54 protein-coding genes and 3 pseudogenes (2 of these 57 cut by a window edge) are annotated in these 56777 nt (G+C 65.9%); 27 read left to right on the forward strand and 30 right to left on the reverse strand.

Annotated elements, in window-relative coordinates:
- From DIE08_RS10470 to DIE08_RS10485, 3 genes are all read right to left on the reverse strand, one after another.
- Positions 1-633, reverse strand: partial view of an amino acid ABC transporter substrate-binding protein gene (locus tag DIE08_RS10470; RefSeq protein ID WP_124901845.1) — the 5' portion only. It extends 309 nt beyond the left edge of the window; the window shows 633 of its 942 coding nt (coding positions 1-633); its start codon is at positions 631-633; its stop codon lies beyond the left edge, outside the window.
- A gap of 13 nt (positions 634-646) precedes the next feature.
- A complete protein-coding gene (locus DIE08_RS10475) occupies positions 647-1954 on the reverse strand; it encodes a dicarboxylate/amino acid:cation symporter (protein WP_059605468.1) in 1308 nt (435 codons plus the stop codon).
- A 592-nt stretch (positions 1955-2546) separates the two neighbouring features.
- The gene (locus DIE08_RS10485) at positions 2547-3464 is read right to left on the reverse strand and encodes a LysR family transcriptional regulator (protein WP_124627357.1); all 918 of its coding nucleotides are present in this window, start codon (positions 3462-3464) and stop codon (positions 2547-2549) included.
- Positions 3465-3593: 129 nt separating this feature from the next.
- Here DIE08_RS10485 and DIE08_RS10490 point away from each other — a divergent pair, with 129 nt between their 5' ends.
- Positions 3594-3992 carry a RidA family protein gene (locus tag DIE08_RS10490; protein WP_059605516.1) on the forward strand — a complete coding sequence of 133 codons (399 nt, stop codon included), beginning with the start codon at positions 3594-3596 and terminating at the stop codon, positions 3990-3992.
- 169 nt (positions 3993-4161) lie between these two features.
- Here DIE08_RS10490 and DIE08_RS10495 read toward each other — a convergent pair whose 3' ends face one another.
- The 3 genes from DIE08_RS10495 to DIE08_RS10505 all read right to left on the reverse strand — a co-directional run bounded on the left by DIE08_RS10495 (position 4162) and on the right by DIE08_RS10505 (position 6328).
- Positions 4162-4605, reverse strand: coding sequence for a hypothetical protein (locus DIE08_RS10495; protein WP_124901846.1), 444 nt, complete (start codon positions 4603-4605; stop codon positions 4162-4164).
- A 30-nt stretch (positions 4606-4635) separates the two neighbouring features.
- Entirely contained in the window at positions 4636-5088 is a 453-nt protein-coding gene (locus tag DIE08_RS10500; protein WP_124627363.1) for a pyridoxamine 5'-phosphate oxidase family protein, read from the reverse strand.
- A 334-nt stretch (positions 5089-5422) separates the two neighbouring features.
- A complete protein-coding gene (locus DIE08_RS10505; RefSeq protein WP_124627365.1) occupies positions 5423-6328 on the reverse strand; it encodes a LysR family transcriptional regulator in 906 nt (301 codons plus the stop codon).
- 118 nt (positions 6329-6446) lie between these two features.
- On the opposite strand from DIE08_RS10505, the gene DIE08_RS10510 reads away from it, so the two are divergent.
- The 3 genes from DIE08_RS10510 (at position 6447) to DIE08_RS10520 (ending at position 9734) form a co-directional block, all read left to right on the forward strand.
- Positions 6447-7037: a flavodoxin family protein gene (locus DIE08_RS10510; protein WP_124901947.1), complete on the forward strand. Its 591-nt coding sequence runs from the start codon at positions 6447-6449 to the stop codon at positions 7035-7037.
- Between the two features lie 70 nt (positions 7038-7107).
- Positions 7108-8163, forward strand: a complete 1056-nt coding sequence (locus DIE08_RS10515; RefSeq protein WP_124901847.1) for an aldo/keto reductase — start codon at positions 7108-7110, stop codon at positions 8161-8163.
- 131 nt (positions 8164-8294) lie between these two features.
- Positions 8295-9734 carry a DEAD/DEAH box helicase gene (locus DIE08_RS10520; RefSeq protein ID WP_185715854.1) on the forward strand — a complete coding sequence of 480 codons (1440 nt, stop codon included), beginning with the start codon at positions 8295-8297 and terminating at the stop codon, positions 9732-9734.
- A 381-nt stretch (positions 9735-10115) separates the two neighbouring features.
- Here the strand turns inward: DIE08_RS10520 and DIE08_RS10525 are convergent, their stop codons facing one another.
- The 6 genes from DIE08_RS10525 to DIE08_RS10550 form a co-directional block, all read right to left on the reverse strand.
- Positions 10116-10400 (reverse strand): hypothetical protein, encoded by a 285-nt coding sequence (locus DIE08_RS10525; protein ID WP_124901848.1) that lies wholly within the window; start codon positions 10398-10400, stop codon positions 10116-10118.
- Positions 10401-10489: 89 nt separating this feature from the next.
- The gene (locus DIE08_RS36160) at positions 10490-10705 is read right to left on the reverse strand and encodes a hypothetical protein (RefSeq protein ID WP_124901949.1); all 216 of its coding nucleotides are present in this window, start codon (positions 10703-10705) and stop codon (positions 10490-10492) included.
- 642 nt (positions 10706-11347) lie between these two features.
- Positions 11348-11560, reverse strand: a complete 213-nt coding sequence (rpsU, locus tag DIE08_RS10535) for a 30S ribosomal protein S21 (protein ID WP_082728854.1) — start codon at positions 11558-11560, stop codon at positions 11348-11350.
- Between the two features lie 279 nt (positions 11561-11839).
- Positions 11840-12124 (reverse strand): hypothetical protein, encoded by a 285-nt coding sequence (locus tag DIE08_RS10545; RefSeq protein ID WP_124627369.1) that lies wholly within the window; start codon positions 12122-12124, stop codon positions 11840-11842.
- A gap of 235 nt (positions 12125-12359) precedes the next feature.
- Positions 12360-12680 (reverse strand): hypothetical protein, encoded by a 321-nt coding sequence (locus DIE08_RS35605; protein ID WP_185715847.1) that lies wholly within the window; start codon positions 12678-12680, stop codon positions 12360-12362.
- A gap of 145 nt (positions 12681-12825) precedes the next feature.
- A complete protein-coding gene (locus DIE08_RS10550; protein ID WP_059599712.1) occupies positions 12826-13029 on the reverse strand; it encodes a cold-shock protein in 204 nt (67 codons plus the stop codon).
- 1100 nt (positions 13030-14129) lie between these two features.
- Here DIE08_RS10550 and DIE08_RS10560 point away from each other — a divergent pair.
- Positions 14130-14354, forward strand: coding sequence for a hypothetical protein (locus DIE08_RS10560; RefSeq protein WP_059599696.1), 225 nt, complete (start codon positions 14130-14132; stop codon positions 14352-14354).
- 271 nt (positions 14355-14625) lie between these two features.
- Here the strand turns inward: DIE08_RS10560 and DIE08_RS10565 are convergent, their stop codons facing one another.
- Entirely contained in the window at positions 14626-14940 is a 315-nt protein-coding gene (locus tag DIE08_RS10565; protein WP_059599695.1) for a hypothetical protein, read from the reverse strand.
- Between the two features lie 914 nt (positions 14941-15854).
- Between DIE08_RS10565 and DIE08_RS10575 the strand changes: the two genes are divergently transcribed.
- Positions 15855-16142 carry a hypothetical protein gene (locus tag DIE08_RS10575; protein WP_059599691.1) on the forward strand — a complete coding sequence of 96 codons (288 nt, stop codon included), beginning with the start codon at positions 15855-15857 and terminating at the stop codon, positions 16140-16142.
- 132 nt (positions 16143-16274) lie between these two features.
- On the opposite strand, the gene DIE08_RS10580 is transcribed toward DIE08_RS10575, so the two are convergent.
- From DIE08_RS10580 to DIE08_RS36170, 10 genes and pseudogenes are all read right to left on the reverse strand, one after another.
- A complete protein-coding gene (locus DIE08_RS10580; protein ID WP_124901849.1) occupies positions 16275-16616 on the reverse strand; it encodes a cytochrome C oxidase subunit IV family protein in 342 nt (113 codons plus the stop codon).
- 8 nt (positions 16617-16624) lie between these two features.
- Positions 16625-17332, reverse strand: coding sequence for a heme-copper oxidase subunit III family protein (locus DIE08_RS10585; protein ID WP_124627380.1), 708 nt, complete (start codon positions 17330-17332; stop codon positions 16625-16627).
- Positions 17329-17943 carry a cytochrome c oxidase subunit 3 gene (locus tag DIE08_RS10590; RefSeq protein WP_124901850.1) on the reverse strand — a complete coding sequence of 205 codons (615 nt, stop codon included), beginning with the start codon at positions 17941-17943 and terminating at the stop codon, positions 17329-17331. The genes DIE08_RS10585 and DIE08_RS10590 overlap by 4 nt, the downstream gene beginning before the upstream one ends.
- On the reverse strand, positions 17940-19700 hold the full coding sequence (ctaD, locus tag DIE08_RS10595) for a cytochrome c oxidase subunit I (RefSeq protein WP_124901851.1): 1761 nt from the start codon (positions 19698-19700) through the stop codon (positions 17940-17942). Before ctaD ends, DIE08_RS10590 begins: the two co-directional genes overlap by 4 nt.
- A gap of 13 nt (positions 19701-19713) precedes the next feature.
- The gene (locus DIE08_RS10600; protein ID WP_124901852.1) at positions 19714-20868 is read right to left on the reverse strand and encodes a c-type cytochrome; all 1155 of its coding nucleotides are present in this window, start codon (positions 20866-20868) and stop codon (positions 19714-19716) included.
- 256 nt (positions 20869-21124) lie between these two features.
- On the reverse strand, positions 21125-21637 hold the full coding sequence (locus tag DIE08_RS10605) for a hypothetical protein (RefSeq protein ID WP_044846926.1): 513 nt from the start codon (positions 21635-21637) through the stop codon (positions 21125-21127).
- Between the two features lie 56 nt (positions 21638-21693).
- Positions 21694-22203, reverse strand: coding sequence for a hypothetical protein (locus tag DIE08_RS10610; protein WP_059679939.1), 510 nt, complete (start codon positions 22201-22203; stop codon positions 21694-21696).
- A gap of 446 nt (positions 22204-22649) precedes the next feature.
- Positions 22650-23334 (reverse strand): annotated as a pseudogene (locus DIE08_RS10615) (CoA transferase); the annotation flags it as partial.
- A 108-nt stretch (positions 23335-23442) separates the two neighbouring features.
- Positions 23443-23727 (reverse strand): annotated as a pseudogene (locus DIE08_RS10620) (acyl-CoA dehydrogenase family protein); the annotation flags it as partial.
- Between the two features lie 46 nt (positions 23728-23773).
- A pseudogene (locus tag DIE08_RS36170) lies at positions 23774-24175 on the reverse strand (acyl-CoA dehydrogenase); the annotation flags it as partial.
- A gap of 597 nt (positions 24176-24772) precedes the next feature.
- Here DIE08_RS36170 and DIE08_RS10630 point away from each other — a divergent pair.
- From DIE08_RS10630 to DIE08_RS10695, 13 genes are all read left to right on the forward strand, one after another.
- Positions 24773-25735: a sigma-54-dependent Fis family transcriptional regulator gene (locus tag DIE08_RS10630; RefSeq protein ID WP_124901853.1), complete on the forward strand. Its 963-nt coding sequence runs from the start codon at positions 24773-24775 to the stop codon at positions 25733-25735.
- Between the two features lie 161 nt (positions 25736-25896).
- Positions 25897-26295: a DUF3467 domain-containing protein gene (locus tag DIE08_RS10635; protein WP_124627392.1), complete on the forward strand. Its 399-nt coding sequence runs from the start codon at positions 25897-25899 to the stop codon at positions 26293-26295.
- A gap of 9 nt (positions 26296-26304) precedes the next feature.
- Positions 26305-30087: an N-acetylmuramoyl-L-alanine amidase gene (locus DIE08_RS10640; RefSeq protein ID WP_260436505.1), complete on the forward strand. Its 3783-nt coding sequence runs from the start codon at positions 26305-26307 to the stop codon at positions 30085-30087.
- Between the two features lie 19 nt (positions 30088-30106).
- Positions 30107-31270, forward strand: a complete 1164-nt coding sequence (locus DIE08_RS10650; protein ID WP_185715849.1) for a hypothetical protein — start codon at positions 30107-30109, stop codon at positions 31268-31270.
- On the forward strand, positions 31267-31530 hold the full coding sequence (locus DIE08_RS10655; protein ID WP_124901856.1) for a hypothetical protein: 264 nt from the start codon (positions 31267-31269) through the stop codon (positions 31528-31530). Before DIE08_RS10650 ends, DIE08_RS10655 begins: the two co-directional genes overlap by 4 nt.
- A 41-nt stretch (positions 31531-31571) precedes the next feature.
- Positions 31572-32348, forward strand: a complete 777-nt coding sequence (locus tag DIE08_RS10660; RefSeq protein WP_226116824.1) for a hypothetical protein — start codon at positions 31572-31574, stop codon at positions 32346-32348.
- The gene (locus tag DIE08_RS10665) at positions 32345-33817 is read left to right on the forward strand and encodes a S8 family serine peptidase (protein WP_124901857.1); all 1473 of its coding nucleotides are present in this window, start codon (positions 32345-32347) and stop codon (positions 33815-33817) included. The genes DIE08_RS10660 and DIE08_RS10665 overlap by 4 nt, the downstream gene beginning before the upstream one ends.
- Positions 33818-33875: 58 nt before the next feature.
- Positions 33876-35669: a hypothetical protein gene (locus tag DIE08_RS10670; protein WP_124901858.1), complete on the forward strand. Its 1794-nt coding sequence runs from the start codon at positions 33876-33878 to the stop codon at positions 35667-35669.
- Positions 35670-35725: 56 nt separating this feature from the next.
- Positions 35726-36772: a hypothetical protein gene (locus DIE08_RS10675; RefSeq protein ID WP_260436506.1), complete on the forward strand. Its 1047-nt coding sequence runs from the start codon at positions 35726-35728 to the stop codon at positions 36770-36772.
- Positions 36773-36805: 33 nt separating this feature from the next.
- A complete protein-coding gene (locus DIE08_RS10680) occupies positions 36806-38182 on the forward strand; it encodes a hypothetical protein (protein WP_124901860.1) in 1377 nt (458 codons plus the stop codon).
- Between the two features lie 3 nt (positions 38183-38185).
- Positions 38186-39487 (forward strand): hypothetical protein, encoded by a 1302-nt coding sequence (locus DIE08_RS10685; RefSeq protein WP_124901861.1) that lies wholly within the window; start codon positions 38186-38188, stop codon positions 39485-39487.
- Between the two features lie 3 nt (positions 39488-39490).
- The gene (locus tag DIE08_RS10690; protein WP_124901862.1) at positions 39491-40486 is read left to right on the forward strand and encodes a hypothetical protein; all 996 of its coding nucleotides are present in this window, start codon (positions 39491-39493) and stop codon (positions 40484-40486) included.
- Positions 40487-40632: 146 nt separating this feature from the next.
- A complete protein-coding gene (locus DIE08_RS10695; protein ID WP_124901863.1) occupies positions 40633-42069 on the forward strand; it encodes a hypothetical protein in 1437 nt (478 codons plus the stop codon).
- A 170-nt stretch (positions 42070-42239) separates the two neighbouring features.
- Here the strand turns inward: DIE08_RS10695 and DIE08_RS10700 are convergent, their stop codons facing one another.
- Positions 42240-42974, reverse strand: a complete 735-nt coding sequence (locus DIE08_RS10700; protein WP_124901864.1) for an ABC transporter substrate-binding protein — start codon at positions 42972-42974, stop codon at positions 42240-42242.
- A gap of 111 nt (positions 42975-43085) precedes the next feature.
- A complete protein-coding gene (locus DIE08_RS10705) occupies positions 43086-43379 on the reverse strand; it encodes an antibiotic biosynthesis monooxygenase (RefSeq protein ID WP_124901865.1) in 294 nt (97 codons plus the stop codon).
- A 229-nt stretch (positions 43380-43608) separates the two neighbouring features.
- On the opposite strand from DIE08_RS10705, the gene DIE08_RS10710 reads away from it, so the two are divergent.
- The gene (locus DIE08_RS10710) at positions 43609-45015 is read left to right on the forward strand and encodes an HD domain-containing phosphohydrolase (RefSeq protein ID WP_124901866.1); all 1407 of its coding nucleotides are present in this window, start codon (positions 43609-43611) and stop codon (positions 45013-45015) included.
- A gap of 78 nt (positions 45016-45093) precedes the next feature.
- The gene (locus DIE08_RS10715; RefSeq protein WP_124901867.1) at positions 45094-46866 is read left to right on the forward strand and encodes a histidine kinase; all 1773 of its coding nucleotides are present in this window, start codon (positions 45094-45096) and stop codon (positions 46864-46866) included.
- Between the two features lie 18 nt (positions 46867-46884).
- Here DIE08_RS10715 and DIE08_RS10720 read toward each other — a convergent pair whose 3' ends face one another.
- The 5 genes from DIE08_RS10720 to DIE08_RS10740 form a co-directional block, all read right to left on the reverse strand.
- Positions 46885-47967 (reverse strand): PHB depolymerase family esterase, encoded by a 1083-nt coding sequence (locus DIE08_RS10720; protein WP_124901951.1) that lies wholly within the window; start codon positions 47965-47967, stop codon positions 46885-46887.
- Between the two features lie 325 nt (positions 47968-48292).
- Positions 48293-48676 carry a GtrA family protein gene (locus tag DIE08_RS10725; protein WP_124901868.1) on the reverse strand — a complete coding sequence of 128 codons (384 nt, stop codon included), beginning with the start codon at positions 48674-48676 and terminating at the stop codon, positions 48293-48295.
- A gap of 15 nt (positions 48677-48691) precedes the next feature.
- Entirely contained in the window at positions 48692-49735 is a 1044-nt protein-coding gene (locus tag DIE08_RS10730; RefSeq protein ID WP_124901869.1) for a glycosyltransferase family 2 protein, read from the reverse strand.
- Between the two features lie 27 nt (positions 49736-49762).
- Positions 49763-51142 (reverse strand): glycosyltransferase family 87 protein, encoded by a 1380-nt coding sequence (locus DIE08_RS10735; protein WP_124901870.1) that lies wholly within the window; start codon positions 51140-51142, stop codon positions 49763-49765.
- A complete protein-coding gene (locus tag DIE08_RS10740; protein WP_124901952.1) occupies positions 51139-52377 on the reverse strand; it encodes a glycosyltransferase family 87 protein in 1239 nt (412 codons plus the stop codon). Before DIE08_RS10740 ends, DIE08_RS10735 begins: the two co-directional genes overlap by 4 nt.
- A 711-nt stretch (positions 52378-53088) precedes the next feature.
- Here DIE08_RS10740 and DIE08_RS10745 point away from each other — a divergent pair.
- The 6 genes from DIE08_RS10745 to cpaB all read left to right on the forward strand — a co-directional run.
- Entirely contained in the window at positions 53089-53316 is a 228-nt protein-coding gene (locus DIE08_RS10745; RefSeq protein ID WP_124627423.1) for a hypothetical protein, read from the forward strand.
- A gap of 97 nt (positions 53317-53413) precedes the next feature.
- The gene (locus tag DIE08_RS10750) at positions 53414-53596 is read left to right on the forward strand and encodes a Flp family type IVb pilin (RefSeq protein WP_059599676.1); all 183 of its coding nucleotides are present in this window, start codon (positions 53414-53416) and stop codon (positions 53594-53596) included.
- A gap of 167 nt (positions 53597-53763) precedes the next feature.
- On the forward strand, positions 53764-53970 hold the full coding sequence (locus DIE08_RS10755; RefSeq protein ID WP_059599675.1) for a Flp family type IVb pilin: 207 nt from the start codon (positions 53764-53766) through the stop codon (positions 53968-53970).
- Between the two features lie 31 nt (positions 53971-54001).
- A complete protein-coding gene (locus tag DIE08_RS10760) occupies positions 54002-54541 on the forward strand; it encodes a prepilin peptidase (RefSeq protein WP_124627426.1) in 540 nt (179 codons plus the stop codon).
- 32 nt (positions 54542-54573) lie between these two features.
- Positions 54574-55974, forward strand: a complete 1401-nt coding sequence (locus tag DIE08_RS10765) for an ATP-binding protein (protein ID WP_124627428.1) — start codon at positions 54574-54576, stop codon at positions 55972-55974.
- A gap of 35 nt (positions 55975-56009) precedes the next feature.
- Positions 56010-56777, forward strand: partial view of a Flp pilus assembly protein CpaB gene (gene cpaB, locus DIE08_RS10770; RefSeq protein ID WP_124901871.1) — the 5' portion only. It continues 78 nt past the right edge of the window; the window shows 768 of its 846 coding nt (coding positions 1-768); the start codon lies at positions 56010-56012; its stop codon lies beyond the right edge, outside the window.

Here is a 56777-nt window from a genome sequence, read left to right on the forward strand (position 1 = left end):
GGCCTGACCATTCGCGACGAGCGCGAAGCCCTGCGCATGGTCCGGCACCACCTGCAGCTGGATCCCGAGCCTGAACCGCGCGTCCAGGTCGCGCAGCGCCTTCTCGTTGGTCGTGCCGGCCGTCACCGCGACCTTCTTGCCCGCGAGATCGCGGAACGAGCGAATCGGCGAGCCTCGCTTCACCATCACCTTCGTGCCGGCCACGAAGATGATCGGCGAGAACGCCACGCGCTTCTGGCGCTCCAGGTTGCTCGTCGTGGAGCCGCATTCCAGATCGACCGTGCCGTTGACCACCGCGTCGATGCGGTTGTCGGAAGTGACCGGCACCCAGCGGATCGTCAGGCTCCTGTTGACCGCATCCTCGATCGACGACACGAGCGCCTTGCAGAGCTCGATCGAATAACCGATCGGCTGTTTGCGCGCATTCAGGTACGAGAACGGGATCGACGCGTCGCGATAGCCGAGCGCGATCGTGCCGCTGCTGCGCACCTTCGCGAGCGTGCCGGTCAGTTGGGCCGGCGCGAACGGCTCGACGCGCGGCGTCGGGGACGGCGCATCTTCTGCGTGCGCGGTTGCGCCCGCGGCAAGCAGGCCTGCGAGCGCGAGCGCACGCCAGAATCGCTGCATCTTCATCGTCGGGCCTCCGTCAGACATCCGCCGGATGCGCGATCGTCCCTTCCTGCTCCGCGTCGATGCGCGCCAGGTTGGCCTCGGCTTCCGCCTCGGACATGAGCTGGCCTTCCCACTTGGCGACCACGGCGCTGGCGATCGAGTTGCCGACCGCGTTGGTGGCCGAGCGGCCCATGTCGAGGAACGTGTCGACACCGAGGATCAGCAGCAGCCCGGCTTCCGGAAGCCCGAACTGGTGCAGCGTGGCGGCGATCACGACGAGCGATGCGCGCGGCACGCCGGCCATCCCCTTCGACGTCAGCATCAGGACCAGCAGCATCGTGATCTGCGTGCCGAGCGACAGGTGGATGTTGTACGCCTGCGCGATGAACAGCGCCGCGAAGGTGCAGTACATCATCGAGCCGTCGAGATTGAACGAATAGCCCATCGGCATCACGAAGCTCGAAATTTTGCGGCGCACGCCGAAACGGTCGAGCGCGTCGAGGATCTTCGGATACGCGGCTTCGGAGCTGGCGGTCGCGAACGACAGCATGAACGCTTCCCTGATCAGCACCAGCAGCTTGAATACGCGGCGGCCGAGGAACAGCAGCCCCGCACAGACGAGCAATGTCCAGAGCAGGAACAGGCTGACGTAGAAGTCGCCCATGAACACCGCGAACTTCAGCAACACCGACAGCCCGTTGACGGCGACGGTCGCGGCCATCGCGGCCAGCACCGCGAGCGGCGCGAGCTTCATCACGTAGCCGGTGATCTTGAGCATCACGTGCGACAGCTGGTCGATCGCGGCCACGAGGATCTTGCCGCGTTCGCCGAGCGCCGCGAGTGCCACGCCGAAGAACATCGAGAACACGACGATCTGCAGGATCTCGTTGTTGCTCATCGCCTCGGCGAACGATCTCGGCACCATGTGGCCGACGAAATCCTTGAGCGTGAACTTGGAGGTCGCGAGATTCGCCGATGCGCCGATGTCCGGCAGCGGCAGGCCGAGGTTGTCGCCCGGGCGAAGCAGGTTCGCCATGAACAGCCCGAGCAGCAGCGAGATCAGCGACGCAGTGACGAACCAGCCGATGGATTTCGCGAATACGCGCCCGACCGATGCCGCGTCGCCCATGTGCGCGATGCCGACGACCAGCGTGGAGAACACCAGCGGCCCGATCACCATCTTGATCAGGCGCAGGAACACATCGGAGATGAGCGAGATGTATCCGGCGATCTCGGCGGTGGCCTTTTTGTCAGGAAAGCTCATGAAGATCATGTAGCCGATCAGGATGCCTGCCACCATCGCGATCAGGATCCAGACGGCTGCAGCATTTTTTTTCTGCATCGTGAGCCTCCCATGCACCGGTTCCGCAACCGGGGATGGAAGGACGATACAGGACGCGAACGACGATGAACAGTGCAACCGGGGGCGGGTTTGCGCTAGCGCCGCGTCGCGACCGATTGCCTCCCCGAGGATTGCACCGGTGGCGCTGCGGTGCCCGGGGCCGGCGCAACCCGGTATCGGATTTGTGCGGAGCAGCACACCGCCGGTTCGATGGTCGTCGAATCCCGACGGCAGTCTCGCCGTGGGGCACGCGCGCCGCGCCGGCTTCCGGCTGTGGGAGATGGGCCGCGCGGCGCACATCGAATCGCTGGCGGGTGAGCGCCGCCACTCATGCAGCGCACAACATTCGGAAGCAGACAGGTGCAACGAAGCGCAGCAGCGCCCGTCGAGGATTTTTTTCCGGCGCTGAAAGGCGCGCGGCGCAATTGGTTCGGGCTATGACGGGCAGAGCCGATCGATACTTGCCACCTGGCCTGGCGGGTTTCCGCGTGTAATGGCCTGCGAAGCCGCATGAGGCGGGCCGCGCATGACAAAGAGCGATCTTGCCGGCATCGGGACGGATGCGGGTCGCTCATGGTGACGCCGTATACGTTCATTGCCGGTCCACCGGAGCCGGTTCATTCATCAGTTCGACAACCCAGTCGATAAACACACGCAGTTTTGCGCTGACGTGACGGTTCGGCGGATACGCGATGTATAGCGGCATTGGATCGAGTTGCCAGTCCTCGAACAGCGTGACGAGTTCACCTCGTGCCACAGGGGTTTTCGACATATAGCGTGGCAGCCACATGATGCCGAGGCCCGCCACACCGGCCGCGAGATAGGCATTGCCATCGTCTACGGCAAGTGCGTAACGGCCTTGCACCTTGACCGTCTCGTCGCCGCGATGCATGTCGAGCGGATAGAGTCGGCCAGCGCGCCCCCATGAGAACCCGACGATGCGGTGATGCGAGTTGTCGAGTTCCGCGGGATGCGAAGGCGTGCCCGCCAACGCGAGATATCCGGGCGACGCGAAGACACCGAGTGAAAGATCGGCCACCCGTCGGGCGACCATCGATTGATCGGTCGGCTCGCCACCGCGCACGACGCAATCCACGTTCTCTCCGATGATATCGACGGTGCGGTCGCTCACACCCATATCGAGCTGGATGTCGGGATAGCGGGCGAGGAATGCCGGCAGCGCCGGGATCAGGATCAGGCGCGCGAACGGGCTCGGCACGTCCACGCGCAGGCGGCCGCGCGGCGCCGCCGATGCGCTCGACAGGCTCGTCTCGGCGTCGTCCATATCGGCGAGCAGCCGGATCACGCGCTCGTAATACGCGACGCCGTCAGGCGTGACGTTGATTCTGCGCGTCGTCCGGTTCAGGAGCCGGACACGCAAGCGCGCCTCGAGCTGCTGGACCAGCTGCGTGACCGTGGTCTTGCTCATGCGCAGCGTTTCGGCCGCCTTCGTGAAGCTGCCTGACTCGACTACCCGGACGAAAGCGCGCATCGCGTCGAAGCGATCCATGCGTGTCTGCCTCGCGATTGAATTGTTTGCATTTTACAAATAGTCATGGACAGGGTTGGCGGTTTATCGCGTGTGCGTCGGTGCGTAAAGTGGGGCGATCGAAACCAATGATCGTCAATGGAGGTGAAGATGGGCAAGCGCGATGTGGTGTTTCCGCCGGGACGTCAGGCGCTGTATGAGCGCAACAGATACGCTCCGGCCGTACGGGCGGGCGGCTTGCTGTTCGTATCCGGGCAGGTCGGCAGTCGCGAGGACGGAACGCCCGAGCCGGATCTGCAGGAACAGGTGCGGCTCGCGTTTCGCAATCTGAATGCGATCCTGCACGAAGCGGGTTGCTCGTTCGACGATGTGGTCGACGTCACGGTGTTCATGGTCGATCCGCAATCGACGTTCGAGCGCATCTGGCAGGTCGTGCCTGAATTCTGGGGCGACGCGCCGCATCCGACGCTCACCGCGGTTGGCGTGACATGGCTTTACGGCTTCGACTTCGAGATCAAGGTCGTTGCGAAACTTCAGATCGACAGCTGACGCTTCAGTCGGGCGACTATGAGGCGATGGTTGGGACCGTGCTGGCGTTCAGCCGGATTGCCAGGTTGTGCAAACGATCATGTTGGGGAAATTCCGTGGATCTGGTCGGAAGCGACGTCGGCCCTCGCATGTGCGAGCACGGCGTTTCAACATGACGCTGCAATCGCGGTCACGTGATCGATTCGGTTCGGTGACTGCTCGCCTGCAGAAATGGAAAGCCTGCAAAGCAAAGTTGGCTTGCGAGGCCGATCGCGCCGGGCACAGACCAGAAGCCGGCAAAGTACTCGACCATCGTCCTTCTGAACAGGAGCCCGTTAATGCACAATTCCGCAAGCATCAATATGGCGAGGGCGATTGCGCCCATCAGCAACGCCTCGTTGGTATCTGTCAGCATGTCGTGCTTTTTCGCGCTCCAGTGCGACAGGTACCAACTTGCGGCAAGCATGAATGGCGCTTCGAGCGATACGGCCGCCGTCTCTCCCAGGAACTGCACAAGCAGCAGGACGCGAATCGCTCCGAAGGCGAAGCCGATCACAAAAACGGTCAATGCATAAACGCAGCCCGCTTCGGCGCAGGTTGCCCATCTGGGGCTACGATGCGAGCAGCGCGTCACGGCGTTTCACGTGTTTGACGGGGAGTGACGCTAGCAAGTGTACAGATCGGTGTGCCCGAAGCCCTGCGAGTAATCGAGCACCGAAATGACTGTCGGAATCACGCGAAATATCCGGACTTCGTCAGGAGACGGCATTGGCATTGGCGGCGCTTGCATATCCGGATACTTCAGTGGAAGCATGCGCAAGACCTTCTCTGCTTCGGCACGATCAGTCACGGGTCGTGCGTGCGCCGCCATCGACAAACCTGTAATTGCCATCAGATCTGACGTGTCGTGATCGATCGTGAGCGATACCCGGTCGTCTCGGGCCAGATTGGCCGCCTTCTGGCTTTCCAGTCCGCAAAGGAAGTAAAGCGTCAGTCCCTGGCTCACGTACCCGACGGTGGTCGCCTGGGGCCAGCCGTCCGGCCGCAGCGTGGCGATCGTCATGATTCGATGCTGATCCAGCAGTGACAGGATCTTTTGCTTGATCTGCTCGTCCATGGATCACCTTCCCGTTCGTGAAATCCGATCCTGTACCACTGGGTCATTCGGCGCTTGATGCAAATCAAATTCCGAACACGACGATGCACACAGTCGTCAGTGAATGCGGAAATTCGCGGCACGCGCGCAGTGGCGGAAGGCCGGATTGGTGTGCGAAAGAAGCCGGGGTTTGAAGTGCGTGAATGGCCGTTTCGGACAGAGGCGAGTGGCCGGAGCGGATCGCGGACGATCAATGGTCCGCACCATGGCGTCCCGTCGCCGACGATCCGTGCGTCGGCGCTACCTCAGCGGCCACTCCGCCTCGCAAGCCGGTTCGTTACCCGCCACACCGCCCTCAATCGAAATAAGGCTGCAGCACCCCCTCGATCCAGTCCATGAACGCCCGGACGCGCGGCGACAGATTGCGCCGATGCGCCACGACGAGCGACGCCGCGAGGGGTTCGGGACGCAGATCGGGCAGCACCTCGACCAGCGCGCCGCTTTCGATATGATTCGCGACCCCGGAATACCCGGCCTGGATCAACCCGATGCCCGCAAGCCCGGCTGCGTGATAGGTCTGCACGTTGTTGACCTGCATCGCGCTCGGCAATGCAAGCGTCGCATAGCCGTCGCCGCTCGGATATTCCCACCCGGGATGCCGGTCGCCGAGTGTCAGCGCGTAGTGGACCATGCGGTGTCCCTGATCGAGGAGATCGTCGAGCGTTTGCGGCACACCATACCGCGCCAGATAGCCGGGACTCGCCGCATTGATCATGCGCAGGCGGCCCAACGGTCGGGCAATCAGCGTCTCGTCCACGATCGGCCCCAGCCGGATCACGCAATCGAATCCTTCCTGGACGAGATCGACACGTCGATCGGTGCTCGAAAGTTCCAGTTCCAGCTCCGGATGCATCGCCATCAGTTGCGGCAGCGCGGGAACCACGACACTGCGCGCGAGCTCGGTGGGCATGTCGACGCGCAATCGTCCGCGCAGGCGCGTGCCATTGCCGGAAAACATCGACTGCAGCTCCTGTACTTCGGCCAGCAGGTCCCGTGCGCGCGCGTAAAAGGCGCGTCCGTCCTCGGTCAGTTGCACGCTCCGCGTCGTCCGATGCAGGAGCGCGACGCCCATGTCGCGCTCTAGCGCGCGGATCACCATCGACACACGTCCTTTCTGGATGCCCAGGCTTTCGGCTGCGCGCGTGAAGCTCGTCATTTCGGCGACACGAGCGAAGATCAAGAGCGCATCGAGGTTTTGCATTGTTCACCCTGGGAGTAACAGAACGTTCAATCGGTCGTCATTTATAACTCAATTTCGACTCAGTAAAGTGCTGTCCGATGTCGTCCCCCGACGACCACCTGAACGAAAGGGCGCAACCATGACACAGCACATCTCTCCGGTTAAAACGATCGTCGTCTATCACTCCGGGTACGGGCATACCGAACGCATGGCGACGGCTGTCGCCGAGGGCGCCGGCGGCGTTCTCGTCGCAATCGACGCCGATGGCAACATCGCACAGGACGCGTGGGACGCGCTTGCCGGCGCGGACGCCATCCTGTTCGGCTCGCCGACCTACATGGGCGGTCCCAGCTGGCAGTTCAAGAAGTTCGCCGATGCATCGTCGAAGGCCTGGTTCGAAGGCGCATGGCGCAACAAGATCTTCGGCGGCTTTACCAACAGCGCAAGCATCAACGGCGACAAGCTCAATACGCTCGAATACTTCGTTCTGCTTGCCGGGCAGCACGGCGGCATCTGGGTGAGCATGGACATCAAGCCGGCGAACCTGAAGGCGTCGATGCGTGACGACCTGAACCGCATGGGTTCCTATATCGCGCCGATGGCGCAGACGCCAGCCGATGCGTCGCCCGATGAAATGTCGGCAGGGGACCTCGAGACGGCTCGCCGCTATGGCGCGCGGGTCGCAACGATCGCCGCACAATTCCGGGCAGGACACGCTCGCATCAGCTGAAATCCGGCGTGCGGGGCGCCCGGAACGGGCGCCGCTGCACTCTTTCCCGCCGATCTCGAAGGAAACGGCCATGAAATACAAGCAACTGGGCCGCACCGGCCTGTACGTCTCCGAGCTGTGTCTCGGCACGATGACGCTGGGCGGCAATGCCGATGCCGGCATGTGGGCTGCCATCGGCGCGGTCGGCCAGAACGATGCGACCCGACTGATCTCCCGCGCACTGGACGAGGGAATCAACTTCATCGATACCGCCGACATTTACTCCTTCGGTGAATCCGAACGACTCGTCGGACAGGCACTTCGGGACCTGGGCGTCGCACGCAGCGACATCGTGCTGGCGACGAAGACCGCTGGCGTGATGGGCACGAAGCCCAACGATCAGGGTGCGTCGCGCGGCCACATCATGGATTCGGTGCAGCGAAGCCTGGAACGGCTGCAGGTGGACCATATCGACCTCTACCAGATCCACGCGAACGATCCCGTGACACCGATCGAAGAGACGCTGCGGGCGCTCGACGATCTGACGCGTCAGGGGCTGGTTCGCCATGTCGGCGTCTCGAACTGGCGCGCCGGAAAGATCGGCAAGGCGCTCGGGCTCAGCGCAGCGCTCCATGCGACGCGCTTCGAGACGCTGCAGGCGTACTATTCGATCGCCGGACGCGACGTGGAGCGCGAGCTGGTGCCGCTCGCGGTCGATGAACAGATGTCGCTCCTCGTCTGGTCGCCGCTCGCCGGCGGACTCCTTTCGGGGAAGTTCGGCCCTGGGGCGCCGACCGCAGACGGTTCGCGACGCAGCCATTTCGATTTTCCGCCGGTCGATCTCGAGCGCGCCTGGCCATGCGTGGCAGCGATGCGCGCGATCGCGGACGCGCGAGGCGTGTCGGTCGCCCGGATCGCGCTCGCGTGGCTGCTCGGCAAGCCGCATGTCACGAGCGTCATCATCGGCGCCAAACGTGTCGACCAGCTCGAAGACAATCTCGGCGCGGTCGATGTCGTCCTGACGGAGACCGAGCTTGCGCATCTCGATGCCGTGAGCGCGTTGCCTCCCGACTATCCCGGCTGGATGATCGATCGTCAGGCGGCGGGCAGGCTGCCGCGGCCTTTCGCGCGTGCCGTGTCGAAATAGGGCGGCCGACGGCGATCCTTATCATGCTCGAAGGGATCGCCCGACGCTCAATGCTGCCCCGCACCGGGCATCCGTGCGCCGCGATCATCGCGGCAACCGCTAGAATTGCGGTTTTAGCCCGGAACACGTCCATGTCTTTTGCTTCGCTAGGCCTGATCGATCCCTTGCTGCGTAATCTGCAGGGCCTCAATTACCAGACACCCACGCCGGTGCAGGCCAAGGCGATTCCCGCTGTGCTCGGCGGCAAGGACGTCATGGCTGCGGCACAGACCGGCACCGGCAAGACGGCGGGTTTCGCGCTGCCGCTGCTGCAACGGCTGGTTCAGCACGGGCCGGCGGTGTCCAGCAACCGCGCGCGCGTTCTGGTGCTGGTGCCCACGCGCGAACTGGCTGAACAGGTGCACCAGAGTTTCGTCGAGTACGGCAAGGGCCTCGACTTGCGGTTTCTGGCCGCCTATGGCGGCGTGAGCATCAATCCGCAGATGATGAAGTTGCGCAAGGGCGTGGATGTGCTCGTCGCCACGCCGGGCCGTCTGCTGGACCTCAATCGCCAGAACGCCGTGCAGTTCGATCAAGTCCAGACGCTGGTGCTCGATGAAGCCGACCGCATGCTGGAGCTGGGCTTCGCACGCGAACTCAACGCCGTGTTCGCCGCGTTGCCCGTGCAGCGCCAGACGCTGCTGTTCTCCGCGACGTTTACCGACGACATCCGCGCGATGGCGGCGAGCATTCTGCGCAGTCCGGTCGATATCAGCGTCAGCCCGCCCAATGTAACCGCCAGCAGGATCAAGCAGTGGGTGGTGCCGGTGGACAAGCGGAACAAGCCTGACCTCTTCATGCACCTGGTGGCCGAGAACAACTGGGACCACGCGCTCGTGTTCGTCAAGACCCGCAACGGCGTGGATTACCTGGCGGCCATGCTGAACGATGCGGGTTATGCGGTCGACACCATTCACGGCGACAAGCCGCAACCTGCGCGCCTGCGTGCGCTCGAGCGCTTCAAGACGGGCGAAGTGCAGATGCTCGTCGCGACCGATGTGGCCGCGCGCGGGCTGGATATCGACGACCTGCCGCTCGTGATCAACGTCGATCTGCCGATCGTCGCGCAAGACTACGTGCACCGTATCGGCCGTACCGGTCGCGCGGGTGCAAGCGGCGTGGCGGTGTCGCTCGTGTGTGCCGATGAAGCACCGCAACTGGCCGCGATCGAAGCGCTGATCCGGCAGACACTGCGCCGTGAGGAGGAGCCGGGTTTCGAAGCCGAACACCGCGTGCCGGAAACCAGCGCGACGGGGCAGATCATCAAGAAACCCAAAAAGCCGAAGAAGCCCAAGGTGCCGCAAGCGGGGGCGGGCGCAATGCCGGCGGCTGGCAAGAAGCCGCGACCGAAAGGTGGAGAAGGCAAGCGCAAGCCCTCGGGGCAGCGCGCCGCGGCTGCGGGCAAGGGGGCGAGCCTGTCGAGCGGTAGCCCGTTCAGCGTGCAAAAGCCGCGCGGCAAACCCGCCGGCAAGACGGCGGCGGGCTCGCGGAAGCCGGCTGGCAAGCCCGTGGGTGGTCGCGGTACGCGCTGATGCTGACGGTGGGGCGAGCCACGCTGGCCGCATTTCTACCTGTCGCCGTCTCGTGGGTTGCCCCAAAACAAGACGACGATTACACAGAACAACAATGCGCCCACCAAAACAAAATTCATGCTGCACCTTGCCTGAAGTGGACGGAATGGTTCGATCTCGGGCGGCCCGTCTGATGAAAGCCCAGTGGCCCGCTTTTAGCTAACGGGCAATGGCGCGGTTGGTCTACGTCAAGCAGCGTAGTTTTTTGATGCACGTCAAACAAATTCGGGAGCCGGGCGCCCCGTCCGAATGCATTTCCCTTGGAGACTGCGCCGGTGTCGTCTTCGCGCTTCGGCATCTTGCAGTAGTACGGGACGTCATGCGCCATCCGGAACGGCGGTCTCAGAGAATGGCAAGGAGCCGCAGCTGATGCTCGGTCTCGGTTCCTGTTATCAGTGTGTAGAACCGTGCCTCCCGACGTTCGAGCACTGAGAGATTCTGTGCGTCGGAAAACATGTTCCATTCGTCACCGTCGATACGCTCGAGTTTTCCATGAGTCCGTGCAAAGGCAAGCAACAACCGACTTGCTTCGCGTCGGATAACGATGCGTTCCATATTCAACACATAGGGGCGCCAGCCGCCCAGAAGAACGACGTAGTGAGGTATAGCGCATTGGTTGATTGTCATCGCCGGCGTTGCCTTTTTCTCGAGATGGCGTCAGCTGATCGGAGCCCGTCGGCCATGTGCTTCGCGTTCGCGCGTTGACATGCCCGTCTTCAACCGAACTGTGAAGTCAGCCATCCTTCCGCCCATTTGGTTGCGTACGCAACTGCATCATCGCGACGCTCGAAAGCAGCCATATCCCCGCTAGCGTGCACCTCTCGCTCCGCTCCGTCCACAAGTATCGTGATAATCCGCACGTGTGCGACGTACTGCCGATCGGCCCTGCGTGGTGTCGGATCGATTCGGAACCGAGTCGAATCGAAGAGCATAAGTCCCCCCACATTCATGGTTGTCGCGAGTTGTGCTGTCGAGGGCACAGCGCGAAAGAGGGCCAGCCCGCAATGAAAAATCATCCGACCCTCGACAATCGAGCTTGCCATGAACGCTTCGTTTCGCTGGCTTGCTGCTGTGGCCCCGATGCTCGTCCTCATGCTTTTGCGGTTACTGCCAGACATGCTTCCGAAGGTATCGGATGCACGTTAGTCGCAGGCTCAACCGATTCGCGCGCGCGTCTCGCGGGCGGGCTGTCGAGTCGTCTTCCACATCAGGAAGCCGTTCCGAGCGCGCGGAGTCGTCCATGGAGCGGACGGACTTCACTATCTGGAGAGTGGCGTGACCTGTCCAGACACGATCGCGCCACGCGCATTTCGCGCGATGGACGGTAAGCCTTGCCTGCAGTGATTCGACGAGCTAGAAAGGCGACAGCCACTCACGAGTTTTCCTTTGGGTGACGAGTTGCAGGGCAATGCGTCATGACCGGTCAGGAAGATGCGGCTGGCGCACTCACATCCGAACGCATGGAAGTTCGGCAGTAGCGTCACCCCGTCCTTCTTCCGATCGAAATCTGCGTCGCGTTTCGTCAGCGTGAAAAACGGAGGGACGTTGGCCGGCAGGCCGAACACGATGTTCCCCTAGTACATTTTCCGAGGCGGTAACATGCGCTTCGCCCGTAGGCGCTGCCGTGCGACGGCGCTGGCCTTCTTTCGCTTGCGTTCTGTCGTGGGCTTTTCGTAGCTGGTTCGACTGCGCAACTCGCGAATCAACCCTATTTTCTCGATGCTGCGACGGAATCGCCGCAGCGCGACGTCGATCGGTTCGTTGACTTTCAATGTTACGGTCGTCACGGATGTCCTGTTTGTGAGTGTTCGAATGAAAAATTGACGGGTCGTGCCATGACGATGCTCGGACTCGACATTCCGAATGTCCGGCGCCAATCGAAAGAGCACGTACCGCTATGTACATCTGCACGCTTGCCGACGACACAGCGCCGCACGCGAGATTCCGGCGAGCGAGATCGTGTCGGTCCACGCGATCTCGTGCCGTCTGTTCAATTCGAGCAGTGTGCGTCGGCGATCATTTCGTGATCCTGGTCGATGCAGATCGCATCGACATGGCGAGCTGCCTCAACCTGCGTTTGAAAGGAACGCGTGTGTTTCGCGATTGTCGTCGATGATGGTCTCGGCATAGCGCAGCGATGCGCGACGTGCGTCACCGGCGGTATCGAACGGCGCATTGTCGCGAAGCCTGAAAGTCTGGCTTTGCGTCATCGTGTCGGTGGCATCGCGAAGACAAATCCTGACTGCCGCATCGAAGCCGGCATCATGGCTGTGCGGGGCGCCACTCGTCGCCGGAACATGCTGGTAAATCAGTGGATGAATTTCGAATCCACGGTAGAAATGTGTGCTCATGACATGCTCCTGACGTTCGGCCACAGCGAATGCTGCGGCCGAACTCGTCCGGCCGATCGCCGTCCATCGTAGGGCGGGCCGACGGGTTGAAGAGGATAACGTTGCAGCGCGGAGGCGGGGCGGTGCCGCAAGCGGGAAGCGGTGGAGGGGGAGCGCTCGGAGGGCGGGTGATCGCTCGGATGAGCCCATCATACGCGCATCGTTTGTCGGGCGTTCAACTGATTCCGTATTGCATTCAACAGCACACGAGGGTGATGCCACAGGCGTGTGATGTCGGGCTGAGAAGCCAGCTTCGCTTCACGCCGAATCCGCATTTCACGGCCGCAGCGGCTGCTTGTGCAGCGGCGATCTCGATTGCTATCGCGGAGACGTCGTGCGCTTCTTTTGATGCGATTTCGCGACTGAAGACTGTTTGGGCGGCACCCAGTTCAACGCCGTGCCGAGCTTCGGCAACATCGCTGGTTGTTTGGCGCGTGGAGGCGCCTTGCGCGACCTGATGTGCATGGTTTTCCGATCGCGTCTGAACACGCGCATTGTGACGGGCATTGGGTTGCACGCAGATCCAGTGTCCCGATGCGAAACGGACGGCCCGGTCGGGCCTGCATCGAAACGTGTCGTGTCCGCGACGGAGGTGCGTGATGCAAAGGAGCGACGACAGTGACGCGCCGCTCCGTGAGCGATGCTGTGAGGGCTTAAGAAAGTTACAGCGGGGTGATGTTCGCTGCTTGCAGGCCTTTGGGGCCGGTCTTGGCCTCGTAGCTGACTTTCTGTCCTTCGGCAAGACTCTTGAAACCATCGCCACGAATCTCGGAGAAGTGAGCGAACAGATCGTCACCACCACTGTCGGGCGTGATGAAGCCAAAACCCTTGCTATCGTTGAACCACTTGACGGTACCGGTATCCATGTTAGATCTCCTGAGAATGAACGAGCGTATGCGCCGACGATGGGCGCCGAAAATAATCAAGGAGGGAAAGGACAACGAGTACCGCGGGTCGCGGTCAATGATGGGCAGCAATCGCGCTTCTTGAATACTTCATCGCCGACAGTACGCGCCGTCAGGAAGGGTGTCAAGCGCTTTCGGTCGAGGGGATGAACATGGCCCTTGTCCGTTTCTGGTTGATTTCGAGCCGGATTGAGCGTTGCCGGTCGAGTCGAGGCACAAGCGCGGCACACATTTTTGCGAAGACGGGTTTGCCTCGAATGGACGACGCGCGCGGCCTGGATAGCGGAATCGTGATTTGCACCATCCACTGCGGCCGTCTTTTTTCTGCAACCTGCGGTGCGCCACGCCAAGTGGGGCAACATCGTCTCGACCGTCGAACTGACTGGCTGACGAAACAGTTACAAGATACCTGTTGACCTGGGAGCTACCCGGCGGTTAGTGTGTCGTCCGAAGTTCAAGAAGTTCGATTGCTGTTCATCAATTGCTCGTCCCTCAACGGTATCGTTGTCCTCCCCCTCCTTGACGCTTCGCGCCCTCTTTTGCAGGGCAGATATTCGTATTTCTCTCTCAAGGATTATTCATGGATACCGGTACGGTCGAGTGGTTCAACCGATAGCAACGGCTTTGGCTTCATCCCCCCCGACGAGGTCGGCGACGACCTGCACGTTCAGCCTCCCCAGGCTGGAGCAGCGGGCTTCAAGACTCCGGCTGGAAATAGGACGGCGCGTTTCGGAACGAAGCAAGACCGACAGGGTCTGCTAGCGCCGAACATCAAGCCTCCGTGAGGTCTGGAGCTCCGGCTTCCCGTGAGGGACGCCGTGTCGCAGCGACATGCACGCGAAGCTTTGCCCCTCCCCAGTTGGAACGAGCGCTCCTGCTGCATCTCTGCTCGTTGCGCAGCGTGCCGAACGCCCATACACCTCGTTGCACACTTCTCCCTGGCTGCAACGCCTTTTTGTCACTTCCCGCTTGCTTTGGATTCGGCGCGAAATGACTTTGAATCAGTGCGCCCGTGCGCGTCTCGCACGAAACGCACCTACTCGAACATCACTAAAACTAAAATGCACGACAAACAAGTTCAGCTATACAACGGCTATGCGGTTCAACCTTCGGCGCATCGCTTGCCCGATGGAACCTTTTCATCCAATCTGCTGCTCGACCGCACCGGTTGCGCGCGTACAGAAGGCCGCTACCAGTTCTACTCGCTCGATTACTTCGCGAGTGAAGAGCAGGCGCTTCTGCATTCGGCACGCTGGGCACGCAACTGGGTCGATACACGCGGTTGATCGCCGCATGAGGAACCGGTGCTGATCAGGATGGTGTGGGCGGTTTGATTCGCGATCGAGCCGCTTGCTTTTCAGCGACCGATAGACCGCTACGCAGCGGTAACGGTCGAGCTGCCGGTCATCTCGATGTCATCCTGAGGATCGCAAAATTTCGCGAACGGATCAGGCGGTGTTGCCGTTTGTCGCGTTCGTCGACGAGCGCTTATTCAGGCGGCATTCGCTCGTGATCGTCAAGTCGCGGGTGTGGCACGTTGGCGCCGCTAAGGCACCATCATCGAGGATGCTTCATTTCCTCGGATTCCACCGCGGCGATTCGTTCTTCGCTTGCGGAAACAGAGTCCATGGCTTCGTCGATCGATGCCAATGCATACTCGCAGGCCAGTTTCGTTTCTTCGACCGCAGGCTCTGGCTCCTCGTCTTCGCTGGGCGGAGGGGAAAGCATGTCTTCAAGCATCATCGCAAGTTCAGGGGTGTCCCATTCCTCGCCTCTTTGTTCCTTCTTCTTTATATAGTGCCGGATTTCCGCGTCCTGATCCGGCGAGAGTGGAAGGTGTCGAAACGTGTTGCTCGGGTTGGCGTCGATCATGATATTGCTCCGAAGGTTCAGCGATGACGGTGACGGAACAGTTTGCTATTTGCCGCAGCGCGCATCCTGAATTCGCTCGAGGCGGGAAAAAAGCTCGTCAACCTGGAGCGTGAGGACCCTGTTTTGGCCGGATTGCGTGCGGAGTTTGCCGAGCCTGACTCTCCAATACGCAGGATCACTTACAGACGATTTGTTGACGAACGCATGTTGTGCGTGCTCGAGCAGTCCGATCGCTCGCCTGATATGGACCAATTCGCGTTCCGCTTCACAGTACCAGCTCATGTTTGCCGCCGTTGATTATGAATTGCATCTTGTTTTTCTGTCCCGCAGGAACTCTCGAGTTCACTCAAAAGGCGGTGCAGGAGCCGATTCCGGGCTGTGCGGCTGTCGCACGGCTCGACGGTGTGGTGAGAGGGGAAAATGTGGTGCGCAAGCAAAGGCACGACACCATCTGGAGCGGGCGAGCAGTCGATCTGCAAACGGGGCTCGGATGAGACCATCATACGCGCATCGCCGGTCGGACAACCGCTTTATTTCGGCTGCGACGAAGCACGCTTGTCCGATGTCGCCGTTGCACGCCGGCGCGCGAACCTCGAGGGCGTGGCGGAGTAGGGCGAAGGCCGTCGAGCGACCATGCCGGAAGCTCGCGAGGAATCGAATTTTACGCCATATGACGTGATAACGCTCTTCGAGAGGAGGCACGCAGAGGGAAACGCAATCGCGGATCTGGATCATGCGTGTGCCGGGTTCGATGGCGGATAGCCGCTGTCATGTGCGGGCAGCGATCCGCTGGCAAACCCGGTGATCGCGATACGCGCGAGGGCACCTTCAGTCGCTCCAGTTCGAAAAAAATCGGGGCGTCCTGCGTTGCCGGTTCCCGTGTATAGTGGGCTTCCCCGTGTGGAGTGACCAACATGCCGACATATCCGTTTCTTCTCTACAAGGGGTACGAACTTCATCCTCTTGTCTTCCCCCGCACGTTCGATCGCTTTGACAGGCATTCCCGTTACGCCGAAGGGTATGACATTGCGGTACGAATATGTCGTCCGGCCTCGATTGAAAGCTCACCTGCCAGCCGCGTTTTCAGGCTGAACCAGCCCGATACTTTCTCCGATTTTGGCGTGGCGAGGCGCGCCGCCCGGCAGCAGGGAAAGGACATCATCGACGGGAAAGTGAGCGGAGCTTCAGTCGTCGACTTGTGAAAGTGCGACGTGCATTCAGGGCGAGCCCTCTCCTGCGCATGTTCGCGAGCGCCCGGTGAGCCGTTATCGATGTGCTTCCTGGAATGATTTTCGCGGACGGTTGCCCGATCGCGTGACAGCAGTCGGGCGTCGTCAACGAAAGAACAGTGCCCGCATCCCAAATGTGTGATGCGCTTCGGCCGCCATCAGCACCATGAGCACCAGCAGGCACAGCGGCGGTATCAGGATCGCGTACACCAGCGCCAGCCGCTCCCACATCATGTGCATGAAGATCGATACGATCAGCCCGGCCTTGGCGATCATCAGCACGACGATCAGCACCCATCGCAACACGCCCTGCACGTGGAAGTAATCCACGAGATACGACAACGTGCTCAGGACGAACAGCAGGCCCCAGATCTTCAGGTAGATGCCGATCGGGTGCTGCTGGCCGTGCGCGGCGTCGGGTCGATCGGCGGGATTGGTGTGGTCCATGATCTGCCTCACCACAAATAGAACAGCGCGAAGATGAACACCCACACCAGGTCGACGAAGTGCCAGTACAGGCCGGCGATCTCGACGATCTGGAAGTTGCCGTGCTCGGTGAACCCCGGCTGCAGGATCTTGCGCGCGATCAGCAGCAGGTAGACCACCCCGCAGGTCACGTGAAAGCCGTGGAATCCGGTGATCATGAAGAAGCAGGCGCCGAACTGCGTGGCGCCCAGCGGGTTGCCCCACGGGCGAATACCTTCATGAACGATCAGCTTGGTCCATTCGAAGGCCTGCATCGACACGAAGGTCACGCCGAGCAGCGCGGTCGCGAGCAACAGTGCGGCGGCGCGCCTCGCATTGCGCCGGTAGCCGAAATTGACTGCCATCGCCATGGTGCCGCTGCTGGTGATCAGCGTGAACGTCATGATGGCGATCAGCAGCAACGGCACGTCGACGCCCGCCACGGTGAGCCCGAACACCTTGGACGTGTCGGGCCACGGCGCCGTGGTCGACATGCGCACCGTCATGTAGCCGATCAGGAAGCTGCTGAAGACGAAGGTGTCCGACAGCAGGAAGATCCACATCATCGCCTTGCCCCACGGCACCTTGAAGGCTTCGCGGTCGGCCGACCAATCCGTGACGATGCCGCGCCAGCCGTCAGGGCCGGCGTCGGCGGGTGGTGGGGCAGCGGATTCGGGCGGGAGCGTGGGCGAGGTCATGGCGCGGCTCCATATAGCGGCCCGCAGATGGCGGCGACAATCGCGGGGGTGAGCCACCACATCGCCGCCAGCAGCACGAGCCAGACGGCCAGCAGGAAATGCCAGTAGAGGGCGCACAGGGAAATGGTGCGTTGAGCCCGGAACGGGTCCATATGCCGGCGTTGCGCGATCGTCACGGCCCAGGCCGCCAGCCCGCCGAGCACGTGCAATCCGTGCAGGCCGGTAAGCAGGTAGAGGAAGCTGTTGGAAGGATTGGCGATGAGGGTCTGCCCGGCCGCCGACATCATGCGCCACGCGATCAATTGCCCGATCACGAACACGGCGGCCAGCACGCCGCCGCATACCAGCCACGCCATGCGGTGCACGTTCAACTGCCTGGCACGCTGCATGGCCACGCTTGCCAGCGCGAGCGCGCCGGTGTTCCACCACAGCAGCGCGGGATGCGGGATCGGCTGCCAGTCGGGCTCGCGCATGCGCATGCCGTAAGCGAGCAGCAGCAGTGAAAACAATGCCGTTGCCACGGCCATGAACACGATCAGGCCGATGCGGCTCGCATTCGGCACGACGGGCGGCGGCGTGTCGGGAACGAAGGTGCGCGGCAGCGTGGTCATTTGCGTGCCTCTCCGGGTTGAAGCGTCGGGGGGGCCGGTTCCGGTTCCGGTGCCGTCGCGGGCGGCTGGTTTTGCGGGACGAAGTCTTCCGTTTGTCCCGGCGGGCTGTATTCGTACGCCCAACGGTAGACGACGGGTTGCGCGGCGCCCCAGTTGCCGTGCGTCGGCGGCGTTTGCGGCGTTTGCCATTCCAGCGTGGTGGCCCGCCAGGGGTTGCCGTCGGCACGCTTGCCGCGCACGAGGCTCCACGCCAGGTTGTACAGGAACAGCAACTGCGCCACCGCCACGATCAGCGCGACGACGGTGATGAAGGTGTTGAGCGTCTGAGCCGAGTGTGGAATGAAGCTGTAACCCTCGTACGCGTAATACCGCCGAGGCATGCCGAGGATGCCGAGATAGTGCATCGGGAAGTAGATCGCGTAGGTGCCGACGAAGGTGGCCCAGAAGTGCGCGCGCCCGAGCGTGTCGTCGAGCATGCGGCCCGTCACCTTCGGATACCAGTGGTAGATACCGCCGAACACCACCAGGATCGGCGACACGGCCATCACCATATGGAAGTGCGCCACCACGAAGTACGTGTTCGACAGCGGAATGTCCACGCTCACGTTGCCGAGATAGAGCCCGGTCAGCCCGCCCAGCACGAAGGTGCTGATGAAGCCGATGGCAAACAGCATCGGCACGGTCAGGTGGATATCGCCACGCCACAGCGTCAGCACCCAGTTGTAGACCTTGAGGGCGGTCGGGATGGCGATGATGAGCGTGGTGGTCGCGAAGAAGAAGCCGAAGTACGGATCCATGCCGGCGATGAACATGTGGTGCGCCCAGACCACGAAGCTCAGTGCGCCGATGATGACGATGGCCCATACCATCATCCGGTAGCCGAAGATGCTCTTGCGCGCATGGGTGCTGATGAGGTCCGACGCGATGCCGAAGGCCGGCAGCGCGACGATGTAGACCTCCGGATGCCCGAAGAACCAGAACAGGTGCTGGAACAGCAGCGGGCTGCCGCCGGCATGCTTGAGCGATTGCCCCATCGACACCACGGCCGGTATGAAGAAACTGGTGCCGAGCGTTCGATCGAGCAGCATCATCACCGCCGACACGAACAGCGCAGGAAACGCGAGCAGCGCCATGATGGTTGCGATGAAGATGCCCCACACCGTGAGCGGCATGCGCATGAGCGTCATGCCGCGGGTGCGGGCCTGCAGCGTGGTGGTCACATAATTCAGGCCGCCCATGGTTGCCGCGACGATGAAGATCGCGAGCGATACGAGCATCAGCACGATGCCCCATTCGACGCCCGGCGTACCGGGCAGGATGGCCTGGGGCGGATACAGCGTCCAGCCCGCGCCGGTCGGCCCGCCCGGCACGAAGAAGCTCGCGACCAGCACCAGCACGGCCAGCAGGTAGACCCAGTAGCTCAGCATGTTGAGAAACGGGAACACCATGTCGCGCGCGCCCAGCATCAGCGGGATCAGGTAGTTGCCGAAGCCGCCCAGGAACAGCGCGGTCAGCAGGTAGATCACCATGATCATCCCGTGCATGGTGACGAACTGGTAGTAGTGGTTGGCGTCGATGAAGCTGAACTTGCCGGGAAAGCCGAGCTGCAACCGCATCAGGTCCGACAGGACGAGGCCGACCAGACCGATGGCGATGGCCGTCAGCGAATACTGCACGGCGATGACCTTGTGGTCCTGGCTCCAGACATAGCGGGTCCAGAAGCTTTTCGGGACGTGATCCATGTGCGCGTAGGGCATTGCGTCTGCTCCGCTAGGGCTGGCGGTTGGCCGCGGTGCTGGCGGCCGGGCCGCCTTGCGATTCGATGTAGGTCACGAGCGCGGTCAGCTCCTGCTCGCTCAGGTCGAAATGCGGCATGATCGGCGCGTACCCCTTCACGACGCGGGCCGTCGGGTTGCGAATGAACGCGCGCAGATAGGCTTCGTCCACCTTCGCGGTGCTGCCGTCGGCCATCGTTTCGGTCTTGCCGTACAGGCCCTTCCAGGTCGGGCCCACGCGCGGACTGCCGTCCACGGTATGGCACGCGAAACAGCCCTTGGCTGCCGCGAGCGCCTTGCCCTGGTCGGCGAGCGCCTGGGCGCTGCCGCCTGCCGTGGCGGCAGCGGCCTGCACGCCGGCCTGCTGCCGCTGCGCGAAGGTGGTCTGCTGCGCCAGCCAGCGCGAGAACGATGCTTCGTCTTCCACCACCACCACGCCGCGCATGTTCGAGTGCCCGATGCCGCACAGCTGCGCGCACAGGATGTCGTAACGTCCCGCCTTGGTCGGTGTGAACCAGAAGGTCGTCACCATGCCGGGCACCATGTTCATGCGCGCACGGAACGGCGGCACATAGAAGTCGTGCAGTACGTCGAGCGACCGTGTCAGAACCTGGATCGGCCGGTTCAGCGGGAGGTGGACCTCGGGCGTCTCGATCAGGTAGTTGTCGCGGCCGTTGGGGTCGGCGGGGTTCAGGCCGAACGGGTTGTCGTTGCTGACGTAGCGCGCGTCCGTCGTGCCCAGCTTGCCGCCGGTGCCGGCGAAGCGGAAGCGCCATTGCCATTGCCGGCCGAGCACTTCCATCTGCAGCACGTTGCGTGGCGGCCGGATGTAGTCCGCGTAGACGAAGAGACCGGGTGCCAGCAACGCCGCCACGCCGACGGCGGTCAGGCCGATCAGCCACCATTCCAGCCGCCGGTTGTGCGGCTCGTAGGCCGCGCGATGCCCGCCGCGGTGGCGGTAGCGGATCAGTGCGATCGCGATGAACAGGTTGATCGCGATGAAGAATGCGCCGGTGATGACGAGCGTGATCGTCAGCATGTCGTCCATGCGCACCCAGTTCGACGCGATCGGCGTGATCCACCAGGGACTGGCAAAGTGAAACCCCACCGCCAATGCGATGATCACGATCAGGGCAATCGCAAGCGCCATGGGCCGCCTCGCCGCGCCTCACTCGCCGGAGCCGCCAACCCGCGCTCCTGGCATCGTCGTGCCGCCTTGCCGGATTTCGTATTACATTTTGCCGGCAGTCCACCCAGACCGATTCGCCAAGCGTCGTCGGCGGCTCTAAAGAAAAGGTAGTCCGCGCCTTTGCATCGTGCAAGGCAGCGCAAGGGGGGGAGGCACGCTCCCATACCCGCATGCATCGCACGACAGACGATGCCACCCGCCGCGACGAACCGGCGTGTCAGTGCATCGCGTTCTGCTTGCGCCGTTCGAGCATGCCGTAGACAACGGCGGTCACCACACCGAACAGCAGGTTGGCCAACAAGGGTCCGGATCCCCGCTCCGAGATAAACCACGGGAACACGGCGGTCATCACGTAGAAGTTCCATACGTACGCGACGATCCCGAAAGCCAAGCCGATGACGGCCTCCATGCCGACGCTCGAATCGAAGCGGAACGGGGCCATGATCGCGGCGAGGATCATCCCCATGATGGCGCCGAGCACATAGTGCAGCAGCAGCGCCATTCCCACGATGCTGAAGCTGAACACCGACATCTGTTCGAGCGCACCGCGGCCCATCACCATCGCCGCGATCTTGTGGGTCGGTTGCCACGGGCTTTCATCGAGCACCATGGTCGACCAGAAGAATTCGAGCACGATCACCAGGGCGCCACCCGCAAGACCGGCTACGGCAGCGGCGAGCCAGTCCGGCATGCGCCGTTGCCAATGGTGTGATTGAATGTGCAGTTCCATAGAACCTCCTTGCTGAAGGATCAACCTCAGCACTCAGGCAGGCCGGTTTTCGGGTGTCAGGGGAAAACCGGTGACGTGGGTTCGCCGCCTTCCAGATCCGCATTCGGAAAATGTCGGGCGATCATCTGCTCGATTTCCTGCTCTCGCAATGCCGGCACGTCGGCCATGATCAGGATCTGGCCTTCCTTGATCGCTTCGCGAAACCGCTCGAGTCGCGCGTTGGGCTCGGCGATGCCGATCATCCCGGCCGTCCACGCGCCGAAGCCCGCTCCCACCATCGTCAATGCGACGACGGCGCCGCCCGCGATCACGAGCTCTGCAGGGGGGTATACGAGCGCGACGAGACCGATGAGCGCGCCCGTCGCGCCGCCGAGTGCGACACCACGCTCGAGCGCATGCACGACATCGCTGCTTTGCAGCAAAGACGCTTCGGGTAACTCATCAAGCGTGACACTGTGATCGGCGAGGACGTGGATATGGCGCCAGATGATGCGCGCGCGGAGCAAGTCATCCACGACCGCCTTGGCCATCTGCGTGTCGGGTACGAGGAAATAGAGGCGCCTCATGTCGGCCCCCTTTTTCAGTCTGGAGTACGTTCTATTTTATGTCACCATCGGCAGCGTGGTACCTGTGCGCGCGTACGTGGTTACACGCGATCACGCTTCAGTGCAGCCGGTCATCGTGCGAGTGCGCTGTAGATGGGGCGAACAACACATCAGCGGAAATCCACACTGAACCCATTTTCTCGAACCCTTCGCGCGTCGGCTCGTTGCTGCCGCCTGACCGCGAACGTTGAATGTCCGTCGCGGCCGGTACGCCGGCAACCAGGCCCGCGTGACGCCAGGGTTCACCGCCGCGCCATCCGCGTCGCGCGCCCCCGGCGCGACTTCCTCAAGCGCCTGCTGCCGCGTTTCGACACGCGGCAGCCCGATCGCGACGCACGGGACGCCGAGCGTCGCGCGCTTCGATATGACGATGAAGGGCGCGTTTCGCTCAGCGCGGAAAGGCCCGGTCAGACCGCACCGGTGACGTGCAACGTGTGAATCTTTTCATCGGCATAGCCGAGTTCGCGCGGCACGGCATCGGTATGCTGGCCGAGCGCCGGCACCGGATCCATGCGTGGCTCATCGCTCGGTGCGAAACCGGGCGGCAATTGGGCAGGGATCTCGCCAGCAGGCGTATCAACGCGGGTCCAGCAATGTGCGCGGCGAGCTGTTCGTGCGTCCAGACGCCGTGCATGTCGTTCATTCGCGCGTTCGCGATGCCGGCTTGCTCGAGCCGTCGATCACGTCGGCGGCCGTCAGCGTCGAGAATGCGCGGACGATGACGGCCGCGAGTTCGTCACGATTCGGGGCGCGGCGGCTGTTCGACCCGAAGCGCTCGTCGGCCGCCAACTCGGGCATGCGGATCACGGTCTCGCAAAAGCGCTTCCATTCGCGCTCGTTCTGCAGCCCGAGCAGCACGGTCTTCCCGTCGCCGGCCGTGAACGGACCGTACGGAAAGATCGTCGCGTGCGATGCGCCGGCTTGCCGCGGCGGCGGCTGTCCGTCGATCTCGCAGTAGAGCGGATAGCTCATCCACTCGACCATGCTTTCGAGCATCGATACATCGATGAGCCGGCCGCGTCCGGTGCGGCTGCGTTCGATGAGCGCGGCGAGGATGTTCGTGAACGCATACATGCCCGCCGCGATGGCGGCGGCGAGCAGCTTCGCCATGTTCGCCTGCGCGCCGCATGGCTCACGCGCGTCGAACCGGCGCTCGGCCTCGAAGCGCATCAGGCTCGCGGCCTCAACCGAAGCATGGCGCAGCAGCGTGCCCATGTTGTACACCTGGCCGTGACACGCGCCGGAATTGCCGCCCGCGCGGTTGATTTCCTCCATGATCGCCGATGCCTCGGTCAGGCCGAGGCCCGAGCCGCCGTATTCCTGCGGAATCAGTGCGGCGTGCCAGCCAGCTTTCGTCAGCGTGTCGACGAACGCTTCGGGATAGCCGCGTTCCGCGTCGATCTTGCGGAAATATTCGGCGGGAAACTCGCCACACATGTCGCGAGCGGCTTCGCGAATGTCCTGGTACGCGTCGGCATGATTCATGTTTCGGATTCCGGAATGTCAGGCGAGGATCGCGATCGCGGACGTGGTCGGCGAGGCGGCCGCACACGCTGAAGGTGTTGCCGAGGAAAGTCGGCCGTGCCGCGCGATAGGCGTATTCGACGATCGTCGCGCCGGACAGCGCGCGCGTCACGAGTTCGAGCAGCAGCGTCGCGATCAGTGGGCCGTGCACGACGAGGTCCGGATAGCCTTCGACGTCGCGCACGTAGGTGCGGTCGTAGTGAATGCGATGCCCGTTGAAGGTCAGCGCGTAATAGTGGAACAGCATGACTTCATCCGGCGTGATGTCGCGCTGCCATTGCGCATCGTCGGGTGCGGCCTTCGGCGGAGGCGCGGCCGGGCCGCGATAGACGATGTCGTGTTCCTCGCGGATCGCGACTTCGCCCGCGGATTCGATCAAGTGCTCGACAGTGACGAAGCCAAGCGTGCCGCGGCAAACGATCGTCGAGCTGATCGGCGAACTGGCCGCGAGTGGCGCGTGGACGGGCATCACGTTGCGCGAGGGCGAATCCGCGCCGTCGTGACGGGCGGGATGCGCGGGACGCGCGGGCTCAGTCCGCGAGCCAGTGCGCGGACGACCAGTCGCCGCGTTCGGCTGCCGCGGATGCGGTGTGCGAAGTCCTGCCGCGTGAACGATACGCATTCACCAATGCCGCGATCGGTCTTTCGTTCGTCATGCTGATTGCGGACGGAACGATGAACATGCGTGAAATGACACATTCGCCATTGCGCCCGAGCATGCCCGCGTCGATCGGCTCGCCCTCGCATCGGCGGCCGGCCGGTCGCGCGCAGACATCGCCCGTCGGCAGGTTGTACGAAGCTCGATATTGAAACTACACTGATTATCGGCCGGCGCCGAGACACGCGGCTCATCCATTCAACACGCATCACAGTACTAATTAAACGCGTGCCGACAATCGCCATAGAGGATGCTTGCCTTGTTCCTCAACATCCAGCGGGGGAAGTGGCGATGAAATTCGGGGCTGCGCGTCATCCGTCAACGGTTTGCTAGCCGAACGGCGCGCGCATGAGCACGACCGCAGGCATTCACGCGACGTCACTCGGGCTGCACGGCTCGAGCCCGGCGATGGCCGACCTGCGCCGCTATCTGGCGAAGGTCGCGCAGACCGATACGACGGTGCTCGTGACCGGTGAAACCGGCACTGGCAAGGAGCGCGTCGCCACCGCCGTCCACCGCCTCAGCACCCGGACCGACAAGCCGTTCATCGCGGTGAACTGCGCCGCGGTGCCCGACAGCCTGTTCGAATCCGAGATGTTCGGTCACGAGCGCGGCGCCTTCACCAGCGCCCAGAACGCGTTTCCCGGCCGCTTCGTCGAGGCCGACGGCGGCACGCTGTTCCTCGACGAAGTCAGCGAGATGCCGCCCGCCGTTCAGGCCAAGCTGCTGCGCCTGCTCGAGGACCGCACGGTGACGCCGGTTGGCTCGCTGCGCCGGCGCCCGGTCGATGTCCGGATCGTGGCCGCCAGCAACGAAAGTCTGGAGGACCTGGTCGCGGAACGCCGTTTCCGCGCCGACCTGTTCTATCGGTTGAACGTCGCGCGCATCGAGATACCGCCGCTGCGGGAGCGGCCGGAGGACATCGCGTCGATCGTCGATCACTTCGTCGCCGAACATAACGAGCGGCGCGCGATGCGGGTGGGGCGGCCCGATCCGGCGCTGCTCGAGTGCATGCGGCACTACCGGTGGCCGGGCAACGTGCGTGAGCTGCGCAACCTGGTCGAGGCGTTGTTCGTCGATGCGCCGGAAGGGCGTCCGTTCGGGCTGGGCGACCTGCCGCCGGCATTCCGCCGCCTCTTCCTGCAGAACTTTTCGGCCGGTGAGCACGAGCGCGAGCGACTGGTCTCGGTACTGCGCCAGACCAACTGGAACAAGATGGAAGCGGCGCGCCAGATGAACTGGTCGCGCATGACGCTGTACCGCAAGCTGGCCAAGTACAACCTGGACGCCGGCAACACTGCCTCGGTGTGACAGCCGGGCTGTCACATGGTACAGCCCCGCAGCTTTCGCGAATCCCGCTCCGGTCGGGAAATTTCACGGCAAATCATGCGCTTGCGTCAGCGCACACGCGTTGGCCCGCTCCTTGCGAAGCAACACGGACAGACCGCCCGTCGCCATGCAAGGAGGCCGTCGTGCACGTCATCGAGCCACTCCAGGACGCCCCGCCGGAACCGGCGCAGCCGGCCGGCCCGCCACGGCCGCTGCTCGCCAGCTATGCAAACTATTTCGAGGTCGGGCACAACGCGTTCGAGTTCCTGATCGATGCCGGACAGGTCGAGCCGCAGACCGGCAACGTCCAGTTGATGAGCCGCGTCGCGGTCAGCCCGGTGCACGCCAAGCTGCTCGCGCAACTGCTGGCGAGCGCGATCGCCCAGTTCGAGGCGGCCCACCACGCAATCCCCGACATCGGCGAACCGGAAACGGATCTGGCGATTCTTCCCCCGCAGGAATTCGAGCGGCGCGCGATCGATGCGCGCAGCAAGCCGATGCTCGGCGGCCGTCGCGACGAGCCCGATCAAAACCAGAGCTGAGGACACGACATGGCAGCGCAACTCCATCCCAACCGCATGGTCCTGACCGACCGTTTCCCGATGCTGAGCTTCACGATTCGCGTCGGCCACGCGCCGTGCGTCGCGGAACTGGTGATCGCCACCGATCCCGCGCTGTTCACGCGCAAGGACGGGCGCACCTCGTCGACGTTCTACACCAGCCGCGAGGACGGCCTGCTGGCGATCCCGCGCGGCGAAGCGGTGTTCATGGTGCCGCCGGCGGTGCTGGCTCGCTTCGTGGGCGCTAGCCGCCTGTGGTTCGGTCTCGCCACCGCCGCGTCGCCCGATGCCGACGCGTGGACGATCGACGTGTTGCCGAATGCCGACAGCCCTTACGTGTCGCTGTCGGGGCTCAGCGATCGCGGGTTGCGCAGGGTCCGCGTGTTTCCGACGCGCGGTGGCGCCGCCGTCAGGAGTCCGATGTTGAACTGGGCGGGCGACGGCAGCCGGCCGGGCGCGACCGCCGTACCGGCGCCTGCCGCGCCGGGAGCCGTCTCCGCCGCGCCGCAGCCGGCCGTCGAACCCGTTGCGCCGCATCACGATGTTCACTACGACGACGGCTTCGGTCCGCTTCCGCCGCTGAATGCCGCAACGCCCGTCGCGGCGAAGCCCCCCGCAACGGCACCGGTGCCGGCCGCGCACCCGGCGTCCGCCGCCGCGCCGGCGCCCGTCTCGCAGGGGATGAGCGACGATGTCGAGTTCCGCATCGCCGGCGAGCGACGCAGTTTCACCTGGCCGCGGCCGCGCAAGCTATCGACCGTCGAGCGGGCCGCGCTGCGCGCGATCCTGAGCGCGAATCCGGCCACCGCGTCGCTGATGCTGCTGTTGCCGGTCGCGATGCGCAACGGCCTGTCGGTGTCGATCGGCGCGGGCGCGGGCGCCGGGATGGAATCCGGGGCCTCGGGCGCGGTCGGCGTCATCTTCGACGCCAATGGCGACGACATCGGCGTGTTCGTGTCGGGCGAGCTCGACTTCGGCTACATCGTGTCGGCGAGCCTCACCGGCCAGATCAGCCTGCTGCGCGGTCATATCGACGATTTCTCGGGCACCGGCACGACCGCCGGCGTGATGGTCGGCGAAAGCGCGGCCGGCGGCATCTCGGCGCTGTTCAATGCCCGCGGCGAATTCGTCGGCGTCACGCTGTCGGCCGGCGTCAGCGTCGGCAGCCCGGTGAGTATCTTCGTCGGTGTTTCGCGCGCCGCGGCGGGCACGATTGCCACCTCGTCGTCGCTCGCGTGGTCGCACGCCCTGAGCGACGACCCGGAGGCCTACGGCATCGATGCGCCGCCGTACAGCGACGACGATGCGGCCGCCGAGCCGCCCGCGACGGCCAGCGCGCTCGCGCTGGGCGCGCGCGAGAACAGCCTCGTCACGCGCACCGCGGCCAGCCCGAATTTCGACGAGGGGCGCGGCAGCAAGACGATCGACCGCATCATCATCCACATCGCCGACGTACCCACCGTCCAGCGGGTGGTGAATACCTTCACTAATGCCGCGTCCAAGGTGAGTTCGCATTATCTGGTCGGGCAGGAGGGCGAAGTCGTCCAGTTCGTCTCCGAGGCCGACACGGCGTGGCACTGCAAGGGCTCGAACCAGCGCAGCATCGGCATCGAACACATTGCGGTGAAGCGCGGCGGCGCCGACTACCCGCGTCGCAACGGCACCGTCCAGCATTTCGACGCGCTGGCGCCGACCCAGCTCCAGTACGAAACCTCGGCCGCGCTGGTCGCGTCGCTATGCGACAAGTATCAACTGCCGATCAATCGCACGACGATCATGGGCCATCGCGAGGCCGACACCTCGACCGGCCATACCGCCTGCCCCGACGGCAACTGGGACTGGGACTACTTCATGCGGCTGGTCAGCAGCCGCACCTGCCAGCCGCAAGCGGCCGGCCAGGCTCTGTGGCTCGCCGCCCGCGGCCTCGGCGACGACATTCCGCTCGATCCCGGCGTCGGCGGCCTGTCGATCGGCACCGATGCACTGGAGATCGGCGACATCATTCTCAGCACCACCGGCAATCCCGGCTCCGGCGTCATTCGTGCCGGCTCCGGCGCCGAGGTCAGCCACGCGATGCTCTACGTCGGCCAGGGCGGGCAGGTGATCGAGGCGATTCCCGGCGGGGTCCAGCTGCGCCCGCTCGCGGATGCGCTGGCCGATGCGCGCCTCGCGGTCGCGTTTCGGGTGCCGGGCCTGACCGATACGCAGCAGCGGCAGGTCGCCGATGCCGCCGCGCGCTACCTCGATCGCGGTTTCAACTACGTCGGGCTGGTCCGCTGCGGGAGCTATCTGATCGACCGCCGCGCGTGCGACCTGCTGTCGGGCGACGCGGCGGAGCGCTGCCGCCGCTTCGTCGGCCGCATCGAACTCGGAGACGGCGCCGACACCGACAACTTCTTCTGCTCGCAACTGGTCGCCCAGTCCTTCCAGGACGCAGGCAGGCCGATCGTCACCGTGCCGCCTCACTGGGTGCCGCCGGGCGATCTCGCCAGCCTGTCGACCGGCACGATGGCTCCTGGAACGCTCGCATACGTCGGCCACCTGAAGGCGCCGATCCCGAGCCGCGGCTTCTTCGGCGTGAGTCAGGCGCTGGCGGTCGCGCCGGGCGCCGCGCGCGCGCTGGGGGCCGACGACTGGACGGTCAACTGGGACGACGTGCAGATGACCCCGCAGCCCACCGACATGGGGTGCTGGGCGACGGCCGCATCGATGGTGCTCGGCTGGCGCGACAACCAAAGCGTCGATCCGGCGCTGCTGGCGCGCTGCATCAGCCTCGAGCGCCAGATGCGGGACGGCCTGGCGCCGGCCGAAGTGGCGGGGTTCGCCAGTGCGTCGACCCTCACGGTCGAGCCCAACGCGTGCTTCGCGCCCGAAGGCTTTCGGCGGCTGCTGGAGGCGAACGGGCCGATCTGGGTCGCCGAAGTCGTGCGTGCGCCGGTCAACTTCTTCCATGCGGTGGTGGTGACGGGCATGTATCGCAGCGGCGACGCGTATTTCGTGCGGATCACCGATCCGCTGGACCGCGTGGTCGGCACGCCGGGCCATCCCGGCGCGCGGACCCTGCCGCCGACCCATGCGACCGGCAGCCGCTACATCATGACCTACGAGGATTTCGTGTCCGAATACGAGGCGGCGGCCGGCATCGGCGTAATCCAGCTCATGCATTCGGGCGGCACGTTCGGCCACACGATCAATCGCGGCAGCGCGGCGGGCGCAGGCTACGCGCTCGGCATCGAGCCGCCGGCCGCGGGCGGCGAATTCGGCTTCGGCGTGACCCTGACCCGGCGTACCGAGAGCCGCGACGGGCGCAGCTACGATCTCGCGCAGCTGGCGGGGCTGGTCCAGCCCGCCAATGCGCTGGCGGGTGGCGCGGGGCAGCCGCGCGTGCAGGGCCAGCGCATCACGCTCGACGACTGGCCGTACATCGACGGGCCGAGCGGCCGCACGTCGGCGCCGGTGTCGATCGACTGGGCGTGGCAGGGCGGAGCGGTCGGCGACGTGACGATTGCCGCGGACCAGGGGCAGATGCTCGACGGCTGGACCGCGTTCGTGCGCGCCGATATCGGCCGCGGTACGGGAACCCCCGAGCGGGCGAGTGTCAAGCTGCGCATCACCACCACGTTCCGGCATGCCGGCGAGGAGGATCAGGTCGGGGTGACGGAGGTCGCGCTGAACGGCGACGGCCGCTTCGAGACCGTGCACGGCGCCGACGGCGCGCCGCCGCTTCCGGCAAGCGGCACGCAGCCCGCGCCGCGCGAACCGCAACCTGCCTGACCCTCGAGGGACACGCGCGATGACCCGCCTCATCCCCCCTCCGCCACCACGCGGCGCGGTAACGCCCGCGGTGGCACTTGCTCGCGACGCATTCGGCCGCGAGATCGTCGACGGCTCCGGATCGAGCGACCCGGGCAGGCAGGACGGCGCGCTGCCGCAAGCGGCGCCGGCCGGCGGCGGGGTGTCCGACGCCCCGGGCGCGTCGGCGCCGCCCAAGGAGAAGGCGACGGACGCCATCGGCCGGCGTGCGGCGGCGCTGGCCGATGCGATCGACTTTCCGACCTTCGTCGCGAGCCTGGTGCATGGCACGTACGACGCCATCGTCGACAGCTCGATCAAGCAAGTGGAGAGTTTCGCCGACCTGGTCGGCGCGGTGGCCAAGCCGCTGGACCAGTTCACGCAGGAGAACGTGACCGACGGACAGGCGCGCGCGTGGCTGGTCGAGCAATATCCGCACGACGTGACGCTGGTGCAGGACGGCGGCGAATACCGCCTCGCGCCGGTAGCCCGGCCAGGCAACGACGACGACACGACACCCGCGCCCGCGTGGCTCACCGATTTCGGTGCGGCCGACGGCGCGTTCGACACCCAGACGCTCGAATCGGTGGTGCTGCCCCGCGCCCGCGAGCGCGTCGCGCAGCATCGGCTGTCGACGCTGTCGACGATGGTGCTGCTGGGCATGCAGCGGGTCGTGGTCAAGGACGGCACGATCGCGGCCAGTCTCAATTTCCAGGCCAAGGCGCGCGACCGGGCCGCCGTGCAGTATGCGACGTCGAACGACCCGTCGTCGGGACAGACGACCTGGGGCGGACGCGGAACGTCGGGCGATGTCGTCACCACGGTCTCGACCGTTGCGGTCAATGCGCAGACCGACACCGATCTCAAGGCGACACTGACCGGGAAGGTGAGCATCAATTTCGCGTCGGAGACGCTGCCGCTCGACCGTTTCGTCGACGAGGCGTCGCGCAATCTGCTGGAGCGCCACAGCCGGCCCGCGGCGCGGATCGCGCCGCCGGCGGCAACGGGTGCCCAGCCCGCGGCACCGGTCGCAGCGCCCGCTTCGGTCGCGACGCATGTGCCTGCGGCGGTACCGGCGGTGCCAGCGGTGCCCGCCTCGTCCGCCGCGCCGGTGACCCCGGCGGCCCCGGCTGCACCCGTATCCGCCCGGGGAGAACCGACATGATTTCGCCGCGGCCGCTGGGCGAGACGCTGGGCGCGTTCGCCGACGTTGTCGAACAGCTGACTGCGGGGGCGGCGCAGGGGTTGCGGGTGCGCTCGGTGGCCATGGAGCTGCCGCTCGACCTGCGCGTCGCGCGGGGCGCCGACGGCATCGAGCTGGTCGGCGACCTGCCGCAGTTCCTGACCCGCACGGCCTTCGATCCGGAGCCGGCGCGGCTCGCGATCGTCCTCGAAGCCGTGCCGGTCGACGGAGCGGGGCAATGAACAGCAACGCCAGCCTGCGCCTCGAGGATTTCATCCAGGCCGTGCAGAGCCAGCTCGACAACGCGCAGGCGGCGATGGCGATCAAGGCACGCAACCTCAACCTGCCGCTGACTTTCGCGATCAAGGACGTCAACCTCGACTTGCGTGCCCATGTCGAATTCGTCGAAAGCGAGGTCTGGATTCGCCCCGCCGGCCCGGGCGACACCGACAGCAGCACGTTCCATCTCGTCTTCACGACCATCACGCGGCCGGCGATCGAGGAGAACGCGATCGCGCTTTCCGAGGACAGCAAGGACCAGCCGCTCGACGCGCTGGGCGACGAGCTCTCGGCCGAGGACCGCAAACGGCTGGAATGGGCCGGCGTGCGCACGGTCCGGCAATTTCGGCAGGCCGAGCAGCGCGACATGGTGCATGCGATCGGTCGCGTCACCAACCTGTCCGTGGACCGGCTGCGCCGGGCGCTCGACCGGGCGTCCGCGCCGAGTGTCGAGCGGGTCGAGCCCGTGGCGCCCGCCACCGATGCGCAGCCCGATGCGTCGCCGCTGCTGCGCGTGATCGGGCGCAACCTCGTCAACGGCACGCACGCGCCGCTGGTGCGGATCGGCAATCGCCCGGTCGCGGTGCTGCAATCGACGGACGACGAGCTGCTGCTCGCGCCCGGTCGTGACCAGTGGGCCGGCGAACTCGCCGTCTCGCCGACGAGCCGGCATGCGGCCGCGCTGGCGTTCGACCTGAGCGCATTCGCGCCGCCGCCGGCGCCCGCGGCCAGGCCCATGACGCTGGCCGCCGTTCCCGGTCAGGAGGAGGCGCGGCCATGACGATCCATGCACTCGGCACGCCCTGGGCATCGCCCGGCGAGCGTCAGTTCAGCCTGCCGACCAGCCTGCTCGTCAAGCTGGCGCTCGGCGAAGCGCCCGAGCACGTGCCGTCGATCCGCGACGTGACGCGCGGCGCGCTGGCCGCCGCGCAATGCATCGACGGCGGCCCGGTCGACCGCATCGTGGTCGCGTTCGCCGGGCGCTTTCTCGCGGTGCGCCCGTTCAGCGCGGCAGCCGGGCGCTGGGTGCCCGGGCACGCGCACCTCGGATACGACGCGATCGAACAGATGACCGGCATGGCCCGCACGCTGCTGTTGCGCGTGCCGGCCGGCACGCCGATCGGCGAGCTGTGCGATTCGCTCGCCCAGCTCGCGACCGTGGAAAGCGTGACGCCCAACTACGTGGCGACGGTCCCGATGGACGCGCCCGGCCGCCTGGCGCCCGTGCCGCCGGCCGCGCGGTTTGCGCAGGATGCGCGCGCGCTGGTGCGCATGGCCGAGGCGCACGCGATCGAGCCGGGCGACAGCGGCGTCACGGTCGGTCTCATCGACAGCGGCATCGCTCGCCAGCATCCCGAATTCGCCCATGCATTTCGCGCGGGCGCCGATACGGTGCGGCTGGAGCCCGGCGATCTGTCGCCGGGTGTGCAACTGCTGAGCGGTCACGGCCATCGCGGCGATTTTCCCGAGGACCGCTTCGTCGGTCACGGCATGGGCTGCGCGGGCATCATCGCCGCGGAGGGCGTGGCGATGCCGCGCGGGCTGGGTGGCGACTGCCGCATCCTGCCGATGCGCGCGCTGGCGGCAGCCCGCTTGCCGGGCAAGGTGCATGCGATCGGGCTCGGCGCGATCGCCGACCTCGATCGCGCGCTCAAGCTCGCGGTCGACCTCGGCGCGAAGATCATCAACATGAGCTTCGGCACCGACGATGCGACGATCGCCGCCAACCGCCCGAAACCGCATGCCGACACGGTCGCGTATGCCGCCGCGCGCGGCTGCATCCTCGTTGCCGCGAGCGGCAACAACGGCAGTGTGACCCGCTACTGGCCCGCCGCCTACCCGCAGGTGATCGCGGTTGGCGCCGTGGGCGACGACGGACGGCCGACCCCGTTCTCGACGCGCGGTCCGCACGTCGCGCTATGCGCACCGGGCGAACGGGTGCTGACGAGCGCCATCGAGGCTTATCAGCTTGCGACCGGCACCAGTTTCGCCGCGCCGTTCGTCGCGGGCGCCGCCGCGCTGCTCGTCGCTTACGCGCAGCGCCGCGCCTATCCGCTCGACGGCGCGACGGTGCGCGATCTGCTCGTTGCCACCGCGCGCACGTTCGCGCCCGGCGCGGCCGACGGGTGCGGCGCCGGCATTCTCGACGCGGCGGCGGCGCTGCAGGGGCTGTCCGGCCGTATCGACGCGTATGAAGCGGCGGGCGACGACGGTTGCACGGGCAAGGAGGGCCGTGCCGACGACGGCTGACTTGCGCACCGGATCCCGTTCACTCCCCCGAACCGACCGGATTTCAAGGAGAAGTTAAATGTTTCATGTCAACAATCAAGTCCGCTTCCTCGACCTCGTCGACCTCGAGACCCGGGCACGCGACGGGCTGGTCGATATCGTCAACCGGCTCGAGTCGCTGAAGCGGCCGCCGGTCGCCGCCGAGCGGGAGCAGCTCGCGCTGTGCAAGGCCATCCTCGCGGTCGTCTACGACACGAAGCCGTCCGACGGCGTTCCGGAGGTGTGCGATCCGCTGTTCGTCGCCACCCGCGAACTGCTGGCCAGCAAGTCGCTGGTCAACCCGCCATTGCTCTCCGAGATCAACGGCCAGCTGGTGTTCGGCACGGGCGACGCGAGCGGTGCCAATGGCGCGAACGGTGCGGACCCCGAGCCCGCGTCGATCACGCTCGTCGCGCTGGTGCTGGGCATCCTCTCGGTGGACGGAGCCACGCCGCCGCCCGTGAAAGTCGACGGCGGCAAGACCGTACCGGACGACGACAACGTGCTGATGAACACCTTCACCCGCCAGTTTTTCGCGGCGGTGGGCGAGGCCAATTCGTATGGCGCGCTGGCGCAGCGGGTGCTGGCGCTGCTGTGCATCGAGGGCGATCCCGACGGCCGCGGCGGCGAGCAGCCGGGGGTGGTCACCACCGAATTCGCGCGCGTGATGCGCGGCCTGCAGGCGCGCAAGATCCAGGCCGACGAGCCGCAGTTGCGTCGCCGCATCAACGAGGAGCTGAACACCGTCCAGAACATCGGCGGCGAGGACGCGATCGCCGATCTCGGCATCGACCTGCCGAACCTCGAGGATCTGGAGGACGCGAACATCGTCGCCGACAACGTGCGCGTGATGGGCCCGATGATCGTTGCCGCGATGTTCGACGAGCTCAAGGTGTTCCAGGTGGTCGACCGCATCGTCGAGCAGTTCCAGCACGGCACGCTGCCGATCGGTCCGGGCAATGCGGGCAAGCTGCTCTATCGCTACTGGCGCGAAACGCCGAACCGCATCTCCGAGCAGGAGCGCAAGAACTTCGCGGCCATCACGCTCGGCGTGCCCGGCGGCGATCCGAATACTGCCGGCAACCGCGAATTCAACGATTTGTGGATCCGTTTCGTGTCGTCGGTTTCGTCGTTCGTGCGCCAGACCGAAGTCGACTCGTTGCTGCGTGCGAGCGTGCCGAACCCGATCAACCACCAGCAGGTGCGCAAGGCCGCCCGCGATCTCGCCGGCAACCTGTCGTTGCATGGCTACGGCATGGCGCATTACGCCGCGCGCGAGATCCAGTCGCAGGTCAAGTTCATGATCGACCTGCTGCAAGACCCCGAGATCCGCGGCTGCTACGGCGCCAAGGACATGTGGCAGGTGATCGACCAGGTCGCGACCTACGATCTGGGCGGCGCGCGCACCAGCTCGCGCTATCGCACGCTGGCGACCTGCGGCACGATCATCACCGCGTGGCTGGCCAACAACGTCGATCGCGTCAACAAGGCGACCGGCCCGCTGCTCAGCATCGACCAGATCGCCAACCCCGACGTCTCGTCGAACCACAAGTCGACCGTCGACCCGACCGACTACGACCTGGTCAACGCGTGCGAGCTGTGGCTGGCCGATACCGCGACCACCGATACGCAGATCGAGCAGTTCTCGCAGCCGCGCGAGGCGCCGCAAATGACGTCGAAGCCCGTGCCGATCCCGGCGATGGCGCGCGAGATGCTGGACGGCGTCGGTGATATCGGCGCCGGCATCGGCCTGGGTGCGGGCGTGCCGGTGAAGGCGGGCTACGGCGTCGGCACGCATAACGGGGCGAGCTACTACTCGAACCGTCCGCACTGAACCGGCGTTGCGTGCGCTGCGCCATTCCCGAACCCTGCCGGAGCCGAGCCATGCCCATGACCACATCCCGCGAACCGGTCGTCGCCCGGGTCGAACGACGCCTGAGAAGCGCCGCGCGAAGCCTTGGCACCGCCGATCCATTCGCGCCGTCGCGCGACCTGTTCCTGCGCACGTTCGGCGACGACGCCGACGATCTGCGGTTCCGCGACAACGCGCTGATGCCGATGGCGGTACCGTTCGAGCCCAGCTTCTCGGAAAGCCAGCCGGGCAAGCTGCGCTTCACGATCGAGCCGTTGCCGCCGGAGGCGTCTGCGATCGACCGGCGCGACGAGTCGACCCGCGAAATGCGCAAGCTGATCCGGGACTTCATCGGCCGCGAAGCGCTGCACTGGTTCGACCAGGCGAGCGAGCCGTTCCGGGGCTTCGCGCGGCCGGGCGGCAACCTCGATTACGGCGCGTTCTTCGGCTCCAGCTACGACCGCGACGGGCTCTATGCGTCCAAGGTGTACTACGAGCTGCCCGGCGACGCCGGCACGATCGAGAACCTGCCCCGCGACCTGGCCGGCATCGTCCAGGCCGCGCTGCGGATGGTGCCCGGGCTCAAGCCGCTCTTTACCACGATGGCGGCCCAGCGCGATCTCGGCGGCCAGCGGCTCACGTTCGCGTGCACCCGGGCGCTGCGGCTCGCCGATCTGCAGCCGGTCATGGATGCGCTCGGCATCGGCCATCGGCTTCCCGGCATCATGCAGCTTCTGGGGCTGGTGCTCGGCGGGCGGTTCGACCTGCCGCCGCATGGTGCGTTGCTCGCGTTCGGGCTCGGGCCGGACGGGCCGGATTTCGAGCTCTACGTGCTGCTCTCGGCGATCCCCGACGTGCCGCCGGCGTTCCTCAGCCTGCTGACGATGGGGCTCGCCGAGCGTCCGCGCGGGCTGCAGGCGCTCGAGCGATGGATGGGCGCGTTTACGCCGGAGGATGCGCATTGGCCGGGCCGCTTCTCGATCATCAGCCTGCGCACGGACGCGGCCTGCCCGCCACGGGTGAGTCTCTACCTGCGCCCGGTCGAGTTCGAACTGCCTGTGGACGCGCCTGTCCAGGCCAACTGAATCGCTTCGTCACGCGTTTCCCGCGAGGTCGCCATGTTCCCGCAAGCTGCCCGTCCCACGCCGATCGCGCCACCGCCTCGAGCCGCTGCGGTCGCACCGCGCCATACGCCGCCGGTGCCGGCCGACGAAGTGCGCCACGGCGTCGCGCAGATGCTGACCCGGTCGCAGGCATACAACGCGATGCCCGACGCCGATCGCCGCGACATCGCGCGCAACACCGCGTTGATCGCCGACTATCTGGCCCGGCCGGAAGGGTTTGCCGGCAATGAAATCCCGGGCGGGCTGGGCACCGCCACGGCGCGCGCGCTCGACGACAACACCGATCATTCAGCGCACGAGCAGGATTTCAATGTCCACAACAAGGCAGTCGAGGACATCGGCAAGTCCAAGTTCACCGCGTCGGCCGCGCGTGAGGGCGCTGCGGTCGCCGGCGAGCTGCTGAACCAGGTCAAGTTTCCGACATTCGTCGCCAGCCTGATCAGCGGCGTGTTCCAGTCGATCACGCACAGCTCGATCGAGCAGATGAAGGCCTATCAGGAAATGATCGCGCAGGTGGCGAAATCGCTCGGCCAGTTCGCCGACGAACATGTGACCGAGAACCAGGCGCGCGATCATATGGTCGGCCAGTTTCCCGACCTGTTCGAGATCGGCATGGACGACAGCGGCGATACGCCGAGCCCGCGCGTGCAGGTGCGCGACGGAGTCGACCCCGACGAGGCGTCGAAGACCGTGCGTGCCCGCCTGCAGATGGGCGACGGCGATACCTTCGACCTGTCGGACGAGGCCTCCGAGCTGGCCATCGTCAACCGCTTCAAGATGCAGCTCGCCAAGCAGCGCCAGCAGATGCTGGCGTCGATCGTGCTGATGGGCATCAACCGCATCGTCGTCACCGACGGCAAGATCTCGGCGAAGATCATCTACGACGTGCGCGCGCAGGACACGCTCACCAAGCAGCGCAGCGCCACCGCCGTCGACCTCGCCCGCGACAAGGACGGCAACGTCCAGTCGACCTACGCGGGCAAGGGCACCTACGATCGCGGCGGCAAGTACGACTCCAGCAACGACAAGGACAACGGCCGCCAGTACAGCGCCGACTACTACGCGAAGGGCGACTACGAATACGAGAACAAGCCGATCATCACCGCGTCGACTGCCGCATCCGAAACCAGCAACGCGGCGATGCAGACCAAGATCCAGATGTCCGGCGCGGTCGACGTCAATTTCAAGAGCGACTACCTGCCGCTCGACAAGATGGCGACGCCGCAGATGATTGCCACCATCACCGGCAACGCGACGCCGGCCGATCCCAACGTGCTGCCCGGTCCGAAAACGCCGCCGGCTGCGGCCGCACCCGCTGCGACGTCAGCCCCGGCCGCGGCGGCAGCTTCGGCGCCGGCCAAGGGAAACTGAGCCATGCGCCCGCCCGCTTCCCCCGACGCGCTTCACCCGGTGCGGCCGCCCACGAGCGCCGCCGCGTTCGACGCGACGCGGCCCGAGGTACGCCGCCTGCTGACCGCGATTCCGTCGTTCCTCGACCTGCCCGACGACGAGCGCCGCCGCATCGCCGCGGATACGGTGCGCGTGCTCGCTTACCTGGCCGATCCGAACGGCGTGCATGCCGAGATCGCGGAGCGCGAGGCGAACGGCGAACTGCCGCCCACCGGGCTCGTGCACCCCGTCGCACCGCCGCAGCCGGCGCCGGCCGCCGCGACGCTGGCCGACGATCCCGTCACCGCGACCAAGCGCCAGCTCGCGCAGGATCCCGGCTTCGCCGGCAAGGACTTCCAGGCCGGCGCGGTGAAGCAGGGCGTCGAGCAGTTCGGCCAGATGGTGCAGAAGGTCGATTTCCCGAAGTTCGTAGGAGGGCTGATCAAGAATGTGTTCCAGGCGATCGTGGAAAGCTCGATCGAGCAGATGCGTGCGTATGGCGAGCTGATTGCCAATGTCGCCAAGACCACAGCCCAGTTCATGAGCGACAACATCAGCGAGGGCGCCGGCCGCGACTATCTCGCCGATTCGTTCCCGGACGTGCTGTCGGTGCAGGCGCAGGACGGCGCCGACGCGTTCGACGCGGACAGCGCCGGTGCGGCCGCGGCGGCGGCTCCGACGCGGCTGGTGGCGCAGGGCGACAACGCGCAGCAGCGGCTTGCCGAGATCAGCCGGAACTACAACCTCGATCCGCCGGTGACGGACTTGTCGGACGACAAATCCGAGTTGCGCCTCGTCACCGCGGCGCGCCTGCAGATGGCGAAGCAGCGCCAGCAGCTGCTGTCGTCGATGGTCATGCTCGGCATCAATCGCATCGTCGTCACCGACGGGTCGATCAACGCCAAGGTGGTATTCGACATGCGCGCGAGCGATACCGCGAAACGCACCTACACAGCGTCGATGCACGACCGCGAAAGCCAGAAATACAAGGAATCGCTCAACGCCCATTACGGCAGCTGGTATACGCCGTATTCCGCCGACGCCGCCTTCGAGGGGCAGCAGGAACACGTGGCCACCGTCGGGTCGGCGCTCGACGACACGAGCGAATCGAAGGCCGAGGTGAAAGCGAAGCTCTCGGGTGAGGTGCGCGTCAACTTCAAGAGCGACTACCTGCCGCTCGACAAGATGGCGACGCCCGAGATGATGTCGGTGATCCAGGGCAATTCGACGCCGTACAACCCCAACAAACCGGCCCCCGCCGCCGGTTTGCCCGCCGGGCAGCACTGAATCATGGCGCGCATGCTCATCGTCCCGCCGGCGGATGCCGGACTCGCGGCGGCCATCCGGTCGGGGGAGCGGCTCGTCGAGCGTGCGACCGCGCACGGCCTCGCGTTCGCACTCGACGAACTCGGCGACATCGCGATCCCCGATCCCGTTGCAGCACGCGTCGACAAGGCGCAGTTGCGGGCGCTCGCGTCGCTCTATCTGGCGGCCGACCTCGAGTCCGCGGGTGTGATTCCCGCGGTCGAGGCGCTCGCGGGCCTGTCCGCGAGCGGTGCCGTCGGCGTCGACCTCGGCGGCGCGGAGCCGCTGGTCGTCAACTGGTGGCGCCACCGCGCCGAAAAGCTGGCGGCCGGCGAACGCGCTGCGTTTTATTCGCGGTTGTTCGGGACTGCGTACGGCCCGGCCGCGGCGGATGCCGAGCGCAATGTTCCGTTCGAGGAGTGCATGCTCGAGCTTTGCGAGGCGCTCTACAAGCTCGACGAGACGCCGGGCGCCGACCCGCGCGGGGATCTCGGGCAGCAGGCGCGGGTCCGCAACGCCGCCCGCTCCCTCGCGCAGAACCTCGGCGCCGCCTGTACCGGCGTGACCGCGTTCATGGCCGGCGAAATCGTCGGCATGCTCAGGGACGCGTTCGCGATCCTCGGCCATGCCGACCTGCGTCACGGCTTCGCCGCACGCGACATCTGGGGCGTGGTCGCCGGCATCGACCGGCTCGCGCGCCAGCCGTCGCGTTCGCCCGCCGCCTATGTGCGGCGCGGCAAAGCGGGGATGACCGTGATCGCGTGGCTGGCGGACGTCGCGGACGTGCTGGGCGCCGCGTCGCCGCTGCTGAGCACGGACAATCCGGTGATCGCCTCGGCCGCCGACTGGATCGAGGCGACGCTCAGTCTTGGCGAGAAACCCGACGGCCCGGCGCGTTCCGCCCCGGACGATGGCCGCGCCGTGCCGCAGGCTTCGCGCCCGGCCGCGCCGGGAAACCCGTGGGCGGCACTCGGATCCTGACATGAAACCACGCTGCTCAGGCCGTCGCGCTACGGGCGGCGCAATCCGGGTACCGACGGCGGCGGACGTGCCGCTGCCATCCCGGCCGCATGCCACGCGGCGGAGCAGTTGAGATGGCGGCAAGCGCACATCTTGCGCGTTCGCCGGTGCCGCGGCCCGACGTTCGACACCATGTCCGCGAACTGCTGTCCGCGCAGAAGGGCTTCGGCGCGCTCGATCCGGCCATGCGCCGCGATCTTGCGTCCGGACTGGCACGGATCGGCTCGTTCGCGCTCGACCACCACGAACTCGCGGCGCGCCCCCGCACGGCACTGGCCGTTGCGCAGAACGCGGGCGCGGAGTATTCGGGCACCGCCATCGACCGGATGGCCGGCACGACCCGGGCAGTGCTCAACGCGGTGTCGTTCCCGCGCTTCGTGACCGAGCTGATCACGGGCGTCTTCAAGGCGATGAACGATTCGAACCAGCAGCAGCTGACCGCGTTCGTCGACCTGATCCGCAATGTCGCGCAGACCACCGAAGGCTTCGCGGACAGCAACGTCGGCATCGCCGGCGCGCGGCAGTGGCTGGCCGAGCATTTCCCCACCGCCTACGAGGTCACCGGCGACGACGAAGCCGCGGACGATGCCGACGAACTGGCAGGCCTGCCGCCGGACGAGCGCCGCCAGCGCCAGCAGGAACTGCAGGCCGAGCGCGATGCCGCGACCCGGCTGGCGTTGCGCCCGGGCGCGACCCCGCCCGCCGAAGCCGCGCTGCGCAGTGCGCTCGGATTGGGGCCGGGCGATGCGGTTTCGGCCTCCGATCCCGAGCGCCTGGTGCCGCTTGCCCAGCAGGTGCTCGCCCGCAACCGCCAGCAGTTGCTCGCGACGATGGTGCAGATGGGTTTGCAGCGCATCGTCATAGAGAGTGGACGGCTCAACGCCGCGATGAATTTTCATATCGACGCGAGCAGCGCCGCCGCCAACGACCGTGGCTCGCAATTCGACACGCGCAACACGGTGGGGGTGAGCGGGGGCGCCCGCTTCGGGCCGTGGGGCGCGGAGGCCAATGTGCAGAGCACGATCGGCTACGTGTCGACCGACCGAACCCAGACGACCGAGAGTTCGCACGCCGACGTCAACCTGAGCAGCGGCGTCGAACTGGTGTTTCGTACCGACTACGTACCGTTGAACCGGCTGGCGGGCGTGGGCGACATCGAACGCATCCGTGTCAACACGATCAATCCGGATGCCGAAGCGGCGCGTCTGTCAGCCGATCGCACCGCCCAGCGCAGCGCCGAACAGGCCGACATGGCCGCGCGCCGGACCTCGCTGGACGGCGGGCTGCGCGCGCCGCCGCCCGTCGGTCCTGCGGCTTCGGGTTCCGCGGCGTCGGGTTCGGCAGGGGGCGCGCACGCGAGCCAGCCGGGCTCGTCGGCCTCTTCAGCCTCGTCGCCGAATTCGGCGTCTGCTCCCGCTACCGCTCCCGCGCCGACGCCGCCGGCCGGGTCGGGCGCCGCAGCGTCCTCGTCGCCCGCGCCGCCCACGATGGCCTCACCTCGATCGCCTGCCGGCACAACGGCGGCGGGACACCGCGCAGCGTGATGAACGTGCGCGCCGGCGGCCGTTGGCGACACACCGTGCCGCGCCGGATCCCGTCGATGACGACGTTCAGCCGCGCGAGCGACGTGTCGAGTACGAGGTGGCGCTGGGGGCGACTGCCAGCGCCGATCTGACGCGCCGGCATCGTGACGATGACTTCACGTGTGCGTCGATCAGGCACGCGGTGCGACCGACGCACCGACGATTCCATGCCGCCGCAGCGAATCCGCGACGAAGCCCGACGCCTTCATCTCCTCGACGAACGTGCCGAGCAACGCGGCGGCCGCTTCGCCGCGGCTCTTCGGCACGCCCATCGCCTGGCGGATCACCATGAAGCGCTCGTCGAGCAGGCGCAGGCCCGTCGTCTTCGCCGCGTCGGCCTCGAGCTGCTGCTTCACGCCCGCCGCGACTTCGAGCTGCTGCTCGACGAACGTCGACACCACGGCCTGCGATGTCGGCGCGCGCACGATCTGCGCGGCTTTCAGTTCGCGCGTGAGGAACAGGTCGTACGCGCTGCCCTTGCCGACGGCCACGCGGTTGTGCGGCTGGTCGACGTCCGCGTTGCTGCGGATCGGCGAATCGTCGCGCACCAGATAGAAGCCTTCGATCAGCACGTACGGTGCGGTGAACGCGACCGTTTCGCCGCGCAGCGGATCGACCGCGAAGAAGCCGAAATCGGCGCGTTCTTCGGTCAGCGCCTGCACCGACTTGCCGGCGGTGTCGAACACGACGAGTTCGAGCTCGGCCGGCAGCCGCTCGGCAAACGCACGCGCGAGGTCGATCGATACGCCGAACGGCTCGCCCGTGGCTGGGTCGCGGTTCGCGAGGATCGGATTGCCGAGATTGATCGACGCGCGCAGCTTGCCGGTCGGGGTGAATGCGGAGAGGACGGAAGGGTCGACGGTCATGAAAGGGCTCGTAAGGAATCGGATGTGCGGGAACGGCGAACGGTCAGGGCGCCGAGGCAGCATCATCCGTGACGGATCGGTTGGCTCGTTGCGGCGGTTGCCTCGTCTCGACTACTTCACCGCGACTTCCGTATGCACGACTTGCGGCGGGCTCTTGAAGAACGGCCCAGCCAGCTGACGCCACGCCTGGAAGTCGTCCGATTGCCGGAAACGCACCATGTGATCGTCGACGGTGTCCCATTTGACGACGAGCAGGTAGCCGCCGCTGCGCTCGATCACGCGGTGCAGCTCGGCGCCGCCGCAGCCCTGCGCGCGGGCGAACAGCGGGAGTGCCTGGCGAACCGCCGCTTCGAATTGCTCGGCCAGCGACGGATCGATTTCGAGCGATGCCATTTCCAGAATCATGAATGCTCCATGCGGGGTGAATGATGCGACAGGGCGCGCCATGATCGACGCGTCCCGCAACGATACCGGAAGTCCGCATCACGTGTTCCGGATGGCCGGCTCGCGCCCGGCCGACCGTGCGATGGGTGCGGCTGATCGGCTCATGCGCGTCAGCGTTTTCCCTAATGTGGAATACGCGGCACGAGCCGATGTCACAGAGGTAGTGAAGATAAACAATCCGAGGACAGCCATGACGACATCCGCGATGAACGGAACGAATGATGCACCACCCGAAACGATCGCCGAGGCCGCATCCGACATCCTCGCGGCCGCCCCGTCGATCCTGTTGGTGGACGACGAGCCGAGCGTGCTGTCCGCGCTCAAGCGCGTGTTGCGGCCCGCGCGCTACACCATCCTGACCGCCGAAAGCGGCGAGGCCGCGCTCGACATCCTGGCGTCGACCGAAGTCGATCTGATCGTGTCGGACATGCGCATGCCGAACCTGAGCGGCGCGGCGTTTCTCGCCCGCGCTCGCGCGCTTTACCCGGACACGATGCGCATCCTGCTGACCGGCTATTCCGACATCGCGTCGATCGTGGAGGCCGTCAACGAAGGCGGCGTGTATCGCTACCTGAACAAGCCGTGGGACGATCATGATCTGCTGATGACCATCGAGCAGGCGCTCGAACAGCGGCGCCTTCGGGGCGAGGCCGCGCGGCTGGCCGCGCTGACCGAAGCGCAGAACGAAGCGCTGCGCCGCTTCAATACGGAACTCGAAACACAGGTTCGCGCGCGCACCGAGGAGCTCGGGCAAACCGTGATGTTTCTCGAAGCGGCGCAGCACGACCTGAAAAGCAGCTTCACCGCGATGGTGCAGGTCTGCGCGAGCATGATCGAGATGCGCTGCGGGTCGGCGAGCGGGCATGCGATGCGCGTCGGCGAGATCGCGCGCCGTCTCGCGCTGTCGGCGGGGATGAGCAGCCTGCACGCGCAGGACGTGTATTTCGCGGGACTGCTGCACGGCATCGGCAAGCTGTCGCTGCCCGACGAGCTGTTGCACAAGCCGCTCGTGAAGATGACGACGGACGAACACAGCCTGTTCCAGCAGCACCCGCTGCGTGCGCAGATGGTGCTCACGCCGGTTGCGCAATTGCACAAGGTCGCGTCGATCGTGCTGCACCAGTACGAGCGATTCAATGGACGCGGCACGCCGGACGGGCTCGCGGGCGACGCGATTCCGCTCGGCTCGCGGATCGTCGCGATCGCGCGCGATTTCGAAGGGTTGCGCAACGGCGAGATCGGTTCGCCGCATTCGGTCGAGCAGGCGATCGACGTGCTGCACTCTCAGGCCGGCGTGCGTTACGACCCACTGCTCGTCGCGCGCTTCATCGAACTGATGCGGGATCCGGCAAGCCTGCGCATCGCGGCGTCCGTCGCTGAGATCCGGTCCGAACAACTGCGCGAGGGGATGCAGCTCGCGGACGATCTGCGCACGCATCGCGGGGTGCTGTTGATGACGAAGGGCAGCGTGATGTCGGCGCACCAGATCGAGCTCGTGCGCCGTTTCGAGGCACGCGAAGGCACGACGTTCGACATTCTCGTGATGACCGGCGCCGCCGCGTCGACGCAGGCGCCGGCCGGCACGTCGCCGGCCTGACGCTGCGCCGGCCGGGCCGTGGCGCGCGATCGGTCGCGCGTCGCCGCAACGCGTTCATTTCGACTGGGGCGCTCGATCATGCATGGCACCTACAACCTGCTGCTTGTCCTGCTGTCGCTCGTCATCGCGACGCTGGCGTCCTATACGGCGCTCGACCTGGCCGCGTTCATTTCGCTGCTCGACAACCCGACGCTCAAGCGCGCGTGGCTGGCCGGCGGCGCGGCCGCGATGGGCACCGGAATCTGGTCGATGCATTTCGTCGGCATGCTGGCGCTGTCGCTGCCGATCCCGCTCGGCTATGCGCTGCCGGATACCGGCGCGTCGCTGGCGATCGCGGTGCTCGTGTCGTATTTCGCGCTGAACGTCGTCACGCGCGCGCGGTTGAGCCGCCGGCGCCTGCTGGCGGGCGGCGTGCTGATGGGCGCCGGAATCGTCGGCATGCATTACACGGGCATGGCCGCGATGCGCATGGCGCCCGGCATCCGCTACGATCCCGCGCTGTTCGCTGCGTCGATCGGCGTCGCGGTGATCGCATCGACCGTCGCGCTCTGGATGGCGCAGACGTTGCGCGCGCAACAAGCGCGCCATGCGACCGCGCAACGCATCGGCGCCGCGCTGATCATGGGCATCGCCATCACGGGCATGCACTACACCGCGATGGCGGCCGCGCATTTCGCGCCGGATGCGCGCTGCGGGGCCGCCAACGGCATCGATGCACCGTGGCTCGCGACCACCATCGCACTGTTCACGATGGCGACGCTGATCGTCACGCTGCTCGTCTGCCGCTTCGATGCGCGCACGACCTTTCTGCGCGGCATGACGGACACGCTCGAACGGCTGGTGCGATTGCGGACCGCGGAACTCGAAACGGCGTTGCGGCGCTACGAGCAGACGACGACGATGCTGCAACGCACGCGCGAGAACATGGCGACCGAAATCGACGAGCGCCGGGCGGCGCAGAGTCGGCTCGAACAGGAGAAGGACGAACAGCGGCGCCTGCTGCGGGCGCTCGAGGAAACCCACGTGCAGTTGCTGCAATCGGAAAAACTCGCGTCGATCGGCCAGCTCGCGGCCGGCGTCGCGCACGAGATCAACAATCCGATCGGCTTCATCAGCGCGAACCTCAATACGCTCAGGACGTGGGTGCGAAGCCTGCTCGACGTGATCGCCGCGCATGACGCCGCGCTCACGCAGCTGGAACCGGCGACGCGCGATGCGCTGACGGCGATGCGCGGAGAGGCCGATCTGGACTACGTGCGCGACGAGATCGTGACGCTGATCGACGAATCGATCGACGGCGCGGTGCGGGTGCGGCGCATCGTGCAGGACCTGCGCGATTTCTCGCGGCCGGGCAGCGGCGAGTGGAGCGTGGTGGATATCCATGCGGGCCTCGAGAGCACGCTCAACGTCGTACACAACGAACTCAAGTACAAGGCCGACATCGTCCGGGAGTACGGTGACGTGCCGCAGGTCGAATGTCTTCCGTCGCAGTTGAACCAGGTATTCATGAACCTGCTCGTCAACGCGGCACATGCGATTCCGTCGCGCGGCGTGATCACGATCCGCACGTCGAGCGACGGCGAACAGGTGTCGATCGCGATCAGCGATACCGGCACCGGCATGACGCCCGACGTCGTTCGGCGGATCTTCGATCCGTTCTTCACGACGAAGCCGGTCGGGCAGGGCACGGGGCTGGGGCTGTCGGTGTCGCACGGCATCGTCGAGCGCCATCGCGGGGCGATCGACGTGACGAGCGAGCCGGGGCGCGGCACGACGTTCTGCGTTCGACTGCCGATCCGGCGCGCCGAAGGCAGCGCGGACGCGGCGGCGGCAGTCGAGCAACGGGCATAAGCGACAGGCGACGCGTCGTCACCGCACCCGCTTGCGCCGCCGCCTGCGAAAGAAATTCCAGAACATCGCAGTCGCGTCCGGCCCCGTCGCGGAGTGGAACGCTTCGCGCGGATCGCCGCCGCTCCACGCGTGCGCCAGGCGGCGGACGATGCAGACCCGGACGATCAGCCGGCCGCCGCGCAGATAGTCGGTGTAATCGGCATCGTCATGCGCGTAGGTATGTTGCTCGCCGACACGCAGTTCGCCCTGTTCGTCGACGAGCCGATTGATCCGCGCGAACGCGACGCCGAGCTGCCGCGCGTTTTGATCGGCGACGACCGTATCGAGTCCGCCATGCACGACGAGCGCGGGCATGCCCGGATAAGCACCCACGTCGACGCAGGCGTCGACGACGCTTATCGGATCGTCGCGCAGGCCGCGGCGCATCAGGCTCATCGCGGCCATCGTCGACAACGGCGGCGCGATGGCCGGACCGGAGTGCAGGCCGACGGCCGCGAACAGATCGGGAGACTCGATCGCCAGCCGTGCCGCCAGTCCCGCGCCGGCCGACATGCCGGCCAGGTAGATCCGGTCGCGGTCGAACCCGCGCGCCCGCACGATCGCGTCGATCAGTGACGCGATCGCCGGGGCCTCCGACTGCGACGCATCGCCATGCCAGTTCCAGCAGCGATGCGAATGGGCTGTCTTCGCCTGTTCGGGAAACAGCACGGCAAACCCGGCGCGCTCGGCGATGCGGCAGATGCGCGTGCCCGCGGCAAACGACTCGGCCGACTGCTTGCAGCCGTGCAGCATCACGACGACGGGCATGCCGTCACTCGCCGCCGAAGCGGCCGGCAGGTACAGCGCGTAGGCGAGATGGTTGACGAGGCGGCCGGCGGTGGGGCGCGCGGAATGAAACGAGCGCAGCCACGTGCCGGGTGCCTGGTGTGGCGATGTCCGTGCGGGCGGCGCCGGCGCGCGCACGCGACGCGTGGTTCGGGCGGTGGCCGCGCGCTGGGTGGACGGCGCCGGTTTGGCTGTCTTCCTTTTGGGGCGCGTAGTCGCCGCGGCTGAAAGCAGATCGAACGGCCGCAGCCAGAGGCTGGATTTTTTCCTGGGCATGGACGGATCTCGTGCCGGCAGCTCGCGCGACAGCATGCGGCGAGCCCGGCCGCTGGATGGACGGCGAATGCGGGCGGCAGCGCACAATGCGTGCCGCGGGAAGCGTCCGCGTCGGCGTGCCTCGGCACGGCCGATACGGGGAGCGACTGACCGACAGAACACCACGCCGCGCGACATCAATCCGGCAGCGTCCCGATTCTGGCCGGCCACGCACCATGCTAACAGGCGTCGCTCGCCTCGGGTGCGATGGTTCCGTGACCAATCGGTGAATGCTTTGACCCCACTGCCGACGGATGTCGGTTGCGTGCGAGCGGATGTCGACGCTTCACCGATACGTCCACAACCGGTGCATCACGAACATCGTCGGCGGGATCAGCAGCGCGATCGCGACGATGGCCCAGCCGCGAGGCACGTCGAGCAGTTCGGCGGTGCGCGCGAGCAGCATCGTTTCGGCGAAGCCGGCCAGCGCGGCGGTCAGATAGCGCAGCAGGTTGCGCGAACGCACGGTCGACGAGAAGCTCCACAGCGTGTTCGCGAGATACGAGAACGCCGTCGCGCAGACGAACGCGACGGCGTTGGCGATCACCTGAGTCGCATCGAACAGCGTGTACATCGCGGATGCGATCAGCACGTGCAGCGCGGTCGAGCCGAGCCCGGACAGGCCGAAGCGCGCCAGCCGCACGCGCTCGGCATAAAGCAGCTCGAACATCGCTACCTCCGCGCTTCAGCGCTCACCCACCCGCACGCGGGCCGGCTGCGCGCGGCGGCGTGCGTTCGGGCGCCGCGCATCGCGCACGACCGGCAGTTCGATCACCTTGGCGTGCGTCTGGTAGCGACGGCGAATCAGATAGACGGGGCGTTGCTTCGACTCGTCATAGATGCGTCCGATGTACTCGCCGACCACGCCGATGCCGACGAGCTCGATCCCGCCGATGAACAGCGTCACCGACAGCAGCGACGGATAGCCGAGCACCGGGTTGCCGAACAGCAGCGTGCGGCCCACGATGAACGCGCCGTACAGGAATGCGAGCGCGGCGATACCGAGGCCGATGTAGGTCCAGCTGCGCAGCGGCACGGTGCTGAAGCTTGTGATTCCCTCGAGCGCGAAGTTCCACAGCTTCCAGCCGGAGAACTTCGAGTGCCCGGCGCTGCGCGCTTCGCGCTGATACTCGATGATCACGGTCTGGTAGCCGACCCACGCGAACAGCCCCTTCATGAAGCGATGACGCTCGGGCAGGCTGCGCAGCGCGTTCACGACCTTGCGGTCCATCAGCCGGAAGTCGCCGACGTTCTCCGGCAGCTTCACGTCCGACAGCAGGTTGTGCACGCGGTAGTAGATCGCGGCGGCGGTGCGCTTCGAGAACGAATCGCATGCGCGGTTGCTGCGCTTCGCGGCGACGACTTCCACACCGTTGCGCCAGTGCTCGAGCATCACCGGAATCAGGCTCGGTGGATCCTGAAGGTCGGCGTCGAGCGGAATCACCGCGTCGCCGCCCGCCTCGTCGAGGCCGGCCGTCAGCGCCGCTTCCTTGCCGAAGTTGCGGGTGAGATCGATGACGCGCACGCGGCGGTCGGTCATGCTGACCCGGATCAGGCGCTCGAGCGTGTCGTCGCGGCTACCGTCGTTCACGCAGACGATCTCGAAGCGGATCGCATCGAGACCGGCCATCAGCGGAATCACGACGTCGAAGAAGCGTTCGACGGCCTCGCCTTCGTTGTAGAACGGTACGACCAGCGAGACGAGCGGTGTGTAGAGTGGTTCGCGCATGATGAGTTCCCCTGTAAGACGTGCGTATCAGCGGCCGGCACCGAAGGTGGGGCGGCCGGCGCGGCGCAGTCCGTGCGCCGGGCGGTGGTGTGAGCGGACCGGATGCGGGAACCCGGTCTCGGTCGAGTTGTCGTGTGCGTCGGGCATCGACGGGACGTCGTGTCTTTCTTGTGCAATCCGGCTGACGAGCAGCGCCAGCGACGCCAGCGTGACGAGCGGCATGAACTGGAACGACAGATGCGTGACGATCGCGAGGCCGGCGAGCGGCGTCGCCCACATCAGCATCAGCCATTCGCGATCGAAGCGTCGCCAGCCGTGCGTCCACGCATAGCGCGCATACCACGCGATCACGAGCCCGTACCAGGTCAGGTCGTAGTCGTACAGGTACGGGCTGACGATCAGGCATGCGCAGGCGAGCGTGGCGGCGCGCAGCGCGTACGAACACGCGCCACGCCACGCGTACACGACGGCGATCGCGGCGGCCGCGGCCGACAGCAGCTGCAGGCCGCGCGCGACATACGCGGGCCAGCCGGCGAGGGTGGCGAGCGCGAACACGGTCGGCATGCGCGCGAGCTTGACGTGGCCCGCGTCGACCGTCTGATACGCGTCGTTGATGCCGTGCACGAATGCGATCCACGACTCGAATCCGAACGCAAGCGTCGTCAGTCCGACGCCGACGGCGATCGTCGCGGCCCATGCGGCCAGTGCGCGCCATTGTCCGGCGCAAAGCAGCGCGAGCGGGAACAGGACCGCCATCTGCGGTTTCATCGTCAGCAAACCGAAGCAGATGCCGGCGATAACGGGGCGGCGATTCAGCGTCAACAGTCCGACGCCGGCGAGCGTCGCGGTCAACAGGCTCGTCTGCCCGACGATCACCGTGAGGAACGCGCCGGGGAACGCGAGCGCGCAGAGCAGCGCGGCATCGCGCTGCACGGTGGCGCGGATCGTCACCACGAACAGCGTGTAGGTAACACCGAGCCACAGCACCAGCGCGAGCAGGTAAGGCATCCAGCCGAGCGGCAGCACCAACAGCAGCATGGTCGGCGGATAAAGCCACGGCAGCGAACCGTCCGCGGCGTTCATCATCGGGATCGCGAGTTTCTCGATCGAGAAGAGCGAGGAGAACTGCCATGCGTCCACCGCATGCCCGAGCGCGGCGAGCCGTGCGGCGCTCCAGATCGGCGCGAGATCCTGCGCGAGCGGTTCGGGCACGGACGTATGAGACCCATGCACGCGTGCGAGATAGATGCAGATGAACAGCAACTCGGTGAACAGTACCGCTGCCGCATAGAGGCGCACCCGATCACGATTGAGCCAATGCGGGAACCGGCGCGGGCCGGCGATCGGCAGTTCCGGATGGGCGTCGATGGCCGAATCGACATGCAGAAGGGAGAGCGGCGATTTCATTGCGCATTCCGCGACGCGAGGGTCGAGCGACGCACGACGACGAACAGGACGGCGAGCAGCACGACCGGGCCGATCTGCGGCAGCCTCGTGATCCGGTTGAACACCTCGAATATCGGCAGCAGCCACGCGAGCACGATCACGATCTGATCTCCCGGCAGCCAGCCTTCGTCGAGACCGTGGGCGATCAGGCAGAAGACCGCGATGCCGAGCCAGGCCAGCTCGTAATGCCACAGATAGGGTGTCGACAACAGTGTGGCGACCGCCAGCGCCGCGCCGCGCAGCCGCATGTCGTTCGTGCGACGCCAGACTTGAACGGCGGCGGCGATTGCGAGCAGCCCCACGGCGGCTTGTGCGGCAAGCGAGACCGGAATCGATGCACCCGCGAGGCGTAGCGCCGCGAACGGCGTTGGGGAAACGAACCAGTAGGCCGGCAGGGTGAAATGCATGCCGCGCACGATCGACATCGCATGGGCCAGGCCGTTCAGGGAGCCCGTGCCGGTCAGCGCAATGCCGGCCACCGTGAACAGCGTGGTCGTGACCGCTGCCGACATGAAGGTTCGCCACGAGCGCGTCGCGATCAGCACGAACGGAAACACCAGCGCCATCTGCGGCTTGATGGCGAGCAACCCGATCAGCATGCCGGCGACGACCGGGCGTCGGCCGAGGAAATGCAGCGCGAGTGCGGCGATGCCGGCGGTCAGGATGCTGTTCTGCCCGTACAGGACGCACGCGAACACGCCCGAATAGGCGAGCACGGCGAGCGCGGCGGCGCGCGGAACGGGCAGGTGCGCACGCAGGCCCGACAGTCGCAGGACGGCATACGCATAGCATAAAAGGCTGCCCGCAAAAAAGAGGAAATACGCGGGCAGGAAAGGCACGAGGGCAACCGGCGCGATGAACAGCAGCATCGTCGGCGGATAGAGCCAGGGCAGCGATTGGTGACCGATATAGGAACCGAACCGCGCTACCTCGGCATGGGAGAAGAAGACCGGATCATAGGTCGCTGCGGCATGGCCTTGCAGCACGAGCTGCGACGCGGTCCAGAAGACGGAGAAGTCGACGCCCGGTCGGGCAGCTGTCTGTGACGTGAAGGTGTCCGTAACGACGCCCCAGGTGATCAGAAAGGCCACGCAAAGCAGCAGCATGACGCAGCTGTACGGAACGATCCGGTCAGCTGTCAGCCATTGAGCACAGCGTTTGGCGCGATAGCGCACTCCACGATTGGCTGTGTACATGATGCCCCGTTTGCAGTGAAGGCTGCCTGGTCTTGCGCAGCCATTTTGTGTTGTCGTGTGTCCGGATCGAATCGCGCTCGATGGCGCTGTCCGGTGAGTGCATTGTTGGAGAAAAAATCGTGTGACGCAAACCGCGGGCTGAATCGCGAAATGTCGATTCGACGGCGACATGGCTGAAAAGCGGCTTTTCACGTCTGAGAAATCCGTACCGGGGCAAATGATGTTTCTCGCTTGAAACATTCCGTGTTTTTCACCGGTCCCGCGGTGTGCGGAATGCACGTCGGGCGACGCGCGACCCGGATTCGGGAAAATCCCGAGAAAATTTTTTGGGGCCCTTGCACAGCACGACGGCGCCCTGCCGGCACGCGGCGCCGGCCGGCACGCGTATATCAAATCTGAAACATTTTGTGCAGCGCGCCGAAACCCGATCGACGGATGAATCGACGGAACCCTTGCTGCGCCTCGTTTTCCCTCCGGCTGGCCTGCTCTTTGCGTCAAGGTCCGCACGACAGTCGACGACGTGATGAACGACCGGTTGAAGCAACAGGCTGACAAGACCGGACTCAATCACCTGCGGAAAGCAACGGATCGAGGGCGCGTCGGGGAATACGCCGCCCAGGCCTTGGAAACCGCCGGAAACGTCGACCGGGCGAATAGGCGACGGCATCGTCCGCGCAAAAAGAATCACATGACAGCATTTGGGGAATAAAAATGAAAGACCAGAGCACGCCGCGGCTCGCATGCCGCGAAGAAGACCCGCAGTGGAATCGACGCGTCAGCGTCATCCGTTCAATCCGTATTCATGCCCGGGACGGTTATTTCGCCGTTCTGCTCGATCGCGCCATTCGCCAGATCGCAGCGCGCATGCATATCGCACGCATCAGCTCACCGACAATCGTTCGCCCGGCCAGGCTCGTACCCTGCCGTGTGCGTCGCTGAGCGCAGCATCCGAATCCTTGAGTTGTTCCGGCAGTACCCGCTCCCCGCGTCGATCCCCGACAACGGGTTTTTATAGTAGTGCGAAAGGAGAGTAGCCATGTCCACGTTCATCACGAAGATCCGCGGTTTCGTTCAAGACGAACAAGGCGTGACGGCCATCGAATACGGCCTGATTGCCGCACTTATCGCAGTCGGCCTCGTTGCAGCGCTGACGTTGGTCGGAAACGACCTCAAGACCGTCTTCAACACGATTGCAGACGATCTCAACGCAGCGATCTGAATGGCGGGGCGGCGAACGGCGGGTCCGGCCCGTTCGTCGCCATCCCGTCACTCGTGCAGGGCCGGACACTCAACCAACAGATGTCGAACGGAGCGAACGGCGGATGACTCGGCCGGTGCACTGCGCGAGTCTCCCCGCTCTTTCGATCAACCGAATCGGAGGCTGTCATGCGGACCAGCGGACGTGCGGTAGCGGTATCGCGATGGATCGGCGACGAGCAGGGGGTGACGTCGATCGAGTACGCGCTGATCGCGGCAGTGTTCGCCACCATCGTGCTGGGAAGCGTGGTTACCCTGAAGGGTTCGGTTCAAGACGCGTACAACATGATCGCGGCAATCGTGACCGCGGCGGTCAATACCGCACTGGGTCAGTGATTCCGACTATTACAGCCAATCGAGGTTCGCCATGTTGCCTGCCGCACTGCCTCACCCGGTCCCGTTGTGCGTGACGCTGCTCGTCGTCGTCGCGGCCAGCACGGACATCACGAGCCGACGCATCCCGAACCGGCTCGTCGCGATCGGGCTGGCCGGCGCGCTGATCGCCCAGTGCGCGCTGCACGGGGTCCAGGCGGGCGCACTCGCGTGGCTTGCCGGCGCGGCGACCGGCTTCGGCATGCTGCTGCCGTTCTATCTGATGCGCGGAATGGCTGCAGGCGACGTGAAGCTGATGCTGGCGATCGGCGCATGGGTCGGCGCACAGATGGCGTTCTACATCGTGCTGGCCACGTTTCTGGCCGGCGGGATCGGCGCGATCGGCCTTGTGCTGCTGCGCGGGCGCATGCGCCAGATGTGCGCGAACGTCCGGGCGCTGATCGCGCATCGCTCGATCCGCGCGTATGCAGGGGCAACCGACGGCCCCATCGAAGTTGCGTCGGTCGGCGCGTTGCCGTATGGCGTGGCAATTGCCGCCGGCACGCTGGGCATGCTGTTCGCTTCGTGCGTCTAGCGCGACGAACCCGCAACGAGGATGAAACGCACATGAACACGATCCCCACCGAACCGAAGCGCGACGCGCAGGTTGCACACCTGCCGCATCCGTCGCCGTTGCGGGAGGCGCATGCGAAGCCGGGCACGCAGTTGCCTGCCGCGCCGCGCTCGCTCGAGGAAACCGGACTGAGCCAGGCATTCGTCGCAGGGCTCGTGCTGAAGTCGACGCTGGTGCTCGGCCGTCCGTCCTACGGCGACCTCATCGAGCGCCACTGCCTGCCGCTCGCGGTGCTCGACGACGTCTTCGCGTTCCTGGTGCGCGAGCATCTGGTCGAACTCACCCATCGCGGCAAGACGGATCTCGACGTGACGTTCCGCCTGACCGACGCGGGCCGCGTGGCCGCACTCGAGGAGTGTGCGCGCAGCACGTACAGCGGGCCCGCGCCGGTGACGCTCGACGCGTATCTCGACTGCGTGTCCACCCATTCGGTGCGCAAGCTGCACGTGGCTCAGAACGACGTGTGGGCCGTATTCGAAGGCATCGTGATGGACACGTCGGTACTCGACTCGGCGGCCGCCGCGCTGAACTCCGGCCGTCCGCTGCTGATCTACGGCCCCGCCGGCAGCGGCAAGACCTTCCTCGCCGAGCGGCTCGGCGCGTTGATGGGCGGCCACGTACCGGTGCCGTATGCGATCTATGCGGCCGGGGAAGTCATCCAGATCCACGATCCGCTCGTGCATGTCGACGCGCCGTTGCAAACGGAGGGCCAGTCGGTCGATCGCCGCTGGCGCCTGTGCGAGCGGCCGGTCGTGATGTCCGGCGGCGAGCTGACGCTTGACGAACTCGACCTGCGCCGCGATGACGCGGCGGGCTTCTACCAGGCGCCGCCGCACATGAAGGCGAACATGGGCATGTACATCATCGACGATCTCGGCCGCCAGCGTGTCGAGCCGCGCGACCTGCTCAACCGCTGGCTGCGTCCGCTCGATCGAGGCGTGGATTTCCTGACGCTCGAATCCGGCAATCGATTCGTGCTGCCGTTCGACGTCTGGCCGGTGTTCTCGAGCAACCTGGCGCCGGAACAGTTCGCCGACGACGCATTCCTGCGCCGGCTCGGTTCCAAGCTTCACGTCGGCGCGCTGTCGATCGACCACTACCGCGCGGTGTTCGACGCCGCATGCGAGTCGCTCGGACTGGTGTCGAGTCAGGACGCCTTCGACTATCTGCTGCACCGGCTGCACCTGCCGACCGGCAAGGCATATCTCGCATGCTTCCCGATGGATCTGCTGCGCCTCGTCGCCGCCGGCGCGCGGTATCGCGGCGATCCGCTCGAGGTGACGCACGACGCGCTGCATGACGCATGGGCCAGTTATTTCGGCACCGCGCCCGAGCGCGACGGCGGATATCTGCCGCCTGCCGAGCACGGCGGTCACACGTACATAACCGGTTGAGCCGTTTCTTTCACGATTCGTTGAGGAGCATTGCCATGAAAAACAGTCGAGCGCTCATGATGCTGATCGTCGCGATGGTCGCGGGCCTTGCCGCGGTCGTGTTCGCGTCCCGCTGGTTGATGAATACATCCAGCAGCTCGGTCACGTCGGTCGCGGTGGCGACCACCGACCTGAACCTGGGCGAGCCGCTCGGGCCGAACCAGATCCGCATGGTGAGCTGGCCGTCGGGCAGCGTGCCGACCGGCGCGTTCACCGACACGAAGGAACTCGAAGGGCGCGTCGTGCGCACGAGCCTCGCACGCGGTGAACCGGTGATCGAGTCGAAACTCGCGCCGGTCGGCACGAAGGGCGGGCTGTCCGCCGTGATCGCCGACGGCAGCCGTGCGATCACGGTGCGGGTGAACGACGTGGTGGGCGTCGCGGGCTTCGCGCTGCCGGGCAACTACGTCGACGTGATCGTCAACACGCAGGAACAGCAGGGCAAGACCGACGGGCAGAGCATCTCCAAGATCGTGCTCGAGCACATCCTGGTGCTGGCCGTCGCGCAGCAGGTCAGCCGCGACGACACCGCACCGAAGGTCGTCAACGCGGTGACGCTCGAAGTCACGCCCGATCAGGCCGAACGCCTCGACCTCGCGCGCAGCGTCGGCACGCTGTCGCTCGTGCTGCGCAACCAGGTCGACCAGAAGACGCTGACGACCGATGGCGCGACCAAGCTGACGCTGCTCGGCAAGGCTCCGGTACCCGACGCGACGCCCGCACCGGTACACGAACGCGTACGGACCGTGCGCGTGCACGTTGCG

The organism is Burkholderia sp. Bp9004, from assembly GCF_003858025.1.
GTDB classification, from domain to species: domain Bacteria; phylum Pseudomonadota; class Gammaproteobacteria; order Burkholderiales; family Burkholderiaceae; genus Burkholderia; species Burkholderia diffusa.

Bases quoted from the DNA above. Each gene is read 5' to 3' on its own strand.
- DIE08_RS10475 (WP_059605468.1), bottom strand. From the start codon at position 1,954: ATGCAGAAAAAAAATGCTGCAGCCGTCTGGATCCTGATCGCGATGGTG.
- DIE08_RS10485 (WP_124627357.1), bottom strand. From the start codon at position 3,464: ATGGATCGCTTCGACGCGATGCGCGCTTTCGTCCGGGTAGTCGAGTCA.
- DIE08_RS10490 (WP_059605516.1), top strand. From the start codon at position 3,594: ATGGGCAAGCGCGATGTGGTGTTTCCGCCGGGACGTCAGGCGCTGTAT.
- DIE08_RS10500 (WP_124627363.1), bottom strand. From the start codon at position 5,088: ATGGACGAGCAGATCAAGCAAAAGATCCTGTCACTGCTGGATCAGCAT.
- DIE08_RS10505 (WP_124627365.1), bottom strand. From the start codon at position 6,328: ATGCAAAACCTCGATGCGCTCTTGATCTTCGCTCGTGTCGCCGAAATG.
- DIE08_RS10510 (WP_124901947.1), top strand. From the start codon at position 6,447: ATGACACAGCACATCTCTCCGGTTAAAACGATCGTCGTCTATCACTCC.
- DIE08_RS10515 (WP_124901847.1), top strand. From the start codon at position 7,108: ATGAAATACAAGCAACTGGGCCGCACCGGCCTGTACGTCTCCGAGCTG.
- DIE08_RS10520 (WP_185715854.1), top strand. From the start codon at position 8,295: ATGTCTTTTGCTTCGCTAGGCCTGATCGATCCCTTGCTGCGTAATCTG.
- DIE08_RS10525 (WP_124901848.1), bottom strand. From the start codon at position 10,400: ATGACAATCAACCAATGCGCTATACCTCACTACGTCGTTCTTCTGGGC.
- DIE08_RS36160 (WP_124901949.1), bottom strand. From the start codon at position 10,705: ATGCTCTTCGATTCGACTCGGTTCCGAATCGATCCGACACCACGCAGG.
- DIE08_RS10545 (WP_124627369.1), bottom strand. From the start codon at position 12,124: ATGAGCACACATTTCTACCGTGGATTCGAAATTCATCCACTGATTTAC.
- DIE08_RS10550 (WP_059599712.1), bottom strand. From the start codon at position 13,029: ATGGATACCGGTACCGTCAAGTGGTTCAACGATAGCAAGGGTTTTGGC.
- DIE08_RS10560 (WP_059599696.1), top strand. From the start codon at position 14,130: ATGCACGACAAACAAGTTCAGCTATACAACGGCTATGCGGTTCAACCT.
- DIE08_RS10565 (WP_059599695.1), bottom strand. From the start codon at position 14,940: ATGATCGACGCCAACCCGAGCAACACGTTTCGACACCTTCCACTCTCG.
- DIE08_RS10575 (WP_059599691.1), top strand. From the start codon at position 15,855: ATGCCGACATATCCGTTTCTTCTCTACAAGGGGTACGAACTTCATCCT.
- DIE08_RS10580 (WP_124901849.1), bottom strand. From the start codon at position 16,616: ATGGACCACACCAATCCCGCCGATCGACCCGACGCCGCGCACGGCCAG.
- DIE08_RS10585 (WP_124627380.1), bottom strand. From the start codon at position 17,332: ATGACCTCGCCCACGCTCCCGCCCGAATCCGCTGCCCCACCACCCGCC.
- DIE08_RS10590 (WP_124901850.1), bottom strand. From the start codon at position 17,943: ATGACCACGCTGCCGCGCACCTTCGTTCCCGACACGCCGCCGCCCGTC.
- ctaD (WP_124901851.1), bottom strand. From the start codon at position 19,700: ATGCCCTACGCGCACATGGATCACGTCCCGAAAAGCTTCTGGACCCGC.
- DIE08_RS10600 (WP_124901852.1), bottom strand. From the start codon at position 20,868: ATGGCGCTTGCGATTGCCCTGATCGTGATCATCGCATTGGCGGTGGGG.
- DIE08_RS10605 (WP_044846926.1), bottom strand. From the start codon at position 21,637: ATGGAACTGCACATTCAATCACACCATTGGCAACGGCGCATGCCGGAC.
- DIE08_RS10610 (WP_059679939.1), bottom strand. From the start codon at position 22,203: ATGAGGCGCCTCTATTTCCTCGTACCCGACACGCAGATGGCCAAGGCG.
- DIE08_RS10630 (WP_124901853.1), top strand. From the start codon at position 24,773: ATGAGCACGACCGCAGGCATTCACGCGACGTCACTCGGGCTGCACGGC.
- DIE08_RS10640 (WP_260436505.1), top strand. From the start codon at position 26,305: ATGGCAGCGCAACTCCATCCCAACCGCATGGTCCTGACCGACCGTTTC.
- DIE08_RS10650 (WP_185715849.1), top strand. From the start codon at position 30,107: ATGACCCGCCTCATCCCCCCTCCGCCACCACGCGGCGCGGTAACGCCC.
- DIE08_RS10655 (WP_124901856.1), top strand. From the start codon at position 31,267: ATGATTTCGCCGCGGCCGCTGGGCGAGACGCTGGGCGCGTTCGCCGAC.
- DIE08_RS10665 (WP_124901857.1), top strand. From the start codon at position 32,345: ATGACGATCCATGCACTCGGCACGCCCTGGGCATCGCCCGGCGAGCGT.
- DIE08_RS10670 (WP_124901858.1), top strand. From the start codon at position 33,876: ATGTTTCATGTCAACAATCAAGTCCGCTTCCTCGACCTCGTCGACCTC.
- DIE08_RS10675 (WP_260436506.1), top strand. From the start codon at position 35,726: ATGACCACATCCCGCGAACCGGTCGTCGCCCGGGTCGAACGACGCCTG.
- DIE08_RS10680 (WP_124901860.1), top strand. From the start codon at position 36,806: ATGTTCCCGCAAGCTGCCCGTCCCACGCCGATCGCGCCACCGCCTCGA.
- DIE08_RS10685 (WP_124901861.1), top strand. From the start codon at position 38,186: ATGCGCCCGCCCGCTTCCCCCGACGCGCTTCACCCGGTGCGGCCGCCC.
- DIE08_RS10690 (WP_124901862.1), top strand. From the start codon at position 39,491: ATGGCGCGCATGCTCATCGTCCCGCCGGCGGATGCCGGACTCGCGGCG.
- DIE08_RS10700 (WP_124901864.1), bottom strand. From the start codon at position 42,974: ATGACCGTCGACCCTTCCGTCCTCTCCGCATTCACCCCGACCGGCAAG.
- DIE08_RS10705 (WP_124901865.1), bottom strand. From the start codon at position 43,379: ATGATTCTGGAAATGGCATCGCTCGAAATCGATCCGTCGCTGGCCGAG.
- DIE08_RS10710 (WP_124901866.1), top strand. From the start codon at position 43,609: ATGACGACATCCGCGATGAACGGAACGAATGATGCACCACCCGAAACG.
- DIE08_RS10715 (WP_124901867.1), top strand. From the start codon at position 45,094: ATGCATGGCACCTACAACCTGCTGCTTGTCCTGCTGTCGCTCGTCATC.
- DIE08_RS10720 (WP_124901951.1), bottom strand. From the start codon at position 47,967: ATGCCCAGGAAAAAATCCAGCCTCTGGCTGCGGCCGTTCGATCTGCTT.
- DIE08_RS10725 (WP_124901868.1), bottom strand. From the start codon at position 48,676: ATGTTCGAGCTGCTTTATGCCGAGCGCGTGCGGCTGGCGCGCTTCGGC.
- DIE08_RS10730 (WP_124901869.1), bottom strand. From the start codon at position 49,735: ATGCGCGAACCACTCTACACACCGCTCGTCTCGCTGGTCGTACCGTTC.
- DIE08_RS10735 (WP_124901870.1), bottom strand. From the start codon at position 51,142: ATGAAATCGCCGCTCTCCCTTCTGCATGTCGATTCGGCCATCGACGCC.
- DIE08_RS10740 (WP_124901952.1), bottom strand. From the start codon at position 52,377: ATGTACACAGCCAATCGTGGAGTGCGCTATCGCGCCAAACGCTGTGCT.
- DIE08_RS10745 (WP_124627423.1), top strand. From the start codon at position 53,089: ATGAAAGACCAGAGCACGCCGCGGCTCGCATGCCGCGAAGAAGACCCG.
- DIE08_RS10750 (WP_059599676.1), top strand. From the start codon at position 53,414: ATGTCCACGTTCATCACGAAGATCCGCGGTTTCGTTCAAGACGAACAA.
- DIE08_RS10755 (WP_059599675.1), top strand. From the start codon at position 53,764: ATGCGGACCAGCGGACGTGCGGTAGCGGTATCGCGATGGATCGGCGAC.
- DIE08_RS10760 (WP_124627426.1), top strand. From the start codon at position 54,002: ATGTTGCCTGCCGCACTGCCTCACCCGGTCCCGTTGTGCGTGACGCTG.
- DIE08_RS10765 (WP_124627428.1), top strand. From the start codon at position 54,574: ATGAACACGATCCCCACCGAACCGAAGCGCGACGCGCAGGTTGCACAC.